Here is a 57,671-nt window from a genome sequence, read left to right as displayed (position 1 = left end):
CACATCTGATTAAATCAAATTATTTTTCATGAGCAGGATTCATTTATTTGAACTGGAAGATCAAAGTTGGTTCCCCGTTTTCTTAAGAAATTACGGAACAGACTTTCTGCAATTCTTATCAAATAAAACCAAAATGTATAAGCCAGTTATTCCCATAATTGAAAAAGGGATTAAACATAGTAAGGAGAATCGTATCATCGATCTTGGATCGGGAGGAGGGGGTGGATTGCTGTGGTTAAACTCTGAACTTAAAAAGAATCATCCGGATTTAAAAATACATTTGACAGATTATTATCCAAACATCCCGGCTTTCGAATACACTCAACAACAGTCAGATAATTTCGAGTATTCTACAAAATCAGTTGATGCCAGAGAAGTTCCAAAAGAGTTAAAGGGATTCAGAACCATGTTTTTATCCTTACATCATTTTAAACCAATAGATGCCCATCAGATTTTACAGAACGCCGTAGACTCCAGATCATCTATTGGGGTCTTCGAAGCTCAGGAGCGAAGTATACCTAGTTTACTGGCGATGTTTTTTTCACCCATAACGGTCCTATTTACTACTCCTTTTATCCGGCCTTTTAAAATTGGCAGGATACTCTTTACTTACTTAATCCCTATTGTCCCCCTCTTTGTATGGTGGGACGGGTTAGTTTCCTCTCTACGCACGTATTCAGTTAAGGAAATGCAAGAGCTCGTAGAACAACTAGAAAACAAGGACAGTTTTGATTGGGAGATAAATAGGATAAAATCGGGTCCCGGAATTATTCTTTATCTTCTTGGAACAGCAAAGGGATAATTCACAACTAATGTGCAGTAGCCTCGCTTTTTCTCGAAAAAACAGTAAATTACCTCTTGAATTCTAAATGTATTTAGATGAAAAACATTGACAGAAGAAATTTTATTAAGAAGACCTCTTTATCGGCAGCAGGTTTGGCTGCGGCAACTACTTTACCGTTTACCGGTTACGGACAAGATACTCGTGCTACAAGTGCAATGTATATGGGTGGATTTGCCGCTCCCAAGTTGGAGACCGTTCGGGTCGCGGTAATAGGAGTAGGCGCCAGAGGACCAGCTCATTTACAATTCGCTGCCTCCCTGCCAGGGACCGAAATAGTTGCTATATGTGACTTGTACGAAGATCTTGCTACTAAATGGGCTACCGTGGTTACTGAAATGGGAAATGGCCAAAGGCATCAAAACATCGCCACGTATTACGGCGATAAGGACAAATGGAAATTGATGCTGAAAGAAGTAAAACCAGATATGGTTTTTATAGCCACAAATTGGGCCAATCATGCCCCAATGGCCATTGAAGCAATGAATAAGGGAGCACATGCCTTTGTTGAAGTCCCCCTGGCTATTAGCATTGATGAGCTATGGAAGATTGTAGACACCTCAGAAAAGACACGGAAGCACTGCATGATGATGGAAAATGTAAATTATGGCCGCGACGAGTTACTATTTTTAAATATGTGTAGATTAGGACTCGTTGGTGAGCTATTGCACGGGGAGGCTGCTTATATTCATGATTTAAGGACACAGATGGATGAGGTTGATCGCGGAACCGGTTCCTGGCGTACTTACCATTATGCAAAAAGAAACGGGAACCTCTACCCTACTCATGGTCTTGGGCCGGTAGCTCAATATATGAATCTGGGTCGTGGGGAGGACACTTTTAAAAGTCTAGTCTCCTATTCCTCTCCGGCTCTTGGTCGAGGCATATATGCCAAAGAAAATTATCCTCCGGAACATCAATGGAATCAATTGGATTACAAAGGAGGTGATATGAACACCTCAATTATTAAGACAAGTCTCGGGCGAACACTTATGGTACAATGGGATGAAACAAGTCCCCGGCCTTATTCAAGACTTAATTTGATACAAGGTACAAAAGGAATCTTGGCTGGTTTCCCCACCCGGGTAGCTTTAGAAGGAGGTATTGAAGGTATTACCGAAAATCATCATCAATGGGCTCAAGGAGAGCAACTTGCAGCGATTTATGAAAAATATGATCATCCTTTATACAAACGCTTATCCTCAACTACCAGTGAAAGTGGCCATGGTGGCATGGATGGAATGATGGTCTATCGGATTATTGAATGTCTTAGAAATGGCTTGCCCCTTGATCAAAATGTTTATGAAGGTTGTTTCTGGAGTGCAGTTTCTCCTTTAAGTGAACTCTCAGTTGCTAATGAGGGCGCTCCGCAGTACTTCCCCGATTTTACCCGGGGTAATTGGAAAGAAACGAAGCCTTTGGATATCATATTATAATTTTGTGGTCTTTGATACATTTCTGTAAATAATTCGTCGCATTAAGAGATACGTATTATCAACTAGTTATGAATAAGCAAATAAATTCAATAATTAGACAATTACATGAAGTTCATCATGGTCTGATTTGGGCAGGTCCTTCTTATAAAAAAAAGTTAGTTAAAGTAGACGAAAATAAGCTATTTGTACGTCCTCTTTCCTCTGTTCACAGTATTGCCGAAATTATGGCGCATATTATTTCATGGAGGAAGGATGCTATCATAAAATTAAAGACCGGTAGAGGTGAACTTACAGATGCCCATCCGGATAATTGGAGGTCAAATGACGAATTAAAGGCTATTGGCTGGGATAAGATCCAGGAAGAGGATAATAGCACGCTCCGGGAATTATTGGAGCTAATACAAGATAAGGCTGATAGCTTTTTAGATGAATTGTACTATGATCCTGAATTTGAGGGTAACCATCCTTATTCTTTTGTACTTGAAGGAATGTTACACCACGACATCTACCATTTAGGACAAATAGGGCTTGTGATAAAATTGCTAAAGGAATGAAGCGTCCCGTAAAACTTATAACGGAAACTCCCAGATTAATACTCAGAGAGTTCGCACTTGATGATGCCAAAAGTATGTGGGAATTAAATTCAGATCCGGAAGTTATAAAATATACTGGCGATCCTCCATTTGCCAGTGTCGAAAAGGCGAAGGAATTTCTTCTTAATTACAAGGATTATGAGAAAAACGGATTTGGCAGATGGGCAGTCATTACAAAAGCCTCCAATTCCTTTATTGGTTGGTGTGGACTAAAGCTCAACGAACAAAATTTGGTCGATCTCGGATTTCGCTTTTTTAGGAAAGAATGGAATAAAGGCTATGCCACTGAAGCTGCACATGCGTGTCTTGAATATGGCTTTTTAGAGCTAGATTTAAAAGAGATTATTGGCAGGGTTGCCAGACAAAATAAAGCCTCCATAAAAGTTTTGGAAAAACTTTCGATGGATTACTGGAAAAATGATAGCTGCAAGGGTATTGAAGACTCTTTGTACTACAGGATAACAAAGGAACAGTACCTTCAAAAGGTAATAAAAAGTAACTGAATGGACATGGATTCGAAATCTGACTATATTAAAATAAATAGGGCCTCCTGGAACAGAAAGACAGATACTCACATGGAGTCTGATTTTTATGATATGAAAGGTTTCCTCGATGGGAAAACATCACTTAAAAGCATTGAATTAAATCTTCTGGGGGATATAAAAGGTCAAAATATATTGCATTTGCAATGTCATTTTGGTCAGGATACACTGTCTTTAGGAAGGCTTGGAGCCAGGGTCACCGGGGTTGATCTTTCAGATAAGGCTATTGAAAGAGCAGGAGAATTGGCATCGAAAACAAAAATAGACGCCAAATTTATTTGCTGTGATCTTTATGATCTGCCCAATCATTTAAAGGAGGAATTTGATATTATTTATACATCCTATGGCACCATTGGTTGGTTGCCTGATATTAACAAATGGGGGCAAGTTATCTCTCATTTTTTGAGACCTGGCGGCAAACTTGTTTTCGTAGAGTTTCATCCGGTAGTCTGGATGTTTGATAATGAATTTAGTAAAGTGGAATATAACTATTTCAATTCCGGGCCAATTGTGGAAACTGAAACAGGAACCTATGCAAACAGGGATGCTAATCTTACGCTTGAATACGTAATGTGGAATCACAGCATAGGTGAAGTAATGAATAGTCTTATAAACAATGGCCTTGAAGTGATATCCCTAGAGGAATATGATTATTCCCCGTACAACTGTTTTAATTTTACGGTAGAACCCGAACCTGGAAAGTATCGAATTAAACACCTTGGGAATAAACTTCCAATGGTATATAGTATAGAAGCTAGAAAAAAGAACTCAGTTTCTAAAAGTTAAACATTAATAACCCATGAGAAAATACCTCTATTTGATTCTGACCCTTTCGATCATATCCTGTACCACTAAGCCAGAGTTATCCGACCGCAGTGGTATTTATAGCGGCCTCTTTGAAAAAGGAAATTTTGCAGACTCCATTGTTATTGAACTCGAACAGGATTCCATTCAATGGAAGGCTTATTTTACCAGCCTTGAACAAAATGCCAACAGAATTCCATTTAGGGAGCTTGAAGTAAAAGAAGATTCAATTAATTTTAAATTACAAAGCGATTTTTATACCTATTCGTTTAAAAATAAATGGGCGAATAATAATTCTGAACTACAGGGTTCCCTTACGGTAGATACCATGAAAATCCCATACACCTTCTATAAAGTTAGGGGCAAAATACAATCCCCAACTTCGGAGGAGGTAAGCTTTGAAACTAATGATCTGAAATTGAATGGCACTATTTACCATCCATCCATAGACACCAAAAAAGCCATGATTATTGTCACTTCCTCTGGCAATTCAGACAGGAGTGCTTCCAGAGCGGAAGCCCAGCTTTTTGCAAAACGAGGTACTACTACATTTATTTATGACAAACGGGGGACAGGGATTTCTGAAGGTAATTGGTCACAGGCCAGTATAGAAGAACTTGTGTCAGATGATATTAATGCAATTAAGTGGTTTTCTCAAAAGACAAACATCCCTATTAGCCATATTGGTATTAAAGGCAGCAGCCAGGGAGCTAGCAAGATCCCATATATTTTGAATGAATTAAAAGAACTCAAATATGGCATTGCCGTGAGCTGCCCTGGCTCTACCTTATTGGAAAGTGATCTTAATTACTGGAAGAACAGAAATAAGGAGAAACTTGGCGAGGATATCGAAGCAGCAACCAATTTAGAGCGTATGGTTTTTGAAACTATTGCAGGTGAAATTTCCAAAGAAACCCTTCAGAAAGAGATCGTCGCCAATAAATCTCAGGAGTGGTTTGATACAGTATGGGTTCCCAACCTTGATGAAATAGAAATAGATAAAAAATTGAAATATACTCCTCTACCCTATTTTGAAAAAATTAAGCAACCGGTACTCATTGTTCAGGGTAGTTTGGATGAAATTATACCTACGGACAGTTACGAAATCATCTCCGAAGCCCTTGAGAAAGCTCAAAATAAAAAATATGAAATAATAGTATTAAAAGGTGCTTCACACTCCATGTATGATGTTGGACAGAGTGATTTTCCTTATTGGTCCAAGTTACATCCTCAATACTTAACAACTTTGGAAAATTGGGTCCAAAATCTATCTGATTCCAACTAAGTCTTCAGAAGTTCGGTTATTAAACACACATTTGATTACAAAAATTCATTTCTCAAATTTCGTAAGACCAAAATCCACCTTATATTTAACCATTATACTTTTATTGAATTTCCCTCCATTAATATAAATTTATATCTAACTAAAATTCTTCGTACATGACTATGCATATTAAAAATCAACTCTTCCTGGCCATACTGCTATCCATAGGACTTTCTCAGATTAATGCTCAAAATATCGTTGATACGAGGTTAATGAAAAGTCCGGCAATAAGTGAAAATAATATCGCTTTTATTTATGCCGAGGACCTTTGGATAGCTAATAAAAATGGTTCTAATCCTAGACGCCTAACAATTGATGAGGGTGTAGAATCGAACCCTGTTTTTTCACCAGACGGTTCTTTAATCGCCTTCAGTGCAGAATATGACGGTAATATAGACGTATTTGTTGTTTCCGCGCAAGGAGGAGTTCCTAAAAGATTAACATGGCATCCGGGCTGGGATCAGGTCAGGGATTTTACACCTGATGGTAAAAGTGTGCTTTTCATCTCTCGCAGATCTACCTATACAAACCGACATGCCAAGCTTTATACCGTAGCAATTGAAGGTGGCCAGCCCATGGAACTTCCTATTCCTACTGCATTTAGCGCATCCTATTCAGAAGACGGAAAATACATTGCTTATACCCCTTTATATGAAGTTTTTAACCAGTGGAAAAATTACAGAGGAGGTACGCAGTCGCGAATATGGATCTACAATATAGAAACCTATGAGGTTACCGAAATTAGCAAACCCTCATCTGGTGGCAATGACACCAATCCGCAATGGATAGGTAATAAAGTATTTTTTAGAAGTGACCGCAACGGGGAATTTAATTTATATGCCTATGATTTGGATACCAAGGGGGTTACCCAACTCACAAATTATGACGATTTTCCTGTGATAAGTCTGAATACCAATAACAATGATTTAATTTACGAGCAAGCCGGATATTTACATTTATTTGATTCCAATTCTTTATCCAGCACAAAAATTACCATCCCAATCGCCACAGATCTGCTGGAACTTCGACCACGTTATGTCTCTGGAGACAGCTATGTCAGAAGTGCAGGTATTTCACCTTCCGGGGCCAGGGCAGTATTTGATTTCAGGGGTGAAGTAGTTACCGTACCTGCTGAAAAAGGCGATGTGGAAAACATTAGCCAAACTCCCGGGGTTCATGAGAAATACCCGCAATGGTCGCCCGACGGCAAACAAATAGCCTATTTTTCTGATGCTTCGGGTGAATACAGCCTGCATCTTAAAACATTAGAAAATGGGGCGATAAAAAAGTTTCCTATTTCCCGTTCTGGCTTTTACGCCTATTTACATTGGTCACCGGACAGTAAGAAATTGTGCTTCGTGGATAATGGACGTAATTTATTTATGGTCAATACATCCAGTGGAAAGATCACTAAAATTGGAACAGATAAACTTTATTTTCCAGGGGTTTTCAGGGAACTTTTTGGATCCTGGTCTCATGATTCAAAATGGGTGTCATACACGATTATTACAGAAACAAATTTTGAAAGAGCCTACGTATATTCCCTGGATCAAAATCTATCCTTCGAACTTTCCGATGGACTTTCTAACGTTAGCGAACCCATATTTGATCCAAGCGGTAAATATATTTATATGCTTGCTTCCACAGATGCCGGTCCGGTTGTGAATTGGTTTGATCAGTCTAATCAGGACATGGAAATGACAAATTCCATCTATTTGGTAACATTACAAAAAGAACTTATATCCCCTTTGGCTAAAGAAAATGATGAAGAAAATGACGAGGACGATGAAAAAACTAAAAAGGATTCCACAGATAAGGATGAAAAGAAGGAGAATAAAACGGCTCCTCCATTGAGAATTGATTGGGGGCAAATTTCAAATCGAATTATTGACCTTCCTATTTCACCGGGAATGTATTCTGGTTTAAGTTGTTCGGAAGAGGGGAAATTATTTTATTTATCACGCAAGCCGCATAGCAGTTACAGCGATCCGCAGTCTCTTAGAATGTATGATCTAAAAGAGCGGGAAGACGAGGAAGTTATGCCGGCAAATTGGTACACAATTGCTGCTGCGGGGAAAAAAATGTTATACCTGAAAGGGAAGACATGGGGAATCACAGAGGTGGGTAAAAAACCAGAAAATGGTAAAATAAATATAGGCGCCATCCAGGTGAAAATAGATCCCCGACAAGAGTGGTCTAATATATTTGATGAAACCTGGCGTGTGAACAGGGACTATTTCTATGACCCCGGAATGCATGGTTTGGATTGGAATGCCATGAAAGAAAAATATAAAAGTTTTCTACCTGATGTCACATGCAGAAGTGATCTCTACAGAGTTATGCAATGGATGTGTAGTGAAATTGCTGTTGGGCATCATAGATTTGGTAGTCGGGGCGATCGAATGAATAACCCGGATAAAGTAGGCGGAGGACTGCTTGGAGCAGATTATGAAGTGGTTAACAACCGATATCGCTTTGCTAAGATATATGGAGGTCTAAACTGGACACCAGAGCTTCGTTCACCGTTGACGGAACCTGGGGTAAACATTGTTGTGGGGGAATATTTAATAGCAGTGAATGGAAATGAGGTTACTACAGATCAAAATCTATATAGTTTCTTTGAAAACACTGAAAATAAAATAGTGGAGCTTACAGTTTCAGCCTCAGCAAACGGGTCTGGTTCACGAAAAGTGAAGATAGTTCCTATAGAAAGTGAGCGTTCCCTTAGAAACAGGGATTGGGTTGAAGGAAATATTAAAAAAGTAGACAAAGCTACGAACGGACAGGTAGCATATGTTTATGTTCCCAATACGGCAGGGGCGGGACATGAATATTTTAAACGCTACTTCTTCCCACAGGCTAATAAAAAGGCTATAATTGTTGATGAGCGACATAATGGTGGCGGGCAATTGGCAGATTACTATATAGATATGCTAAAGAAACCCTATCAGGCCTCCTGGAATTTCAGATATGGTAACGATCTCAAAGCTCCCAGTGCTTCTATACAAGGTCCTAAGGTTATGATTATTGATGAAACAGCAGGCTCAGGTGGAGATTATCTCCCCTGGATGTTTAGAAAATTTAAACTGGGAACCATAATTGGAAAAACTACCTGGGGCGGGCTAGTAGGCGTTTTAGGATACCCGGAATTCATAGATGGTGGATCGGTTACTGCACCTAATGTCGCCTTTTGGAATGAAGATGGTTACCGGGTGGAAAATGAAGGTGTTGCGCCGGATATTGAAATAGAACAATTGCCCAAGGCAGTTATTTCTGGAGGGGATCCTCAATTGGAAAAAGCCATTGAAGTTGTGCTGGAGCAGCTCAAAAGTAATCCCCCTGTAACTCCCAAGCGACCGGAGTATCCTGTTCGGGTTAGAAAATCTAACTGATAAATCTATTAATGTGCGATGTTCAACAAAATTCATCGCACATTTTTTTTGACTCAGATTTATTGTTCAGCATTTTACTGCTATATTTATTAAATCTATCAGCTGAGTGTTAACCACGGACTTCTGATTGGCAAATAATATGATTTCAGCACTAGGAAAAATTTTCACGGATCTCTTTATTAAATATATGCCCAGTGCCTATGTTTTTGCATTGCTCCTCACCCTGGTCACTGGATTTGCTGCTCTTTTATGGACAGATGCCTCACTCATGGGTGTTCTGGAGGGTTGGTATGGAGGGTTTTGGTCCTTGTTAGCCTTTGGGATGCAGATTATCCTTGTCATTGTAACAGCAGCTAGTATAGCCCAATCAGAAACGGTTGAAAAAGGGATAAATTGGATAACGCGTTACATAAAGACTCCGGGTCAGGTCTATTTGTTTGTACTTGTTTCTGGTGCCTTGATGGCTTTGATCAGTTTTGGAATGGTCGTAATTGTGGCAATTTTAGCCAGAGAATTGGCCGCAAGAGTAAAAGGGTTAAACTATCCTTTTCTAATAGCCTGCGTATATTTTAGTATGGGCAGTTGGGTTGCCGGGGCTTCCAGTTCAATAGCGCTATTATTAAATACCGAAAATAATTTTTTAATTGAAGCGGGAATTCTTTCCGAATTGATACCAACTTCTTTTACATTGGGATCATCACTGAACATTATAATGATCCTGCTCTTTGTTGTGGTAGGTCCGCTGTTATTTCTTATTTTAATTCCTAAAGACAACAAGAAAAAGGAACTATCTGATCTCCTGGTTCTCGATAATCTGCCAAAAGAATCTTCCGTAAAAGAGGAGGCGGATTCCTATAAACTTCCTTTTCGTGCTATCTCAGATCTTCTTAATAATAGTGCCCTTTTACAAATTGCCATTGCAATTTTTGGTTTCATTTATATCGGTCACTATTTTTATCTTAATGGGTTTAATCTGAACTTCAATATTATCATATTTATATTTCTGATCCTGGGCCTATTTCTGCATAAAACGCCATTGCGTTATAGTATCTCCATGAAACGTTCAAGCAGTAATATCTCAGGAATACTTTTTCAATATCCATTTTATGCGGGTATCATGGGTATAATGCTTTCAACCGGTTTGGGCGCAAAAATTGCTGATCTTCAGGTATCCATTGCCACCCTGACCAATTATCCATTTTTGGCCTATGTTTCCGGTGGTTTGGTGAATTTTGCCATTCCTTCGGCAGGTGGAGAGTTTGCTGTAATAGGCCCCGGTATTATTAACGTAATAAAAGAACTTGGTACAGGGTTGAGTGAAACGGAAGTTACCTCCATGATTGCAAGAGCTTCTATGGCAATTGCCTATGGAGAAAGTCTGAGTAATGCCCTTCAACCTTTCTATTTATTAATAATTTTTCCTGTAATGGCAAGTGGAACTAAATTACAGGCCAGAGATGTTATGGGGTATTTTGTAATTCCATTTATTCTGTTTTTTATCATTCAGTCGGCATTACTAGTTTGGATGCCCTTATAAAGTTGGAGTACAAACCTGCATGTTATCTCTTCTAATATTGGTAAATTCAGAAATTATCCTAAATCCACGATAAATCAATTATTGAACAAAATTTCTTAAATTTAATTCATCCTCATGATAAAAATTGAGATATGTGTTACGATATCAAGGCAAGTCTGGAAGCTCAATTAAAACGGGCCAGGCATTACGGGAACGAGCAGGCCATTGAGGAGATTATAGAAAAACTTGCGCCCTTATCAGACCTGCCACTTTATCATATATCGGGCTTTAATCACCCAAAATTATTTATTTATCCCGATCGTTCACCATATGAACCAACTCTTGCAACCTGGGGCCTAGTGCCGTTTTGGGTAAAAGATAAGTCACAATTAAAAAAACTGTGGAACAATACACTTAACGCAAGAGGGGAAACTATTTTTGAGAAGCCCTCCTTCCGAAATTCAGCCAAAAATAAAAGATGTATTATTTATGTTGACGGTTTTTATGAACATCATCATTATGCCGGTAAAACCTATCCATTTTATGTGAGCAGGAAGGATAATGAACCTTTGCCACTGGCCGGGCTCTGGAGCGAATGGGTGGATACAGAGACCGGGGAATTGATCAATACCTTTTCTATTGTGACAACGGCGGGCAATTCTATGATGTCAAAGATCCATAATAATCCAAAAGCAGCAGGACCTCGAATGCCTTTAATTTTGCCGGATGAACTGGCAGACAAATGGCTGGAGCATATTGAGGACGATTTGGATAAAAAAACCATTCAGGAATTAATTCAATCCTATCCGGAAGATGAACTAAAAGCTCACACAGTAGGCCGGTTAAGGGGAAAAGAATATCCGGGTAATGTAGAGGATATCACTAAAGAAGTGGCTTATGAGGAACTGGAATTTTAAAGTCCTTCCATGTAATAAATTGCAGATTGCAAAAAATTTAGTTTTTAACCTAATAGGAATCGCTTCAATAGTTCTTGTTTATGCCTGTAATGGCGCAAATAATGAACCTTCTAAAATTACAATTGCGGCTGCGGCCAATACGCAATACGCTTTAGAGCCAATTATGGAAAAATTCACTGAAAAGACCGGTATTGGCTGTGAATTGGTCATAGGTGCTTCAGGCAAGCATACAGCTCAAATTATGGAAGGTGCCCCTTTTGATATTTTTGTCTCGGCTGATATGAAATACCCTTCGGACCTTTATAAAAAAGGTTTAACTACCGCTCCTCCTGAAATCTACGCTTATGGAAAATTAGTGCTCTGGACAATGGTTGACGGACTGCCGATATCAATAGAAAACTTAAATGATTCTACAATTAAACATATTGCACTCGCTAGTCCTAAAACAGCTCCCTATGGACAGGCCGCTCTGGAAGTACTAAAAAAACAAGAACTACTAAATAGTCTTGAGAATAAATTGGTATACGGGGAAAGTGTTGCCCAAACCAATCAATTTATATATTCGAAATCGGCTGAAATCGGATTTACGGCCCAATCGGTGGTCCTTTCACAGGAAATGAAGGGCAAGGGCAATTGGGCTTTAATAGATGATTCCAGTTATACTCCAATTTCACAGGGGGTAGTGGTAATAAATCAACCAGAAAGAAATAATGTACAGGCTTATAAATTTTATAAATTTCTTTTCTCCAAAGAGGCAAAGATTATATTAAAAGATTTCGGATATTCGGTAGATGAATAGTTTAAAAGGTCATATTAAAGAAGTGCAGGTAAACGGCAGTTTGTCGCTTGTAACTGTAGAGCTTCCTGATCAAATACTGTTTAAGGCCATCATCATAGAAACTCCGGAAACGGCTTCTTATTTAACAGTGGGCCATTTAGTAAAGGTTTTATTTAAGGAAACAGAAGTTATTATCGGCAAGGACCTAAAGCATTTAATAAGCCTTCAAAATCAGGTTAAAGGGGTAGTTAAGCGTATTGAACGTGGTTTATTGTTAAGCAGTATCCAGATCAACACGCCGGCGGGTGAAATAAGTTCTTTAATTACTACCAACGCTGTGGATCAGCTTGGTTTAAAAGAAGAATTAACCGTATGTGCTATGGTTAAAACTAATGAAATTATGCTCTCTGAATGATGAATTGGGATCCACTCTTTATTACCTTAAAACTGGCTGTTGTTACTACGGTAATTTTATTGGTTATTTCAATACCAATGGCATATTGGTTGGTAAACACGAAGTCAAGATCTAAACCTTTTATAGAAACTCTTGTTAGCATGCCTTTGGTTTTGCCTCCCACGGTTCTGGGATTTTATTTCCTTGTAGCCTTCAGCCCGGGAAACGCATTTGGGAATTGGATAAATGAATGGCTGGGCCTAAAACTGGTATTCTCATTTGGCGGACTTGTCCTTGCTTCCATAATCTATAGCCTGCCTTTTATGGTTCACCCCATTCAATCGGGCCTTAGTATCCTGCCTCATTCACTTACGGAAGCTTCCCAGGTAATGGGAAAATCAAAATGGACCACATTGTTCAAAGTACTCCTTCCAAATTGTAAAGCTTCCTTATTAACCGGAATTGTGCTTGCTTTCGCGCATACAGTAGGTGAATTTGGAGTTGTACTGATGATAGGCGGTAGTATTCCCGGTAAAACCAAAGTCGCATCCATTGCCATTTACGAGGAAGTAGAAGCGATGAACTATGCTGCGGCTAATTTCTATGCCACGGTATTATTTATCATTACCTTTTGTATCCTGCTTACGGTCTATTTAATAAACGGAGGGTATCTAAAGCGCTTTTGGAAATGATTAAAATTGATATTCATAAAAGTTTAAGTGCCTCTGACGGACAAATGAACCTTCGCATAAAATGTGAAATTGAAAAAGGGGAATTGGTTACTCTTTACGGCGAATCTGGTGCCGGAAAAACCTCTACTTTAAGAATCCTTGCCGGCTTATTAAAGCCCGATAAGGGTGAAATAACAATAGACAACACCAGATGGGTTGATACCAAAACTAAAACCTTTTTATCTCCCCAAAATAGAAATATAGGATATGTTTTTCAGGATTATGCCCTATTTCCAAATATGACTGTGTTACAAAATTTGGAGTTTGCATCCAATAAAGGACAGAATAAAAAAGTGATTACAGATCTTATAGATATGATGGAACTTGGTGATCTGCAAAATAGAAAACCACAAACACTTTCAGGAGGGCAGCAACAAAGGGTGGCACTGGCGAGAGCTCTGGTTCGGAAACCCGATATTCTTCTATTAGACGAGCCACTAGCCGCTCTGGATTATAAAATTCGTTTAAAACTCCAGGATTACATCACAAGAATTCATAATGAATATGGTCTGACCACTTTATTGGTAAGTCATGATCTAGGCGAGATTATGAAACTATCTGATCGGGTTTTTGTACTTGAACAGGGGAAAATTACCAGGAAAGGTATTCCAAATGAGATCTTTTCAAACAAAAAAATCAGCGGTAAATTTAAATTTATTGGGGAAGTATTGAAGATAGAACCTCAGGATGTTGTCGTTATTGTATCAGTGCTTATTCAAAACAATGTGGTTAAGGTAATCGCTGATAAATCTGAAATACAATCCCTGAAGCTTGGTGACAAAGTAATGGTTGCTTCTAAAGCCTTTAATCCAATTCTTTATAAAATTGAATAATATGAATTCTGAGAGTAAACCGGCATTGCTTCTTATAGATATTCAGAAAGGATTAGATGATATTGACTACTACGGCGGTCATAGAAATAATCTTCAAGCTGAATCAAATGCAAGAAAAGTCCTGGACTTCTGGAGAAATCATAAGCTTCCCATTTTTCATATTAAACATAATTCCACCAACCCGAATTCCCCACTTGTTAAGGGTCAGACAGGGAACTATTTTAAGGATATTGTTAAACCATTGGCGAATGAAACAATTATAGAGAAAGAGGTGAACAGTGCTTTTATGGGCACAGATTTAAAACAACAATTGGATGAACTGGAAATAAATGAATTGATAATTGCTGGTCTTACCACAGATCATTGCATATCGAGTAGCGCAAGAATGGCTGGAAATTTGGGATATAAAACATATGTTGTCTCAGACGCCACAGCTACTTTTGATAAGGTCGGTGCAAATGGTATAAAATATGAAGCAGAATTAATTCATGAAGTTGCTTTGGCCAGTTTACATAATGAATTTGCTACCGTAATAGAAAGCAATGATCTTTTGAAAAGTATCAAAAAGACGCTATAGATTTAGCAGTATTTATTCCCTGCTACCATATGTGATTATAAAACTATCTGCTCGAATCAAAATTATCTCAAAATCCTAATAAAAGTAACTGGTTCCTATCAAAAATGGGATACGAAATCTTAAAAAAAAGCGTTAACCTATCATATGAAAATAAGAACCTTACTTCTGGTGCTATTCATTGGATCAGGGACAATTTGGGCCCAGGATTGGCAGACAGATTTCAACGATGCCAAAGAATTGGCCAATTCTGGAGATAAACCCATAATTTTGGTATTTCAGGGCTCTGATTGGTGCGCACCTTGCATAAAACTTGATCGGCAGATATGGAGCTCTGAAGAATTCAAAAATTATTCTGCAGACCATTTTGTTTTGTTGCTGGCAGATTTCCCACGTAAAAAACAAAATATGCTCCCAGTTGAGCAGCAGAAAAAGAATGAGCAACTGGCGGACACTTATAATAGTAACGGATACTTTCCATTGGTTGTTGTCCTGGACAAAGATGGCAAGATGTTGGGGCAAACTGGTTATAAGAAAATATCGGTTAAAGAATATATCAATCTGTTAGAATCTTTTTCCGGGTAAATGGTAAAACAAATTAGCACCCTTTTAATTATTCTTTTAATTGCTGGTCCCTTATCGGCTCAGCAATCCTTTAATCGAAGCCTAAAATTAATGGGCAGTGGTTTTCAAATTACAGTGGTCGTAAAAGATTCAACGGAGGCCAATAGAGTTATAGACCTTGCAATTAGGGAGATTTCCAGAATTGAAAAACTCATTTCTTCCTGGGACCCGAATTCCGAGACCTCTGCAATTAACATGAATGCCGGAATTAAGGCTGTTGAAGTAAGTGCAGAATTATACAGCTTAATTGACAGGGCTAAAGGTCTTTCAGGTTTAACTGATGGCGCTTTTGATATAAGCTATGCGTCTATGGACAAAATCTGGAAATTTGACGGTAGCATGAAGAAAATGCCTTCAAACGACGAAATTAAGTCATCCGTTTCTAAGGTGGGATTCCAAAAAATAATTCTGGATTCCAGTAATAAATCGGTTTTCCTTAAAGATAAAGGAATGAAAATTGGATTTGGAGCCATAGGGAAAGGATATGCAGCAGACCAGGCGAAAGCCTTATTACTCAAAAACAATGTACAGGCAGGTATTATTAATGCTTCTGGAGATATGAATACATGGGGCAGACAACCCAATGGTAATGAATGGACCGTAGCTATTACAAATCCACTAAATAAAACCAAAGTAGCTGCCATTTTGCCAATTTCGAATGGTGCAGTGGTAACTTCAGGTAATTATGAAAAATTTGTGCAATTTAATGATATTAGATACTCGCATATTATCGACCCGCGAACAGGTTATCCCGCAACCGGTATTTTGAGTGTAACCGTATTTGCTCCAAAAGCAGAATTGGCAGATGCCCTTGCAACATCTGTGTTTGTAATGGGCATTGAAACAGGATTAAACAGAATTAATCAATTACCGAAAGTTGAATGCGTAATTATTGATGAAAAAGGGAAGGTGTTTACTTCCGATAATATAGAAATAGACAGGATATGATTAAAAAAATTGTTTTAGTAGCATGTATCCCTATAGCTTTTAGTAGCTGTGTTGCAGTAAAGGGATATGAAAAAGTAAATATCAATGATCCTGATATGGAGCTATCAGAAAAATTGTGCGACAGAAACATTACAATTTTTCATTCCTATCGCGAAGCAGCGGTTGGTGCAAATGGGGGTAAAACAGGTGGTGGTTGTGGATGTAATTAATTTGAGGATGAGAATAATTCAGTTTTCTCCTTTTTTAGAAAAATTATGACAAACTATAAGCTCCTTCTTTTTATTTCTCTCTTCATGGTCTTTGGTATTTGCCATGCTCAGAATACAGGACAAAATGAAGGGGATTATAAAAAAAGGGTTTTGGAAACCGCTGAGATAGACATTTTAGCTAGTTACTATTCCCAGGATGGCAATAATGCTGCAGTAACAGGTGGACTTGGTACCGAAGAATTAACAGATATTACCGGAACTTTGGTAATTGCAATTCCCTTAAGTGATGATGACGTTCTAACGGTGGATGCAGGAATATCGGCATATACTTCCGCCTCATCCAGTAATATTAATCCATTTGATAAAGGTTTTGCAGATCCCTTTGTTGCTTCCTCTGGCGCTTCTCGGGATGATACCTGGTACAATCTTACTGGAATTTACAGCCATAGTTCAGATGACAGAAATTCTATATGGAGCGGAAAACTTTCATTTTCAACGGAGTATGATTACACCTCACTGGGTTTTGGAGGTAGTTATACCAGGTTGTTTAATGAGAAAAATACAGAACTTGGATTTAGTGCAAATGTATTTCTTGATAAATGGAAGGCTATTTATCCCTATGAACTTCGACCCTTTGCCCCGGGCGGAAGGGGATTGAATGATTTTTTATTTTTAGAAAATACCATTACAGGAAACCCCGATTACAACCCGTCTTTTACTGTTTTAACGGATGAGAATCGCAATTCCTATTCTTTTGGCGTTGGTTTGTCGCAAATCCTTTCCAAAAACATACAAGGAGCTTTTTTAGCCGATTTTGTGCTACAGCAAGGTTTGCTTTCCACACCTTTTCAACGGGTTTATTTTAGTGATGTTGCAGATTCTTTTATTGATAATTTCCATCTGGCAGATGATATTGAACGCTTGCCAGATTCCAGATTTAAAGTTGCACTAGGAGGCCGGCTTAACTTTTTTATCAATGAATACCTTGTAGTGCGTTCATATTATAGATATTATTTTGATGATTGGGGGATAAATTCCAACACGCTAAGTATTGAACTCCCCGTAAAAATTGCGGAAAAATTTACTTTATATCCTTCATATCGCTTTTACAACCAAAAGGCCGCGGATTATTTTGCCCCATATAACGAACATCTTTCCACTTCGCAATTCTATACCTCAGATTATGATTTGTCTGATTATAATGCAAATCAATATGGTTTCGGCATTAATTATACCAACATAATTATGAAACAACACAAATTGAAAGTAGGATTGAAAAGTATTGATTTGAAGTATAATTATTACAAAAGAAATACTGGTTTAAGCGCAGGAATAATTACTGCGGGTTTTAAATTTGTAGTTGATTAAAACGATCCTGTTATTAACTAATGTACTATATCAGGACAACCAAATATATAAGAAACAAAAAACGAGCTTTAAGCTCGTTTTTAAATTTGTATGAAGTGGCTCCTTATTTGGCCACATTTACCGAACGTGTTTCGCGTATTACTGTAACTTTTACCTGACCAGGATAGGTCATATCTGTCTGAATTTTCTGAGAGATTTCAAAAGAAAGCTGTGCCGCTTTCTCATCACTTACTTTTTCACTTTCAACAATAACCCTCAATTCCCTACCGGCCTGAATGGCGTAGGCTTTTTGAACACCTCCAAATGCAAAGGCGATATCTTCCAGATCTTTTAGTCTTTGAATATAGGAGTCCAGTACCTGTCGTCTTGCTCCAGGACGAGCACCACTAATAGCATCACATACTTGTACAATAGGTGATATTAAGGTTTTCATTTCTATTTCATCGTGGTGGGCTCCAATGGCATTACAGACATCAGGTTTTTCTCCAAATTTCTCAGCCCATTGCATCCCTAAAATTGCATGAGGTGTTTCCACTTCTGCTTCGGTATTTGGTACTTTACCAATATCGTGCAATAAACCTGCCCGCTTCGCTATTTTTGGATTCAACCCTAATTCTGCGGACATTACCCCACAAAGTTTTGCCACCTCCCTCGAGTGCTGTAATAAGTTCTGTCCGTAAGAAGATCTATATTTCATCCTTCCTACAGCTTTAATTAATTCCGGATGCAATCCATGAATGCCCAAATCAATAACAGTGCGTTTTCCAACCTCAACAATTTCTTGTTCTATTTGCTTTTCAGTTTTTCGTACAATCTCCTCAATCCTGGCCGGATGAATTCTTCCATCTGTAACCAGCTTATGCAGAGACAATCGGGCCACTTCTCTTCTAACTGAATCAAAACAGGAAAGTATGATGGCCTCAGGGGTATCGTCAACAATAATTTCTACTCCTGTTGCAGCTTCCAGAGCCCGGATATTGCGTCCTTCCCTTCCAATAATACGACCTTTAACATCGTCAGATTCAAGGTTGAATACGGACACACAGTTTTCAACAGCTTCTTCGGTACCAATGCGCTGTATTGTGTTTATAACTATTTTCTTGGCTTCCTGCTGAGCTGTAAGCTTAGCATCCTCCATTGTGGTCTGCAAATAAGCCATAGCATCTGTTTTGGCCGTTTCCTTTAAAGATTCAAGGAGCTGGCTTTTTGCATCTTCCGCGGATAAACCGGAGATAACCTCTAACTGCTGAACCTGACTTTTATGAAGTTTTTCAAGTTCAGAATGCTTTTTATCGTAAAGTTCAGATTTGTGCTCGAAATCTTTAAGTTTTATTTCAAGCCGTTCATTTAGCTTTCTATTCTTAGCCAGTTCTCCGCTAATCTGCGATTCTTTATCCCGTGTTCGTTTTTCAGATTCAGCTATCTTTTTGTCTTTGTTTATGATTACTTTCTCGTGTTCTGCTTTCAATTCTAAAAACTTCTCCTTAGCCTGAAAAATTTTGTCTTTTTTAATATTCTCGCCTTCACTATTAGCGGTTTTTAAGATAGAATTCGCCTCTTTTTTCGCATTTGCAACGGTCTTTGATGCCTTACCTTTCTCTAAGACTTTTGCAACAATTAATCCTATTACCAAACCAACTATAGCTGCTATTGCAATCGTTGTAATATCCATAACCTATTTTAATAATTAATACTTTCCTGTCCCTAGTTAAAGTATGAATGCAGCGCTTAAAAAGATGCGCGCCATCACTTAGTAATTTGACTTTAAAACTATTATTGCTAATCCCCAAGGGGTAAAAAACAAATCGAGATCAGGCCTCAAAATGATTCAAAACCAATTTTAAATAAAAAAACCCACATTGGTGAAGTTCTGTACAAACTCCTATAAACAGGTTTAGGGCTAACAAATTGATCAAGGATCCTTTACAAGAAGGCTTGCTTTTACAACTTAAACTCACCCTTTTCAAACAAATTAGTGTTGAGTTCGTCAAAAATTAAATACCAATGTGGGCAGTAACTTTGTATTATGTTAAAGAACTTATTTTATACTAAGCTTAGAGTTTACCAGCTGATCCAACGCCCTTAAACGTTCTGTAACTTCTTTGGTATCCTCTGTATTATCTATGCCTCTTTGTTCAATCTTAGAGGCAAACTGTAAGGCACACATGGCCAATACATCTTGTTTGTCTCTAACGGCATAATTTTGCTCAAATTTCTTTGCAAGCTGTTCTATATTCTTTGCAGCCTTTCTTAGTCCTTCTTCCTGACTTGGGTCAATGGTCAAAGGATATACCCTATCTGCGATAGAGAGCTTTATTTTCAGCTTCTCTCCCATATTTCTTAGTAACACTACTCAGCAAGTTGAGCTATACAATAATCCAACTCTCTAACTAATGTATTTATTTTGAGCTTTGCTTCAGTTTTATTATTATCACTGCCCAGCATTGAATTTGCAAGCTTGAGAGAATTATATCTTTCTTCCCATTCCAAAATGGTATTCCTTATTGTCTCATCCTCATTTTTAAGAGTAACAATTTCCTGCTCCAACCTTACTTTAGACTGATTTAGCAATTCTATTTTGTGTAGGAGCTTGCTAATTTTATTTTCTAAGGAATCAACGATTTCAACCAATTCGCTCATATGCAAATTACAATACGTTTTACACAAAGTTAACACACCTCAAACAACTTAGCAATTGTTTTTGCAATTATTCCAGAAGTAAGACTCTAAATCCAATGATTAATACTATTCCACAAATTGAAATAAATATTAAAGAAAATTATGGTTGTTAACAGACCTTTTTTCCAAGTTTAACTCGTATTAATTAAATTCGCGTCAACTTAGCAGCTATGAGAATACCTATTTTAAGCCTCCTTCTTCTTTCCGTTCTTACTGGTTTGGGTCAGGAAAAGTACCCTCTAAACACTTTCAGGCCTCCTTTGGATATACCCTTAGTGCTAGCTGGTACGTTTGGTGAATTAAGATCAAATCATTTTCATTCTGGTATCGACATTAAAACTCAACAGCGACAGGGATTGCCCGTCTATGCGATAGGAAATGGTACGGTAACAAGAATAAAAGTAGGCCTATGGGGCTATGGAAAAGTGATATATATTGCCCATCCCAACGGATATACTTCGGTATATGGACATCTTCAAAAGTTTTCGCCGGAAATAGAATCTTTTATTAAAAAAATTCAATATGAGAAAAAATCATATGAAGTTGAGGTATTTCCTGATTATGGCGACCTTAAGGTCTTAAAAGACCAGGTTATTGCTTACAGCGGCAACACCGGAGGGTCATCCGGACCACACTTGCATTTTGAAATAAGAAGTAGTATTTCCGAAAAACCCACTAACCCGCTGCTTTATGGTTTAGATGTGCGGGATGCTACCAATCCAACTCTGGTTAGTTTATTTGCTTATCCTTTGTCTGTAAACGCTCAGGTAAATAGAAGTAGTAAAAAGATTCAAATCAAATTCAATAAGCAAAAGGATGGATCTTATCTGGCAGATAAGGTGTACGCCTCCGGAACAATTGGTTTTGGAATAAACACCTATGACCGGCAGGATCTCGCGGCCAATAGGAATGGAATCTATTCTGTACAACAATTAGTGAATGGAAAAATTTACACTGATTTTAATTTTGAATCGTTCTCATTTAAAGAAACCCGATTTATCAACACTCTGATAGATTATGACCATTTTGGGAAATATAACCAGCGCATACAACGCTGCTTTATTGCACCGGGCAATCGACTTGAGATATATAAACAAATATATAATGAAGGTAAAATTGCAGTAGGAGAAGGACTTTATTACAAGGTGGAAATCCTTATAAAGGATCTGCATGATAATCTTGTAAAACTAGTTATTCCTGTTGAAGGAAAAAGACAGCAGCCGCTTGTGATTGAGGATGAATTGAAGACAGATTATTTTATTGTCGCCAAGCAACCTAATAATTATGACCTGGATGCAGCAAAAGTCTATTTTCCGGCGAATACCTTTTATTATAATTTTTATATGGACCTCCAAAAAGGTAAGGATACAGTTTTGATTCACAATAATAGAATCCCGGCACACAAAAACTTTACAATAACTTTTGATGTAAACAAATACTCGACACAGGAGCGAAAAAAATTGTTTATAGCCCGTCTCGATAAAAAAAAGAAGGCTAATTACATGACCACTTTTAAAAGAGGGACAACCTTTACAACCAGAACCAGAAGCCTTGGGACTTATACCCTCGCTCAGGATACAATTCAACCAAAAATACGTCCTAAGAACTTTAAGGAAAAGCAATGGTTGAATAACTACCGTTATCTCAGCCTTAAGGTCTCTGATGACTTAAGTGGCATTGACACTTATTCTGCCACATTAAATGGTGAATGGATATTAATGGAATACGAACCCAAAACAAAAACACTTACCTATAATTTTGACGATAAAATTCTAAATCAAACGCAATGTGAACTTAAAGTAATCGTTACAGATAACGTAGGGAATTCAAATACCTTTACCAGTAGTTTTTACAGAAAATAAACTTTTGAAGTGTTCTAAACTCTTATTCCTTCTTACTCTTTTGGGTTCGCTTACTTTGGTAAGCGGGCAAAAGGCATCAATCACGGGGGTAGTTCTGGGAGTTAATGATGAACCTTTATCCAATGTAAACATAACTACCAAGGGTCATGGTACCTTTACGGATTCAACCGGATTTTATTTACTGGAAGTAATTCCCGACAAGGAAATAATGATAATTTTTACTCATTTAGGCCATAAAAATGTAATCCTGGAGAACTTAATCCTCACTACTAATGAGACTTTTGAATTCAACCCGGTAATGAAAACTGATGTAATTCAGGTAGATGGTGTTGAAGTTACGGCAACCGGAGAAAAAAGCGCTGAAGGTATAACAACCATTTCCGCTAAACTCGTACGAAAAATTCCTGGAGCCAATGCAGGTGTAGAAAATGTATTGAAATTACTACCGGGAGTTTCTTCCAATAATGAACTAAGTACGCAGTATTTTGTAAGAGGTGGGAATTATGACGAAAACCTGGTTTATATCAATGACATTGAGGTTTACCGCCCGTTTCTAGTGCGTTCCGGTCAGCAAGAAGGATTAAGCTTTGTAAATAGCGATATGGTTCAAAATCTGGAATTCTCTGCTGGAGGTTTTCAGGCTCATTATGGGGATAGGCTCTCCTCTGTCTTGGATATTACTTATAAAAATCCAACAGAATTCGGGTTGAATATAGAAGCTAGTTTTCTTGGAGCAGGAATTACACTGGAAACTTTATCTAAAAATAAAAATTTTACCAGTGTAACCGGCCTCCGATACAGGAACAATAGTCTTCTGGTAAATAGCCAGCAGACCAATACAAATTATACTCCAGCTTTTGCAGATTTACAAACTTATCTTACTTACCATTTTTCCAGAAAATTTAGCCTTAACTTTTTAGGAAATCTTTCAGTTAATGATTATAAAAATGTGCCTCTTTCCAGACAGACCAACTTTGGAACAATTAGCGATCCAAAGGCTCTTGTTGTGTTTTATCAAGGAGAAGAAGATAATAATTATAAAACCAGCCTTGGGGCACTAAAAGCGGATTATTACGTAAATGACAATGTTTCACTAAGTTTTATAACTTCTGTTTACCATACGACGGAAGAAGAGTATTCCGATGTCATTTCACAATATGAATTAGGAGAGGTTGATACAGATCTAGGCAGCAATAATCTTGGTGAGGTAACCTCCACACGGGGATTAGGTACTCAGTTTCAAAGAGCAAGAAATGATCTTGATGCACTCATAGTGAATGTGGCGCACAAAGGCAAACTGAGTAAAAACGAGAAATCCTGGGAATGGGGGATCAAATATACCCATGAGGACTTTAGAGATCAAATTCGTGAATCCGAATTTTTGGACTCTTTAGGCTATTCTGTGAGGCCTCCAACTGATGAGTTTATAAACAACCAACCGCAAGAACCTTTTAACGCAGCAATAGTACCTTACACATCTGTTTCTGCCTTGAATTTTGTAAAAACGAATCGTTTATCCGCATATCTTCAATATAGCCGAAGAGCACTGTGGAATAGCAGTAATATTTACTATAACTTAGGGTTCAGGACCCAATATTGGACGGTTAGCGGAGAAGGGTTTTCCAGTAATTCTCAGATCATTTTCAGCCCAAGAGGACAGTTTGCAATCAAACCCTCATGGAAGGTCGATATGTTATTTAGAATTGCCGCAGGGGTTTATCAACAACCCCCGTTTTATCGCGAATTAAGAGATCCCACAGGAACTATTCAACCGGATGTAAAAGCTCAAAAGTCAATACATTTTGTACTTGGCAACGAATATAGCTTTGAACTCTGGAACCGGCCTTTTAAACTGCTAAGCGAGTTGTATTATAAGAATTTGACTAATGTAAATCCATACACTCTTGATGATGTCAGAATACGTTACGCCGCGGCAAATAATGCGAAAGCATATGCTTATGGATTTGATATGAGAATGAATGGCGCATTTGTTCCGGGAACAGAATCCTGGGTAAGCCTGGGTTTCCTTAAAACAGAAGAAAATATTGATAATAGAGGGTATATTTCAAGGCCAACAGATCAAAGGTTTCAAATAGGCATATTGTGGCAGGATTATATCCCTACAATACCCAGTTTAAGGATGTACTTGAATCTTGTTTACAACACCGGAGTACCCGGAGGTTCGCCAAGTTATGCCGATCCTTATAATTTTCAGAATAGATTAAGAGATTATAAACGTGCAGATCTGGGTATTTCCTATATTTTTGTAGGATTAAATAAACAATACCCAAAAGGTCACTGGTTACATAGCTTTGAAGAATTAAATGTTGGTTTTGAGATTTACAACTTATTTAATAATCAAAATTCCATAACCAACACATGGGTAAGAGATGTGGATAGTAAACTTGAGTTTGCGGTTCCCAATTATATGACATCCCGTGTGTTCAACCTGAAATTAAGTATGCGTTTTTAGTTAATTTAAAATGAAAAAATTACTTTTTATTGCCCTTCTTGCCTGCGGTTCTTTGATCAATGCTCAAAAAAATGTATACGAAAGCAGTAAATTTGATGTCCTAAGTAAGGATCATCATGTGCTGGCCATTATTCCGTTTATTACCCATCTTGCTTTAGAGGAAAATATTACCAAAGAGGAATCAAATATCTTAGCAGAAAATGAAGGCTATGCGGTACAGGATGCCCTGGAGACCTATTTTGGCCTCGGAAAGAAAAAGAAGAAATTCACAGTTGATTTTCAAAATATTAAAAACACCAATGCCATACTCGCCCAAAATAACATTACTTATAAAAATATAGATACTTATACAATTAAAGAACTTTCTGAAATTCTGGACGTGGATGCTATAGTAAGTGGGAATTTGGATTTAAATATCCTGCTCTCAAAAGGAATTCCGGCTGAGTTTAGCTTTATGGACTATTTCCTTGGTGATTCTAATTACGGTAGAATCGGCATAAAAATAAGTGATGGAAAAACGGGGAAATTACTGTGGAAGTACGAGAATGAAATCAATAAAAAATCAGGCAAAAATACGGCCGACCTGATTGACAAAATGATGAAAAAGCTGGTGCGCAAATTTCCATATGACAAGGAAAGGTTAAGAGTGAATAAAAATCCTAAGTCTGACTAAACTCCTTTAAAACCTCAATTACGTAATCTACTTCTTCACTGGTGTTATATTTTGAAAACGAAAACCTGACAGAAGGCTTTTGCAGTTCTTCATCAGACAAAATTTCTGCCAGTACATGTGAACCGCCACTGGCGCCGGATTGACAGGCACTGCCCTCCGAACAAGCAATCCCTTTAAGATCCATATGAAACAAAAGCATTTGCGATTTCTCTTTACTAAAAGGCAGGCAAACATTCACCAAAGTATAGGTGCTCCTTTCCAAATTTCCCGAATATCCGTTAAATTTAACCTCAGGTATAACTACTTTGATCTTTTTAATAAAATATTCTTTAAGACCGGTGATATATTGTTTTTCCTTTTCCAGATTATCATAGGCAGCAACGAACGCCTCTTTTAACCCGACAATATTGTGTAGTGGCTCAGTTCCTGCCCGGTAACCGCGTTCTTGTGAACCGCCTAGTATCAGAGGTTCTAAATTGGTATTTTTTCTTATAAAAGCAAATCCAACCCCTTTGGGTCCATGAAATTTATGTGCTGAAGCCACCATAAAATCAATTGGTGTGTGCTGTAAATCCCAATTGAAATGACCTATAGATTGCACTGTGTCTGAATGGAGAAACGCATCATTAGCCTTGCATAGTACCGCTATCTCTTGAAGATCCAAAATATTCCCAATTTCATTGTTTACATGCATTAAGCTAACTAATTTTTTTGAATCATCTGCCAATAATAGCTGTTTCAAATGCTGTATGTCTGGGTTGCCAAAACTATCAAGGTTAATGAATTCAATATGGATGCCAAACTCCTTTTGTAAGGCTTCTGCAGTATGCAATACGGCATGATGCTCTATTTTTGAAGTAATAATGGTTTGTACTCCCATGTCCTTGACTGCACTCCTTAATATCATGTTATCTGCTTCGGTACCGCCGGATGTGAAAATAATCTCAGAAGTTTGTGCGTTCAAATATTTGGCAATTGTTTTGCGCGCTTGCTCAATTTCTGTTTTGGCGCTTCTTCCAAATCCGTGAATAGAAGAAGGATTACCATAAGAGTTGACCAGGGCATCCTGCATTTTTGCAATTACCTCTTCCCTAACGGGGGTTGTAGCGGCATTATCAAAATAGATCTTTTGCATGAACAAGCTTTAGATTGAGAAACAAAACCAAAAATAATCGAAATAAACTTAAACTCTTCATAAAATCAAGTCAAGTCACTAGGATATTAGCCTTAAATTCATTTAAATTTGAGGCATGAAAAGAGTATTTTTAATTTTTATTTTCTGCTTTTTCAGCTCATGTGATGATGGTGATTTAATAATTGAAACGATAGATTTTAATGATGTCAGTATCACATTTTGTGAATCTACTACAACTATTAACAGCACACTCTTCTTTAAACTCAATACAGCCGAAGCTTTAGTTCTCGAATTGCAAAGTGGCATCCTTAAAAATGAAGTTTCTGCAGACACTATTAAGAGTGCAATTCCGGGGCAATCTCAGTTAATATACCGGACTTTTTCCGATAATATCTCTAAAAATTATTTTTGCGATGCAGTGCCACCAGTTACACCTACGGTTGTTGAGGAGTACGAAGGTGAAGGGGGAGAGGTATTTATTACAACTGTGCAAAGTGAAAGCGATACTACCATTTATGAGCACAAAATTGAATTAAGTGGTATTTCACTGGTAAATGAGGAAGGTCTTCGAATAACTGACCTGAGAATTAATGATTTTGGCACCATAACCACCAAAGAATAACCTATTCAGGAATTCTGATAAATATAGACTTCAGTAGCACCTAAGCCATATTTTTGATAATCTGCATCATAGTATTTTACATTTTCGTACCGTTTAAATAAATAATTCAATTCTTCTTTAAGAACCCCTGCTCCCACTCCATGAATGAACACCACTTTTTGTATTCTCTTGCGAATGGCAAATTCAAGCTGTCTTTTAGCTGTTTCCATTTGAATATTCAGCATATCATAATTGGTCATCCCCTTTGAAGAAGGAACAAGTTGATGTATATGGAGATCAACCTCCATTTTTGCAATATTACGCTCTTTTACAGCAACTTTCCGGATTTTCCGTTTACCGCCCTGCTCCTTGTCTGCCTTCACCTGTGAAGCTTCAAATTTGCTTACTCTTATGGGGTTCATGCCTTCTGTATGCATCAATTCAGATGCAGTGAAATCCATATCAAAACCCTCCTGCGTCCGTATCGTTATAAAATCATCTGAAATAGTTATAACTATCCCGGTAATGTTATCGTCTATGACCTCAACCTTTTCACCTTCTTTAAAATTTCTCATTGTCCATTCTCATTATTGTGTTCATCGGTTTTAGTCCAAACTTTCGAAGATTTATAAATTCCATACATCAGTAAAATTATTCCTATACTCATGGCGTACTCCTTCTTAAGCAATTGATCTCCCGTAGCCATAATAATTGCACCTGCTATAATTAGCAAAAAATAAATGATTCGATTTGTTTTCATTCCTCAAAAATAATAGTATTTTTCAGTTCATTTATCTGCCATAATGAAAATCGCTTCATCCATATTGCTTTTTATAAATGAAGATTATATGCTTCCGTGTATGAATAAGCAGCTTTTGGGTATAGAATGTACGGGATGTGGTATTCAAAGAGCCGCTGTTTTACTCTTTCACGGAGAATTTATTGAGGCTTTTAAAATGTATCCCGCAATATACCCTCTAATACTACTTTTGGGTTTTCTGTTGTTGGATAATTTAATGACAATAAAATATGCAAATAAGATTAGTATCTTCTTAATGATAGCCAGTGTAGCAACAATATTGACCAACTTTATTTTAAAATTTTTCTAATCAAACCAATATTTCATGGAACAACAAAAATTACCTAATGTAACCATAGCCATTGTACTTTCAATTCTTTCCTATTTATGTTGCTGTTTTGGCGGCCTTCCGGCGGCTATTCTTGCTGGTATTGCCTTTCTTCTAGTGTATAAGGATGAAAATAAGTATAAAGAAAATCCAGAATTGTATTCTAATTACAGTCAGCTGAAAACAGCTAAAATTTTAGCAATTATTGGAATGGTTTTAGGAATAATTTATTTTGTCTATGTCGTATATTCAATTTCTGCCATTGGTGGCTGGGAGGCCTATATGGAGCAGGTAAATGAAATGAGAGAACAATGGGAGCAATAAGTCTCTTCTAAAAATATATAAAATGAATCAACAACCTTTACCCGGTGCGAGTAATGCCTTAACAATGGGCATAATTTCTATCATAGGAGCCATTACTTGTTGTGGCCCTTTTGCAATTATATTTAGTATTATAGGTTTAAGTAGTGCCAAAAAAGCCGAGGAACTTTACCAGAATCATCCTGAAAATTATTCTGGATATGAAAGTGTAAGAACTGGTCGGATTTTGTCTTATGTTGGCATGGCCCTTGCCTTGATATATCTTGTGTTTGGGATCCTTTATTTTGGAGTTATAGCTGCTTTTATTACCAGCGGAAACTTTTAAGAAAATTATTTGAAATATTAGAGTTTAAAAAAGCCCTCAATTTGAGGGTTTTTTCATTAGTTTAAGGAACGGTGTTTTGAACCTAATTGGCTACCTCGCTCATAAATTTTAGGCGGTATAGTCGCAATTCTTCATCTTCATATTCGCCATCAAATTCTTTTTGTGCCTCTTCAATATTGTCTGATTCAGCCTCAATAAAATAATCATGAATTTCTTCTTGTTGATCCTCATCCAGTATCTCATCTATCCAATAGCCTAAATTCAATTTAGTACCACTAAAAACTATTTGTTCCATTTCCTTTACTAAATCGGGCAATTCAAGTCCTTTTGCGGAGGCAATATCATCCAGAGGCAACTTTCTGTCGATATTCTGAATAATATATAACTTAAGAGCCGAATTAGCCCCTGTACTTTTTACGATCAGATCATCAGGGCGAATTATTTCATTCTCCTCAACATAGGTGCTAATAAGTAATACAAAGGGCTTACCATATTTTTTTGCCTTTCCCTCACCTACGCCATGAATATTTAACATTTCCTCCATGGAAATAGGGTATTTTAGAGCCATATCATCAAGGGAGGGATCCTGGAAGATGACAAAAGGAGGGATATCCAATTTTTTAGCTTCACTTTTCCTCAGGTCTTTGAGTAAACGTAATAATTTTTCATCCGTGGCCCCTCCGGCGCTTTTAGCGGCAGTAACAATGGCTTCATCATTTTCTTTGTTATATACATGATCCTTCGTCATCATAAAAGATGTAGGATTCTCAAAAAAAGAAGATCCCGTCCTGGTAATATGTAATATACCGTATTGTTCAATTTCTTTTTTTAGTAATCCGGCAACCAGTACTTGCCTGATTAGTGCCATCCAATAACCTTTGTCCTTGTTAGATCCACTACCAAAAAAAGGTTTTTCATCGGTTTTGTGTGAAGAAATTAGTGCATTAGTAGAACCTATAAGTGCCAGGACAATTTCCTTGGCCTTAAACTTTTCTTTAGTGCCTTGTACAACCTCAATTAACTTTATTACATTTTCTTTCGCTTCTTCCTTTTCCTTAGGATTTCTTGCATTATCATCCATATCTGCACCTTCTCCATTCACCTCATCAAATTCTTCCCCAAAATAATGAAGAATGAACTTTCTTCTAGACATAGATGTTTCCGCATATGCAACAATTTCCTGTAGAAGGGCATTCCCAATTTCCTGTTCAGCTACTGGTTTACCTGACATGAATTTTTCTAACTTTTCCACATCCTTATAAGAGTAAAATGCCAGGCAGTGACCTTCACCTCCATCCCTGCCTGCACGACCGGTTTCCTGATAATAACTTTCAATACTTTTGGGAATGTCATGATGAATGACATATCGCACATCTGGTTTGTCTATGCCCATTCCAAATGCAATAGTTGCGATGACGACATCCACATCTTCCATAAGAAACATGTCCTGATACCTGGAACGCGTCTTAGCATCAAATCCTGCATGATAAGGCACAGCACTCACCCCGTTAACTTGCAATACCTGGGCTAGTTCCTCAACTCTTTTCCTGCTTAAACAATAAATTATTCCCGACTTGCCGCTATTTTTCTTTACAAAACGAATAATATCTGCATCTACATTTTTTGTCTTAGGCCTTACTTCGTAGAACAAATTGGGTCTGTTAAAAGATGCTTTGAAAACCTTCGCGTCTGTAATGACAAGGTTCTTAATGATATCTTCCTGGACTTTTGGGGTGGCCGTAGCAGTTAAACCAACTATCGGGATATGATCGCCCAGCCTGTTAATTATAGCCCTTAAATTTCTGTATTCCGGTCTGAAATCGTGCCCCCATTCAGAAATACAATGGGCCTCGTCAACAGCTACAAATGAAAGGGGTACAGATTGCAAAAATTCCACATACTCCTCCTTTGTAAGGGATTCTGGTGCTACATAGAGCAATTTTGTTATACCATCTGAAATATCTTGTTTTACTTCCTTTACCTGAGTCTTGGTTAATGAAGAGTTCAGAACATGAGCAACTCCGTGATGTGAGGAAACAGCTCGGATGGCATCAACCTGATTTTTCATTAGAGCTATTAAAGGCGATACCACAATAGCGGTCCCCTCTTTTATAAGTGCCGGAAGTTGATAACAAAGTGATTTTCCACCTCCTGTAGGCATAATTACAAAGGTGTTTTTGTTTTGAATGACGTTTGTTATGACATCTTCCTGTAGTCCTTTAAATTTGGAAAACCCAAAATATTTCTTTAGCGCAGCATGTAGTTCAATTTCATTCAAAATCAGTGCAAATTTAGTATGTCAAGTCTGCTATTATAACGATAATCGTAATTATACTTATGATATATCTTTTTGTTTTTAGGTGGGTAAAAATGATAAATTAATTTGTTTGTAGTTTAGAATCTCCTATAAAATAAGTTTGTGTAATTTTGTTTTCTTAAATATAATACATTCTTTTAAAATCTGTTTACATATTAAGTTAATTTCTATAATCGTAAACATATAATTTCAAAACCATATTGAGTAATCACAAAGCTATATTAGCTACTGCTAAAAAAACCATCAAAACGGAAAGCGACGCCATTGCTCACTTGTCCACACTATTGGATGAACAATTTGCACATACCGTCAATTGCATTTATGAATCATTGGGGCGTGTAGTAATTACAGGTATTGGCAAGAGTGCTATCATTGCATCTAAAATCGTAGCTACCTTGAACTCTACAGGGACACCGGCAATTTTTATGCATGCCGCTGATGCCATACATGGTGATCTGGGTACAATCCAGAAAAATGACGTAGTGATTTGTATCTCCAAAAGCGGTAATACGCCGGAAATAAAAATGTTGGTACCGTTAATTAAACAGGGGGAAAATCGGTTGATTGGAATGTGCGGCAATCTAGATTCATTTCTGGCTGAAAATGCGGATTTTGTTTTAAACACTTTTGTTCAAAAAGAAGCCTGCCCAAATAACCTGGCACCAACTACCAGTACTACGGCACAACTTGTGATGGGCGATGCTCTCGCCATCTGTCTTTTGGAACTAAGAGGATTCAGTAGTCAGGATTTTGCCAAATATCATCCGGGTGGAACACTGGGCAAAAAACTCTATCTGAGAGTTTCCGATATTGCCAGCAACAATTTAAAGCCTCAGGTAGGCGCTGATGCCGATGTAAAACAGGTTATTATTGAAATTTCTGAAAAAATGTTAGGCGCGACTGCTGTTTTGAACAATGACAAAATTGTTGGAATTGTTACAGATGGTGATATCAGGCGGATGCTTAACAAATATGAAAATATAAATGGCTTGAAGGCTAAAGACATAATGACAACTAATCCTAAGACGATTGGTGCAGACGTTCTTGCCATAAAAGCGTTGAAAGAAATGCGCTCCAACAGCGTATCACAATTACTGGCTGTGAATGGAGAAGAATATGTAGGCGTTGTTCATTTACATAATCTAATTAATGAAGGAATACTTTAATGGCAAAAGTAAATAAAGAACATAATGAAATGTCCTTTTTGGACCATCTGGAAGAACTGCGTTGGCATCTTATTCGATCAACTATTGCAGTAGTTCTGATTGGTATAGTGGCTTTTCTAATGAAAGACTTTATATTCGACACGGTAATCTTCGGACCAAAAAAACCAGACTTTCCCACCTATGGAGTATTCTGTAAACTCTCCAGGTTACTGGGTTTTAGTGAAGCATTTTGTGTTACGGAACCCATATTTACGGTACAGAGCAGGCAAATGGCAGAACAGTTTTCTGCTCATATTTGGACGTCTATCTGGGCTGGATTTATTCTTGGTTTCCCTTACATTCTTTATGAAATGTGGAAATTCGTCAGCCCGGGATTATACGATAAAGAACGTAACAATTCCCGTGGCTTTATATTCATTGCTTCTTCCCTTTTTTTCCTTGGTGTACTATTTGGATATTATGTTGTAGCACCTCTTTCAATAAATTTTTTAGGTGGTTATTCAGTCAGTGATGAAATTGTTCGGGAGATAGATTTAAGTTCATATATTTCAACTGTACGAGCGGCTGTAATCGCCTGCGGTATAATATTTGAACTACCAATAATTATTTTCTTTCTTACGAAAGTTGGTTTGGTTACCCCGGAGATACTTAAAAAGTATCGAAAAATCGCTCTCGTTATTGTACTTATACTTTCTGCTGTTATCACACCTCCGGATGTGGCAAGTCAGATTATAGTGGCTGTACCTGTTCTTATACTTTACCAGATAAGCATCTACATTTCAAAAGTTGTATTACGGAGAGAAGCACAAAAAGAAAATAAAAATGTCAAAATCAGGTGAGGAGTTTAATGCATGCCGTTCTATAATGAATGGAAAATTGTTAGCAGATAATAATAATAAAGAGAATCTTCAGGCTGGACATGAACACCTAGAGCAAAGGTGTTTTGGATGAAAGAATTATTGGGTACGACCGGAGTTGCAATAAGGTTAAAAAAACTATAATTCTGAACAGTAGAAAGTAGAATGACTTAGATTTGAAAGATAATTCTTCTGAATGAAATTAAGAGCAGATAGCATAATGAAAGCCTACAGAGGGCGCCAGGTCGTTAAGGGTATTTCCCTGGAGGTGAACCAGGGTGAAATAGTTGGGTTATTGGGTCCTAATGGAGCCGGAAAGACCACCTGCTTCTACATGATTGTAGGGCTTATTAAACCCAATGGGGGCCGGATTTTTTTAGATGATACTGAGATCACAAAATTTCCGATGTATAAAAGGGCTCAAAACGGTATAGGCTACTTAGCCCAGGAGGCATCGGTTTTTAGAAAATTGAGTATTGAGGATAATATTTTAAGTGTTTTACAACTAACGAAACTGAGCAAAAAAGAGCAACACATGAAAATGGAGTCGCTTATAGAAGAGTTTGGACTGGGGCATATAAGAAAGAATAGAGGAGATTTGTTATCGGGGGGCGAACGCAGACGTACGGAAATAGCAAGAGCCTTGGCTACTGACCCTAAATTTATACTACTGGATGAACCGTTTGCTGGTGTTGACCCGGTTGCGGTTGAAGATATTCAGCGAATAGTGGCTCAATTAAAAGATAAGAATATTGGTATCCTGATCACGGATCATAATGTTCAGGAAACTCTTGCAATAACAGAACGATCATACCTGATGTTTGAGGGTGGCATTTTAAAATCGGGCATTCCTGAAGATCTTGCGGAAGACGAAATGGTGCGTAAAGTCTATTTGGGACAGAATTTTGAACTTCGTAAAAAGAAATTGGACTTTTAACATAATCCTTTTGCGATAAATTTTATACTCAGATTATTCCATACATACAAAATTCAATTCGGAATATACATAACTACTTGATTATGTGGGTAAGTTTGGTAAGTTAATCTTAAATATTTTAAAGATAAATGTTAACTATTACAACTAAAAAAAATGATAGATTCCTTAATTAGATAGCATGTAAATAATTCCTTTATGTTATGAAAAATTTAAACCTTAATTATCTTTTTGCCGTAATAATATTAGCGGTAATTATTACCACTGGTTGTTCATCGGATGACAGTTCTCCTGAAGCTGTAGAAGTATCATCTGTAAGGAGCATTGATACTAAACTTGCTGGTACATGGAATGGAACCGTTGACGGTACCCTCGGTTCTGCCCAGGCAGACTTCATTCTTGGAAAAAATGGTGATATTTCTGCAGAGACTGATTCACAAATTCTATGTCCCTTTCAGGGAACCTGGTGGGTCCAAAATGGAATATTTAACGCCGCTGGTGAAGATGAATGCGATGGCACAGTAATAGAGCTTCGCGGTAGCAGTGCATCAAGTGTTAAAATTACTGGAAACTGGACCGCGAGCAGCGGTAATAACGGCACCTTTTCTATGACCAAACAGTAAGAATATTTGACAAACAGCTTGAATTATTGCGCGTGAAAGAAGATTGATTTATATTCCTGTTAGAATTTATCTGTCACCAATCTTATAAACCATAGAACTAACAATATAAAATAATACAATAGCAGGTACCGCTAAAAATTTCATTGTCAATAGTAAGACTAAACTTACAATTATAAAGATATAGCGCAGGGCATTATCTTTAAAACTCCAGTTCTTAAATTTTAAAGCAAATAATTCTATCCTTGAATTTAACAGATAGGAACTCAGAATGGTAATTATTATCAGAAACCATGGATTTAGGATTATTTGATTTAAATAGTCATTTCCCTGGTATAATAGTATTAACGGAAGTGAAAGTATAAATAAGGCATTTGCCGGTGTGGGAAGACCAATAAATGAGGTGGCCTGATTTTCATCAATATTAAATTTTGCCAATCTGTAAGCAGAGGCCAGAGTAATTAAAAAACCAAAAAAAGGCAGGAATGAAATTTTAAATCCGCTCCATGTTAAAGTTTCGGAGGTACCGGATAAATCGAGGTTCCATCCACCGGTTTGAGACATGGCAAGCAACTGAAACATAACTATGCCGGGAACAAGACCACTGGTTATAAGATCAGCTAATGAATCGAGCTGTACTCCTAATTCGCTCTGTGCATCCAGCAATCTTGCGGCAAGTCCGTCAAAGAAATCGAAAACAATTCCCAGAAAAACAAAAAGCGCAGCAAGTTCCAGCATATTTAGAACAGCAAATACTGTAGCAATACATCCACATAAAATATTGAGCATGGTAATAAACTGTGGAATATGTTTCTTCATGGCTGGTGGTTTCAGTAAAAATAATATAATTTTTATTCTAACTCTTTCTTAACATATTTTATTCGGATATTTGCCGTTAATAGTTATTCCACAAGTGATCAGAGCACTAATAATTCAATTTAAAAATCTTCGCTTCCTTAACTTATTATGGATCATATTTTTTGGTTTTTCGCTTCAGGCTCAATTATCAGATAATGCGCAAATTAGCATAATTACATGTGACTCAGGTCAGGATCTGTATTCGAGTTTCGGGCATAGCGCATTTAGAGTTCAGGACACTGCCAAGGGAATTAATTGGGTCTATAACTACGGGACTTTTGATTTTAATACCCCTAACTTCTATTCTAAATTTGCCAAGGGAAAATTGCTTTATTCATTAAGCGTTTCAAAATTTTCAGATTTCCTCTTTACATATGAACTGGAAAACCGATGGGTAAAAGAACAAATATTAAACCTTAATCTGGAAGAACAAAATGCCTTGTTTCAGTTTTTGGAAAACAACCGAAAGCCTGAAAACAGGGATTATAAATACGACTTCTTATTCGATAATTGTGCCACTAAATTACCAGAGGTATTAAAAAAAGTTCTTGGAAACAGCATTGAATTTAATGGAGAACATCTTAAAAATCATTACACTTTCAGAGATCTGATACAACAAAATCTGCTTACTAATTCATGGTCAAGTTTTGGCATAGACCTTGCTCTGGGGTCCGTGATAGATAGGGAAGCTTCCTCTGAGGAGTACATGTTCCTGCCCAAATATGTTATGCTTCAAATGAATAATACAACTCAGTCACAAAGCCCCTTAGTTCTTCGAGAACGTACCGTTCTTGATTATAATGACAAAAGATTTGGTGGAAATTTTGGCACAACACCTCTTTTTTGGTTACTCCTTTTATTGCTCTTTACCCTTTCAATATCATATATAGATCTTAGAAACGGCACACGTAGCAGGTGGCTCGACTTTTTTTTATTTCTGATTACGGGATCTGCAGGATTACTCATTTTCTTCTTATGGTTCCTGACAGACCATTCTTCAACTGCAAATAATTTCAATATCCTTTGGGCATTCCCATTCAATATTGCAGCTTGTTATTTTCTCCTGAGAAAAGACCGAATCCCAAAATGGATGGGTAAATATATTTTGACACTACTGGTTTTAATGGGGATTACGTTGATTCTTTGGATTTTCCAAATTCAACAGTTTTCACCGCTAATTGCAGTGGTATTTGCCATACTTGGTCTTAGATACGCGCTACTTTATCGTTATTTCACTAATTCCAACTCAAGTCTTCAATGAATTTGGTTTCCGTAGAAAATATAGCCAAATCATATGGAGAATTAGTCCTTTTCGAGGACCTCTCGTTTGGCATAAATAAGAATCAGAAAATTGCGTTGGTTGCCCGAAACGGCGAAGGTAAAACTTCAATTTTAAATATTCTGGCAGGGAAGGATGTCCCAAATGGCGGTGCTGTAAACTACCGTAAAGGAATTCGAATTTCTTTTCTGGAACAAGAACCAGATCTTAATCCTCAATTAACCGTAGAGCAGACCATTTTGGACTCTGACAATGAGATTCTAAAGATTATTGCTGCCTATGAAACAGCTTTGAACCATCCCGAAAATGAAGAAGCTTACCAAAAAGCTTTTGAGTCTATGGAAAGGAATAACGCCTGGGATTTTGAAACCCAATACCAACAGATTCTTTCCAAATTAAAACTGGACAATCTTGAAGCTAAAGTGAGTGATCTGTCCGGCGGACAAAAAAAGAGACTGGCAATGGCCAATGCCCTGTTGAATGAGCCTGATCTGTTAATTCTGGATGAACCCACAAATCATTTAGATCTGGAAATGATAGAATGGTTGGAAGATTATTTTAGCAGTAAAAAGATTACTCTTTTTATGGTTACTCATGACAGATATTTTCTGGAAAGGGTTTGTAATGAGATCCTGGAACTAGATAATGGTCAGCTTTATTCATACAAAGGAAATTATGCCTACTATCTGGAGAATAAAGAAGCTAGATTAGAACTTGAAGCGGTAGAACAACATAAATCCAAGTTGCTTTATAAAAAAGAGCTGGACTGGATGCGAAGACAACCAAAGGCAAGAACCACAAAATCCAAATCGCGTATTGATGATTTCCATAGTATCAAAGAAAAGGCACACCAACGCAGAGAGAACCATGAAATTCAATTGGAGATCAATATGGAACGTATGGGCAGCAAAATTCTGGAACTGCACAAGGTCTCTAAAGCCTACCCTGGCATTGTCTTGCTTGATAAATTTGAGTATAATTTTTTAAGGGGAGAACGAATCGGAATTATTGGTAAAAACGGTACTGGTAAATCTACTTTCCTGAATATTGTAACGGGCCTTGAACCACCGGATAGTGGAAAAATTGTAGTTGGAGAGACCATTAAATTCGGATACTACACCCAAAATGGGATTACGATAAAAGAAGGTCAGAAAGTAATTGATGTTATCCGAGAATTCGGAGATTATATTCCATTAAAAAAAGGAAGGCAACTCTCAGCCCAACAGCTTTTGGAACGATTTTTATTTGATAGAAAGAAACAATATGATTTTGTAGAAAAGCTGAGCGGAGGAGAACGAAAGAGATTGTATTTATGTACCGTCCTCATCCAGAATCCCAATTTCCTGATCCTGGATGAACCAACAAATGATCTGGATATTATCACCTTAAATATCCTTGAGAATTTTTTACTGGACTTTCCCGGATGCCTGCTGGTAGTATCCCATGACCGCTATTTCATGGATAAGATAGTAGATCATTTATTTATTTTTAGGGGGAATGGAATTATTGAAGATTTCCCGGGGAATTATTCAGATCACAGGGCATATGAAGACAGTGTAGTTTTAGAACAAAGGGCCGAAAAGGGAAACAGCACCCGGAATAAAACAAATAAAACTTCCTGGCGGTCTGATGACAAAAGCAAAAAACTGTCTTTTGAGGAAAAAAAAGAGTACAACAAGCTGGAAAAGTCTATTCAGAACCTAGAAAAACAAAAGGAGGAGCTTCAAAATCAATTTGCCAATATTGCTCTATCTGGAGAAGAAATAGATGTTTTATCAATAAAATTAAAAGATATTATAGAAAATCTTGAGGATAAAACAGAGCGATGGTTTGAGCTTTCGATGCTATTGGAAGACTAATTCACAAGTTGGTAATGGCAATATTCAAATTTACTGATAATTAGAATTTAGTTTAATGTCTAATACCTTTCAATATCTAAAATTTTGGTTTAGGGCAACAAACCAACATGGAATTCATTCTCCGTTTATTTACGGCTTTGTTACAAAGGGTCTTTACATAAAACATAAATACTGCAGATCAAAATCATTGAATATATTTTTCAAATGCATAAATTACTTCAAACCAAATAGTATAGGTTTTGAAAAAGGAAATGAATTTTTAAGAAACAAAGTAAAAGACGAATTTCCATTACTTTCTTTTAAAGAGCCATTTGATATAAAATACTATGGGCCACTGCTTACAGAATCTCAAATATTGGCTATGGCAAACTACGCCAAACAACAACCCAAGGGAATAATATATATTGGCGATATCAGGAAAAACAAGACCTCGATTGAATTGTGGAATAAATTACTTCTAGCCGATTTTGTAATAGTTAGTGTTGACATGTATTTTGGTGGAATTCTTTTTTTTCATAAAACACAAGCCCAGGAACATTTTAGGATTAGAATATAAACTCTTAACTTTAAGATAGATTATTTATGTACTATGAATAACAGTATCTATTACATTTTAGCCGCAGTGGTCCTGATCTATTTAGTCATTTCTATTTTTAGCAAAAAGAGCTCAAAAAAAAGAAAATCAAGGAAATTTATGGATGGTTATGAGCGGAAGGATAAAAAGAACAAGGAGTAAATCCTTTATAGTTTCCGATTTATCGCATAATATAAAATTCCATATTAGGTCAATTTCCTAACTTGCAACTCAAAAGTTGTAAAATTGCCTATGAAAATATATACCAAAACCGGAGACAAAGGATCAACTTCACTATTTGGAGGTACCAGGGTTGCGAAACATCACATCCGTATTAACGGTTATGGTACTGTTGATGAACTGAATTCATGGCTTGGACTGCTAAGGGATCAGGAAATGGATGTACATTCCAGAGAGATTCTTATTACAACCCAGGATAAATTGTTTACCGTAGGTGCCATTTTAGCCACAGACCCTGAAAAAGCACAATTAAAAAGTGGAAAAGATCGTCTCAATATACCTTTGATAAGCATTTCAGATGTAGAGCAATTAGAAAATGAAATGGACATTATGAACGAAACCATGCCACCAATGACCCATTTTATCCTGCCCGGTGGTCACACAACAGTGTCATACTGTCATATTGCTCGTACTATTTGCAGAAGAGCGGAGCGAAAGGTATCACTACTACATGAAAATGAACCTGTTGACAGCATGGTTTTAACTTACCTCAACCGTCTATCAGACTATTTATTTGTATTGGCACGGAAGTTGTCATACGATTTAAAGGCGGATGAAATAAAGTGGATTCCTGATAAAAAAGGCTAATAATTACACTTTTTCTTCGTTATGAAATTATCAAAACCTTAAATTGTTGATAAAATAAGTAATTTTACTCAGATTTTTCTTGGCAATATGGGTTTAAAATTTACTTTTGCAAAAATTTTAAAATCAGAATCAAGCCATGTATTGGACATTAGAACTAGCATCTTATTTAAGTGATGCACCCTGGCCAGCTACTAAAGACGAATTAATAGATTATGCCATTAGAACTGGAGCTCCTTTGGAAGTAGTTGAAAATTTACAATCTATGGAGGAAGAAGGCGGTGAGATATACGAATCAATAGAAGAAATATGGCCCGATTACCCCACCGAAGAAGATTACCTCTGGAATGAGGATGAATATTAAAGAAGTTTCCTAAAACCTATTAAAAGTCTCATTTGAGGCTTTTTTTTTATGTAATTTTGACAGGCTTAAAGAAGTTTAAGCAGAAATATAAAATCTGGAATACCTTTTGCTTTAAAAAGGATATTACAATTCTATAGCATATTGCTCATTTTTAGGATTATTCAATTGCACTTTAAGTCCTTAAGAGCATGCTATCAAAACATGAATAATATATGAGTATTTTAAATTCAGTCATCAAGGCATTTGTAGGTGACAAGGCTAAGAAGGATGTTAAGGAACTACAACCTCTTTTAAAAGAGATCAAATCCTTTGAAGCAGCGATTGAAAGCCTGGACCACAATGCGCTTAGGTTAAAAACAAAAAGCTTCAAACAAACAATAGCGAAGGCATCTGAAGAACTTCAGAAGCAAATTGACATATTGAAAGAAGAAGTAAAAGCCTCTCTGGACATTGACAGAAATGAGGAAATTTATGCAGAAATTGATAAACTTGAAGACGAAGTCTACAAGATTACTGAGATCACTCTAAACGAGATTCTTCCTGAAGCCTTTGCAGTAATTAAAGAAACCGCAAAGCGATTTGTAAATAATGAAACCATTACGGTGGAAGCCACAGAATTTGACAGATTGTTATCTGGCTCAAAAGAATACTTAAACCTGGAGGATGATAATGCTGTATGGCAAAACTCATGGGATGCCGCAGGAAAGGAAGTCACCTGGGATATGGTGCACTATGATGTACAGTTAATCGGCGGTATTGCTTTGCATCAGGGTAAAATTGCAGAAATGCAGACAGGTGAAGGTAAAACACTTGTGGCTACGCTACCAATGTACCTGAATGCATTGGCAGGAAAAGGGGCACATTTGGTTACTGTTAATGATTATCTGGCTAAAAGGGATAGTGCGTGGATGGCACCAATATTTGAATTTCATGGACTTTCCGTGGACTGTATAGACAAGCATCAACCTAATTCCGAAGGGAGAAGAGCAGCTTACAATGCAGATATTACTTATGGAACCAACAACGAATTTGGATTTGATTATCTTAGAGATAATATGGCCCATACACCTGGTGACCTTGTGCAACGGCCACATCACTATGCCATTGTGGATGAGGTAGATTCTGTACTTGTAGATGATGCCCGTACTCCTCTAATCATCTCCGGACCCGTGCCGGAAGGAGATCGTCACGAATTTAATGAATTGAAGCCTAAAGTTTCAGACATTGTTCAAAAACAACGTCAGTACCTTACCGGAGTTCTGGCAGAAGCCAAAAAAGAAATCTCAGCTGGAAATACCAAAGAAGGTGGTTTTCAATTGCTCAGGGTCCACAGAGGCTTACCCAAGAATAAAGCCCTAATTAAATATCTAAGTGAAGAAGGCATAAAACAACTGCTTCAAAAAACTGAGAATTTTTATATGCAGGATAACAACCGGGAAATGCCTCAGGTAGATGCCGAATTGTTATTTGTGATCGATGAAAAGAACAACCAAATTGAACTTACAGATAAGGGCATAGAATATATTTCCGGAGATCAGCAAAAAGACTTTTTTGTGATGCCGGATATTGGCAGTGAAATTGCAAAAATTGAAAATCAAAATCTGGAAATCGAAAAGGAAGCATCGGAAAAAGAGGCATTATTCAAAGATTTTGCAATAAAAAGCGAACGAATCCACACTATGAGCCAGCTATTAAAGGCATATACGCTCTTCGAAAAAGACGTGGAGTATGTGGTTATTGAAAATAAGGTGATGATAGTTGATGAACAGACCGGACGTATTATGGACGGGCGCAGGTATTCAGACGGATTACACCAGGCCATTGAAGCGAAAGAGAATGTAAAAATCGAAGCAATGACACAGACTTTTGCTACGGTTACTTTACAGAATTATTTCAGAATGTACAAGAAGCTTTCAGGTATGACAGGTACTGCCGTAACGGAAGCAGGTGAATTATGGGAGATTTATAAATTGGATGTTATGGAGATCCCTACAAACAGGCCTATTGTAAGAGATGACAGAAACGATCTTATCTATAAGACCAAAAGAGAAAAATACAACGCCATTATTGACGAAGTTACCAAACTTTCGGAACAAAAAAGACCGGTACTTATTGGTACCACTTCCGTGGAAATATCTGAATTATTATCACGAATGCTGGGTATACGAAAAATTCCGCACAATGTTTTGAATGCGAAACTGCATAAAAAAGAAGCAGATATTGTCGCAGAAGCAGGTAATGCAGGTATTGTTACCATTGCAACAAACATGGCAGGACGGGGAACCGATATAAAATTATCTGAAGAAGTTAAAAAAGCAGGGGGCTTGGCCATCGTAGGTACAGAAAGACACGACTCCAGAAGGGTCGACAGGCAGTTGAGAGGCCGATCAGGACGTCAGGGAGATCCTGGAAGTTCACAATTTTATGTTTCTTTGGAAGATAACTTAATGCGCCTTTTTGGTTCAGACAGGGTTGCAAAAATGATGGATAGAATGGGTCTTGAAGAAGGAGAAGTGATCCAGCATTCTATGATGACCAAATCTATTGAACGGGCACAGAAAAAAGTAGAAGAAAATAACTTTGGTATTCGTAAACGACTATTAGAGTATGATGATGTAATGAATGCCCAACGGGAAGTAGTTTATAAAAGAAGACGACATGCACTGCAGGGTGAACGACTTAAGGTAGATATTGCAAACATGGTTTATGATACATGTGAGGTAATTGCTGATACCAATAAGGCAGCCAACGATTTCAAGAATTTTGAGTTTGAACTCATCAAGTATTTTTCCATTACCTCACCGGTTACAGAAGAGGAATTCGCCAAACAGAGTTTTCTGGAGATCGCAAATGCAACCTATACTGCGGCCTATGATTATTACCAGAGTAAAATGGAGAGAAGTGCCGCCACGGCTTTCCCTGTAATTAAAAAGGTATACGAGGACAGCAGCAATAAATTTGAACGCATTGTAGTTCCTTTTACCGATGGTATTAAATCACTTAATGTGGTTACCAATCTTAAAAATGCCTATGAGTCGAATGGTAAAGAATTGGTTACAGATTTTGAAAAGAATATAACTCTGGCCATAGTTGATGACGCATGGAAAACTCACCTGAGGAAAATGGACGAGTTAAAACAGTCTGTTCAGTTGGCTGTTCACGAGCAGAAAGATCCTTTGTTGATCTATAAATTTGAAGCTTTTGAACTTTTTAAAAGCATGATTGACAACGTAAACAAAGAAGTTGTTTCCTTTTTGTTTAAAGGGGAATTGCCCTCAGCTGACACCAATGAGATTCAGGAAGCAAGGAATGTACGAAGACCAAAAGAAAAGCTGCAGACCACTAAGGAGGAAATTCCGAATAATGATGAATTAGCCGCCCGGAACAGGGCAGTAGGGCAAAATCAAGGTGGTAGAGCCCCGATTACAGAAACCATCGTGAGGGTAAAACCCAAAATTGGCAGAAATGAAAGGGTCACTATAAAAAATGTAATGTCGGGCGAAAGCAAGACTGTCAAATTCAAACAGGCAGAGCCACTTATAGACCGGGGGGAATGGGTATTGATTGAAGATTGACAAAATTAACTGCTATCATTAAAAAGGCGTCCGTACATGGACGCCTTTTTTGTTTAAAATGCCATATCTTTAGGTATTGATACCTTATTTTCCTTTGATATGAAATCTTCCAGACGTAAGTTCCTGACTTCTATTAGCATGTTGGCTGCCTCTTCGGCAATGCCAATTACACAATTTGATTTTGGAATGAATACCAAATTAAAAATTGCCCTTGTTGGAACAGGTATTCGCGGGATCACTTTTTGGGGAAAACGCCTTGTTGATGAATATTCAGATATCCTGGAGTTTGTGGGCTTGTGCGATATAAATCCGGGGAGGCTCTCCTTTGGAAAAGAATATATCGGGGCCAGTTGCACTACTTTTACAAATTTTGAGAAAATGATCCGGGATTCGAAACCGGATCTTGTAATAGTTACCACAAAAGATGCAACTCACCATGAATTTATTGTCAAAGCCATGGAAATGGGTTGCGATGTGCTTACAGAAAAACCATTAACCACAGACGAAAATAAATGTCAGGCTATTCTGGATGCAGAAAAAAAGTCGGGTAAAAATCTGATAGTAGGTTTTAACTACCGTTGGAGCCCTTATAATACTAAAATAAAACAGTTATTGGCAGAAAATACCATTGGCAAACTAACTTCCGTGGATTTTCATTGGTATCTGAACACTTACCACGGAGCCAGTTATTTCAGAAGATGGCACGGACAGATGGAAAGCAGTGGGTCTTTATGGGTTCATAAAGCTACACATCATTTTGACCTTCTTAACTGGTGGATCAATTCTGAGCCATCCGAAGTATTTGCATTCGGTGATTTGGAATTTTATGGTAAAAATGGACCTTTCAGAGGGGACAATTGCAGAAATTGCAACCATCAATCCAAATGTGACTTCTATTGGGACATTACTAAAAATCAATTTTTGACTGATCTATATACGAACAATGAGAAATACGATGGGTACATCCGAGACAACTGCCTTTTTAGAAATGAAATAAACATTTATGATAAGATGTCCGCACAGATAAAATATCAAAATAACGTGCAATTAAATTATTCGCTAACCACTTATTCTCCTTTGGAAGGTTGGCGGGTTGCCTTTAACGGCACAGAAGGAAGAATTGAAGCCTGGATGGACATCCCTTATTATAAAGAAATGAACATCGATCAGGCAGAAATGCACGACAAGGAAATGGAGCAGAATAATGAGGAAACTGAGTATAATGAGCCCATAATAGTACACAAATTGTGGAAGGATTTCGAAACCGTTATGGTAGAAATGGAAAAAAGCGGCCATGGCGGAGGTGATAAACGCTTACAGGATAAAATGTTTAGAAGTGCTGATTCTGTTGACCCTTTTGGCAGGACCGCTGGAAGTAGAGATGGAGCAATGTCCGTACTTATAGGGATTGCAGCAAGGAAAAGCATTGAAACCGGCACAGCTGTAAACATTGGAGATCTGACCAATTTACAACCTAAGGAGGTACGAGATTAAAATATTTCGTATTGTAGATAACAAAATTACTTTTTGTCAGATTAGCTGTTGAATATTTGATAAAACATATATAGCTTTACACTATTAAGGGAACTCGCTTCCCAAATATTGTTGCGATTTTCTAAATGTAGTATAGCTACATAATGAATTTAACTTAAGACCATGGAAAAAGCTATCAAACATCAACACAGAATAAAGGATAAAGTACGTCTGACCCTTAGGGTTAGCTATTTTGGTTCTATTTTCTCCTTAATATTTGGTCTGGTTTGTCTCTTTTTTCTCGATATTTATGAATTAGTTCCCCATATACTTATTGCCTTTGGCGCGCTGAGTGTAATCAATAACCTGGCCTATACATCTCACAAGAACTTAACACTTACGTATAACATCCTTTCTGTTCTTGGCTTAGCTGCGGCTACAGCCGTCACCATGTTAACTGGCGGCATAAACAGTCCGTTTATTTTTGTACTTGCCATTGTTGTATTTGCAGGATATGCTACCACGCGGCATTATGGGAAGATCTATTTGTACCTCACGGTGCTGATTATTACCTTAATTTTTGTTCAGGGGATTTCGGATTTTTCGATAACCCGGAATGTGGTTCCCCCTGAAAGCCAAAACCTTTTTAGCTTTTTAAGTATTGTGTTCTCTGTATACCTCCTGGGTGGAGTGCTGGGTAAAAACCTGTTAAAAGCACATCATAACTTATATAGGACCAAGATGGAAATTGAAGAACGGATACATGAGAAGGATACACTGCTCAAAGAAGTACATCACCGGGTTAAAAACAATCTGCAAACAGTTTCCAGTTTATTAAGTCTTCAATCCCGGGGAATAAAAGATGAAAAGGTTAAAAATCTAATAAAAAGCAGTCAAAACAGAGTCATCTCAATGGCGATGGTTCATGAAATGCTTTATATGCGGGAAGATCTCTCTAAAATAGATTATAAGTCCTATGTTGAAGAATTAAGTGAATACCTGGTTAAATCTGTAAAGGGTGCTGACAGTAACGTTAAGGTAAACATTAACATTCCGCAGATAGAATTAGGTATAGATACAGCTATTCCACTCGGACTCCTTATAAACGAAGCCTTAACTAATGCTCTTAAATATGGAATTAAAGGGAATGATCAGGGTGAAATTCATATAGATTTGGAGAAAACCGGAGATAAAGACTATGTGCTAAACATAGGAGACAATGGCGTTGGTTTTTCAGAGGAAGTGAATTTTAAAAATACTCGTTCTCTGGGCCTAAAATTAATTCATAATCTTACGCGTCAGTTAAAAGGAACCATAATCAGGGACTTTTCCAAAAAAGGCACCAACTATATCGTTAATTTTAAAGAAGTAGCCGAAAATGAATTTCATCAATCCATCGCCTGAACCTAATCTTAACAGGAGACCTTAAGGCATTAATTCCTGAGTAACTTCGTCCTCTGGCACCAACACTTCTTCTTAAGTCAATTATCCCTATATTTAGCTGACTAATTCAACTATACTTTCATGAAGAATATTTTATTTGTTTGCCTATTGCTAAGCTCTTCCCTCCTGTTCAGTCAGGATTACTTTCTTAAAAAATACCATCCCTTCAATAGTAATATTCCTTCTCCGGAAGAGTTTTTGGGTTATGGAATTGGAGAACGTCATACCAGGCATGATCTTATTGTAGCTTATTTACAAAAACTTGCTGAGCTTTCAGACCGGGCTTCTATACATGAATATGGAAGAACACATGAGGGACGTAAATTGGTAATCTTAACAATAACTACTCCGGATAATTTGGCTAATCTGGAATCTATTAAGGAAAGGCACCTCGCCTTTACAGATCCCGGTAAATCCTCTGCCCCGGATTCATCACTTCCAATTTTTATTAATTTGGGCTATAACGTTCATGGAAATGAGCCATCCAGTTCCGAAGCAGCCCTGTTAAGCGCTTATACTTTTGTAGCTTCTGATAATCCTGAGATACTTAATTACCTGACCAACGCAGTAATCTTTATAGATCCTACCATCAACCCTGATGGTCGGGACCGGCATACACAATGGGCAAATAGCTATCAGGGCAATCCACTTGTGGCAGACCCCCAGGATGCAGAACATAACGAATACTGGCCCGGCGGGCGTACCAATCACTATTGGTTCGACCTCAACCGGGACTGGCTTCTGGCAATAAACCCGGAAAGTCGTGGTAAACTAAACTGGTATCATGAGTGGTATCCCAATGTGGTTACCGACTTTCATGAAATGGGTTCACAAAGCACATATTTTTTTGAACCAATGAAAGCGAACGGTTCACTAAACCCCATTATGCCTAAAAAGAACTATGAAGATCTAAATAATTTGTTTGGAAACTATTTTGCCAAGGCCTTAGACAGCATTGGCTCATTTTATTTTACCAAAGAGGCTTTTGACGGTACCTATCCGGGTTACGGTTCTTCCTATCCGGATATTCAGGGAGGGCTTGGGCTGTTGTTTGAACAAGCTAGCTCCAGGGGGCATAAGCAGAAAACTGCTTTTGGGTACATCACATTTCCCTTTACTATTCGCAACCAGTACACATCAAGTATTACAACAGTGAAAGCTACGGTTGAGAATAAAGACTATCTACGTTCATATCAAAAAGAATTTTTTAAGACTGCGATGATGAATTCGGCAATAAAAGGAATTCAAGGATACAGTTTTGGTGATCGCTATGACAAAAACAGGGTAAAGGCTTTTATTGACAAGCTCTTAATCCACAAAATAAATGTGTACAAATATGGAAATGATTCCTATGTAGTGCCTACATCCCAGCCCCAGTACAGGATGGTGCAAACCATGTTTGAAACCTATAAAAAATATCGGGACAGTGTTTTTTACGATGCTTCAGCCTGGTCTGTGGCAAATTTTTATAATATTAACTACAGGGGAATAAAGAAGTTTAGTCGGGGAGATAAAATAACATCTACAACTGATCTTGTAAACGTCCAACCTGTACAAAAATCCTCTTATGCCTATATCATCGATTGGGATGATTACAACGCACCAGCAGTTTTGAATTTTCTTCAGTCTAAGAAATTGGTACTTTCTTCTGCCTTTAAACCATTTACCACAACGATTAATAATACCAGCAAGTCTTTTAATTATGGGGCCTTAATTCTACCCGTAAGCCTTCAGAAGAAAGATGCGGATGAAGTTTATAAATGGGTGCTTGAGGCACAGGAAAAATATCAGGTCCCTATCTATGGGATGGCCACGGGATACAACAGCCAGGGAATTGATCTTGGCAGCAGGCATGTTCGTCCGTTAACAAAGCCAAAAGCCGCAATGTTAATAGGAGATGGAACTCGCTCCTATGAAGCCGGAGAGGTATGGCATTTATTAGATACCAGGGTACATATGCCGATTACAAAAATACCCGTCCGGAATTATGATAAGGCAAAACTAGACGAATACAATACATTGGTGATGGTTTCGGGTAAATATAGTCTTACGGAGAAGCAGCGGACCAAACTTTCAGACTGGGTTAAAAAGGGGAACACCCTTATTACTATAGGAACAGCCTCCAAATGGGCTATCGATAAAAAACTTATTAAAGAGAAACTTACCAAATCTGAGGTAGATTCTACCAAAGCCGTATTGCGAAAACCATATGTGGATGCTGATGAAAACCTGGGTAGAGAAAGTCTGGGAGGTATTATACTCAAGGCCGATCTGGATATTACCCATCCACTGGCATTTGGCTACAGAGATACAGACATTCCTGTCTACAAAAACAATAATGTATGGCTTTCACCAAGCAGAAATGAATATTCCACAGTAGCGAAGTACTCCAGGAATGCTCTGATAGACGGGTACATTAGTAGAAAGAACAGCGAAGAATTCTTAAAATCTTCCGCTTCACTTATAGTAAGTCCCTTAGGCGATGGCAGAGTAGTTTTGTTCGCAGATAATCCTAATTTCAGGGGATCATGGTATGGTACTAACAGATTATTCCTTAACGCCTTATTTTTGGGAGATAAGATTGAGGTACCTAAACAAAAAGACTAGTATGAACAAAAAAGTGTTTGCCTTATTAATTCTCACCTTATGTTGTAATCTTTCAATTCTTGCACAGAGTAGCTCGGGCGATGGGCCATTTTCTCAACTGATTATAAGAGGTGTCACTCTTATCAATGGTAATGGGGCACCGCCAATGGGGCCTGTAGATATAGAAGTGGTCAACAATCGCATTAAAAGTATAAAGGTAGTAGGCTATCCCGGAGTGGCTATAAAAGATTCGGACCGTCCACAGCTCAAAGAAGGAGGCAAAGAATTAAACTGCGAAGGCATGTATTTGCTTCCGGGCTTTGTAGACATGCACGGACATATAGGAGGAAAAGCGCAGGGCGCTGACTCAGACTATGTTTTTAAACTCTGGATGGCTCATGGTATCACCACAGTTCGCGAGCCAAGCGGACGGGGGGTGGATTTTACTTTAGATTTAAAAAGGAAAAGTGCTAAAAATGAAATTGTAGCACCTCGTATTTTAGCTTATACCGGATTTGGACAGGGAAGTGATACCACCATAAGTACACCGGAAATGGCACGTGAATGGGTGCGAAGAAATGCTCAAAAAGGTGCTGACGGGGTTAAATTTTTTGGTGCGCCTCCCGAAATTATGACCGCTGCATTGGATGAAAACAAAAAAATAGGTCTACGGTCAGCTTGTCATCATGCCCAACTTAATGTTGCCAGATGGAATGTTCTACATTCGGCCAGGGCAGGATTAACCAGTATGGAGCACTGGTATGGGCTGCCTGAAGCACTTTTTGAGGACCGTACGGTGCAGGATTATCCATTGGATTACAATTACAACAATGAACAGGACCGCTTTGAAGAGGCTGGTAAACTTTGGCAACAGGCTGCAAAACCTTATACTGATCATTGGAATAAAGTTATGGACGAGCTTATCTCCTTAGATTTTACTCTGGATCCAACCTTTAACATTTATGAAGCCAGCAGAGATCTTCAAAGGGCCCGAAGAGCCGAATGGCATGAAGATTACACCTTACCTTCATTATGGGATTTCTACCAGCCAAGTAAAATAAGTCATGGTTCGTATTGGCATTACTGGGGAACCGAACAGGAAGTGGCCTGGAAGGAGAATTATAAACTCTGGATGATCTTTGTAAATGAGTATAAGAATAGAGGTGGCCGGGTAACTACTGGTTCAGATTCGGGCTTTATTTTTCAGCTCTATGGTTTTGCTTATATCCGAGAAATGGAATTGTTACGGGAAGCCGGATTCCATCCTTTAGAGATTATTCGCTCAGCAACCTTAAACGGAGCAGAGGCCCTTGGTATGGATGACCAAATAGGTACTGTAACGGTTGGTAAACTTGCCGACTTTGTTGTTGTAGCTGAAAATCCATTAGAAAACCTGAAAGTACTCTATGGCACAGGTGCCATAAAACTTACTGAAGACAACAAAGTTGTTCGCGTTGGTGGGGTAAAATACACCATAAAGGATGGCATAATCTACGATGCTAAAGCACTGCTTCAGGAAGTAAAGGAAATGGTGGATGCAGAAAAAAAGCGTTTGAATTACCGGATTAAACAACCTGGAATTCACGAATAATAGTCGGGCTAATCGGCTCCTGCTTTAATTAAAGTATAATTGAAGGGCTTATCTGCGTCCTGCAGGCACTTTTATAGGTCTTAGAACTCCTTTTGTTTTTGGAAAAACAATTGTATAACTTACTAAAAGTGCAACGGGTAATAATAGGATAAATAGTATCATTAGGTTTGGGGTTTGGGGTTTGGGGATTAAGCTAATTTGGGTTTACTTTTTTTAGTAGAAAAAGCCAAAGCTTTCTTTACTCTTGTATTCTTGAATTTGTATAAGCGCGCAACAGCGTCTTCTTTTGCTGCCTCAATTTGCCCACTATTGTGAGAAACAGGAAGGCTATAATCCAGAACAATATCCATTTGAAATGTTTCAACTTTGTCATAGTCTGTAGATTTTTGGGCTAGAGCAACAGCTCCGAATAAAAGAATAAGTACTAAGGTTAAAAACGCTTTCATGCTAATAGATTTGGGTATAATAAAATAACTACAGAAAGTGATATAACTAGGGTATAAATCGCTGAAAGCTCCTTATTTTTCGGTAGCTTGGAAAAATTGCGACAAAGCGATAAAAATTTCGGATGAAAAGAATTGAAGCAAAAAACCCTTCATCGGAATTTTAGGTTTTTTAGCCGGTGTTGTAAATGGATTATATGGGAATTATTGAGAGAAATAAGGAAAAAAACACGGAAAAGGAAATGTAATAATGTAAGAAATTGTTACTTCTTGAAGATTTATTTGGTAACGGACTTCAATATATCCAATTGAAGTTAATATTTGAAAAATGAGATTTCTCACGCTCACTTCGTTCGGTTCGAAATGACAGCTATGATTTACATCCGCTTTTTATAACCCAACCGGGTCATTTCGACATGAGTTGCAAAGCAACGATTGAGAAATCTAATAAAGAAATGCTACACCGTTACTTTGTATATATAACCACTAATGAAAACAAGACCACGATATACATCGGAATGACCAATAATATCCAAAGACGACTATCACAACATTTTTTTGATAGTCAAAATTTAAAAAAGTCTTTTGCCGGAAAATATAATTGTTTTTATCTAATATACTACGAGGGTTTCCAAGATCCGATGAGCGCTATACTTAGAGAAAAAGAAATTAAGAAGTGGCGAAGAAAAAAGAAAGAAAAACTAATAAATTCATTTAATCCGAAATGGGAATTCATAAATCAAGAGGTTATTTGATGAGATTTCTCACGCTCACTTTGTTCGGTTCGAAATGACAGCTATGGCTTACATCAGTTTTTTATAACCCAACCGGGTCATTTCGACATGAGTTGCGTAGCAACGATTGAGAAATCTAGACTGCATGTAAGTGTGATTGAAAACAGGTAAATTGATATTTCTCATGCTCACTTTGTTCGGTTCGAAATGACAGCTATGGCTTACATCCGCTTTTTATAACCCAACCGGGTCATTTCGACATGAGTTGCGTAGCAACGATTGAGAAATCTAGACTGCATTAAAATGTAAGTGGAAATAGATAAATTGAGATTTCTCATGCTCACTTCGTTCGGTTTGAAATGACAGATATGGTTTACATCCGCTTTTTATAACCCCACCAGGTCATTTCGACATGAGTTGTGTATCAACGATTGAGAAATCCTTCCTTAAGTTTAAAATTCTATTACTTTACATTCCTTCCTTGCGTAAAACAACTAAAGGCGGACTGTTTAACACGCTTCTGCTGTTACTAAGGCCAATTAAGAGAACAAGTAACGTTATGCCGGGTAGCAATACTATAAAGGGCACTAGCGAAGGCACAAATGGTGCTTTAAATACAAAGCTGGCAAGTAATTGGCTGCTTATCAATGATAATAATATGCCTATACCACTACCCAACACGCCCAAATAAAAGTATTCAAGGGCTGTGATTTGCAGAATCTGTTTGCTTTTTGCACCCAGAGTTCTTAAAAGAACACTTTCCTTTATGCGCTGATATTTGCTGGTGCGAACGGCTCCTATTAATACAATAATACCTGTAAGGATACTAAAAAAGGCCATAAAATTAATCACCCAGGCAATCTTGTCAAGTATATTCTCAATTAGGGTCACAATTTGCCGTAAGTCGAGCACTGAAATATTTGGAAATTTTTGAACTAATTCCCGCTGGAGGTTGGCAGAAGCCTCTGCACTAGGAGCATTTGTCGTTATTACATAAAACTGCGGGGCATTTTCTAAAACTCCTTTGGGAAAGACCAGGTTAAAATTAGGTTGCATTCGTGCCCAGTCCACAGCGCGAATATTTCCCACAACGGTTTCCATCAATACGCCCTGAACATTAAAAACAATGGTATCGCCAACTTCAACTTCAGCATCTCTCGCAATATTATCAGCTATGGAAATAGGGATAAGACCTTCTTTTGGAATTTCAGGAACCCATTCACCTTCAGTAAGGGTCTCAGAAGAAATCATGGTATCGCGGTAAGTAACCCTAAATTCGTGGTTCAAAACCCATTTATTCATTGTCAGGGTTGTATCCTGCCTAAGATCATTCGCAGCCCGTCCTTTAATCGTATGCATGCGCATAGTAACTATTGGAATATTATCTAATACCGGAAGGCCTTTAGGGGTAATACTATTAGCTACGTCTTCCTTTTGTTCACTTTGTACATCCAACAGAATTATATTTGGACTACTACTATTGTTCTCAAGCTGTGCCATGGCTATCAGCATATCTTTGGTAAAATAGAGGGTGCTAATTAGAAAAGCCCCTACCCCAATTGCTACCAGTAATACCATAGTCTGGTTATTAGGCCGAAAAAGGTTCAAAAGGCTCTGTCTTGAGGTAAATCCCCATGAGGAAGGAAAGTATTTCTTAATTCCTTTCATAAAAAGCGTGGCAACACCGGCCAATATGGAGAAAGTTAGTGCAATACTAATCACAAAACCAATGGCATAACGCAAGTCTTCTAAAAGCCAAAGGGAAAACAGGAAAACAAAGATTAATATTCCTATAAAGACAAGTGCCCTGGCTTTTCTTGGACGTTCCTCTGGTGCTTCCTGAATGCGCAACACCTGTAACGGAGAGACATACCAGGTACTCATAAGTGGTAATAGTGCAAAAAGAACAGACATAAACACTCCCAGTAATAAACCCATTATAACGGGTTGAGGCGCCAGTGACAATTGCACTTCAAAAGGTAAAAAATCCTGCAGCAGACTTGGAAATGTTAGTTGCAGTAGTATACCCCCAATTGTTCCTATAACACCCCCCAGAAGGCCCATACCTGTTATTTGAATCAGATAAATAAGGAAGGTCTGTTTTCGGCTGGCACCCATACATTTAAGAACGGCTACCGACCTTAATTTTTCCTTTATATAGATATGCACGGAACTTGCGATACCTACACAGCCCAGTAAAAGAGCAATAAATGCAACAAGGTTGAGGAATTTTCCAACATTTCCGTATGAACTTCCCATTTGCCTACTCCCTGATGTATGTGTATCCAGATCTGCATTCTCAGCATCCAAGATAGGGTCGAGTTCTTTGTCAAGAACATCGAGGTCCATCTCAGCTGGGGCAACAAAATAGTAGTTATAGTCCAGACGACTCCCAACCTGCAATAGTCCTGTTCTTTCAATAGTGCCATAAGGAATAATAACCGGTGGTGCCACAGAACTGGCAAATGCACTATTACCAGGTGCAGATATAAGGGTGCCCGTAATTGGGAAACTCGCATTACCTATTTTGATTATATCTCCGACTTCCAATTCAAACTGCAGCATTACAGTGGCGTCTACAAGGGCGCCTTCTTTAGAAATATATGTCATTGCAGCATCTGTTGGTTCTGTCTCTAGTTCCCCATAAAGTGGAAAATCACCTTCAAGCCCCCTCACACGAACCAGTTTACTACTTTCATTCTTTGGAAATGCGGCCATGGATGCAAAATTTACTTCCATACCTTTTGCCCCACCTAATGAATCGATAATTCCCTGCACTCTTTCATTCGGAAGTTGTCTTGAATCTATAATAAAATCGGCTCCCATAAGTGATTTGGACTGGAGACGAATATTTTCTTTAAGATTATCACTAAAAGATTGGATTGAAACCAGTGCTGTAATGCCAAGGATAATAGAGGCCATAAACAAAATAAGTCTGCCCCCACTAGCCTTTCCATCGCGCCAGGCCATTTTAAAAAGCCAGCCTGTGCCTGCCAAAGATGAGGCTTCCTGTCCTTTATTCACGAGTTTACTGTGCTTTCGTTAGTCACTATCTTTCCCCCTTTAAGTCTGAGAATATGCTGAGTCCGTTTTGCAAGATCCAGGTCGTGCGTTACAATTACCAAAGTAGTACCAGCTTCTTTATTAAGTTCAAAAAGTAGTCTTACCACTTTTTCTCCGGTTTCTTCATCAAGGTTGCCGGTAGGCTCATCGGCAAAAAGGATAGAAGGCCTATTGCTGAAAGCTCTTGCCAGTGCCACCCTCTGCTGTTCTCCACCTGATAACTGCGAGGGATAATGGTGCGATCTATCTGCCAATCCTACTTTCTGTAAAAGTTCCATCGCTTGTTTGCTGGCTTCCTTTACCCCTTGTAATTCTAAAGGAACACTTACATTCTCTAGCGCAGTAAGCGTGGGAAGTAATTGAAAATCCTGAAAAATAAATCCCACTTCTCTATTGCGTAAAAGAGCTCGTTGATCTTCACTTAATTCGTTAATTCGGGTGCCGCAAAGTTCTATGGAACCAGAATCGGGTTCATCTAAACCTGCACAAAGCCCCAATAATGTGGTCTTGCCGCTACCTGATGGACCAACAATGGCAAAGGTGTCTCCTTCCTCTATTTCAAAGGAAATAGCATCAAGAACGGTTAGTTTTTTAGAACCACTGGTATAGGTCTTCCCCAGTTGGTCAACGTTTAATATCTTTGACATTATCAGAAATTAAATTTTGTTTGCAACAAAGCAGCAAAATAAGTAAATGATTTTGACTTTTGGACCCTAAAACCATGCAGACCCTCTTAAAGTTTCGTTATTTTTTAGTGTTTATACTACTAGTGGCTTGTGGTGGAAAGTCTGGCCAAACCAGTGGAAATTCTTCTGTTACAACAGAGCAAACGGAAAATGGTGCCGATAAAACCGATAATAGCAAAGTTATTATGTTCTTTGGCGATAGCCTCACAGCAGGCTATGGTCTGGATACGGAGGAGGCTTTTCCGGCAGTAATTCAGCAAATTGTTGATTCCCTTAATTTAAATTACACGGTTGTAAACGCGGGTCTAAGCGGTGAAACAACTGCCAGCGGCAGGAACAGGCTTGACTGGGTGCTGAATCAAAAAACAGATGTGTTTATTTTGGAATTAGGTGCCAATGACGGTTTGCGGGGCATACCTTTAAATGAGACCAGACTAAACTTGCAGGCTATTGTGAATTCGGTTAAAGAGAAAAACCCGGATACGGTTATCATCGTTGCAGGGATGCAGATACCTCCAAACATGGGCCAGGATTATACAACGGAATTCAGAAAGATCTTCCCTGAACTTGCTGAGAAGAACGAAACTTATCTTATTCCCTTTTTACTGGACAATGTTGCAGGAATTCCTGAATTAAACCAGGAAGACGGTATTCACCCTACCATAGAAGGACAAAAAATAGTGGCTAATAATGTATGGGAGGTATTGGAACCGGTATTGACCAATAAAACTTTAAACACCCTTCAATAAATATAATATGGAAAATATCATCAATGCACTTTCCTGGATAGATTCTGCCGCCGCCACAGTGTGGATTCTGCTTACCATCATCATGTTCTGGCTTCTTTATAAAGTATATGAAACAGAAGGGAGGAAACATCCAGTCTTCCACTTTGGTGTTTTCCTTCTGGTCCTGGTATGGTTATATCCATTATACACCTTTCTGTTTAACCAGTTAGAAGTTGCCTTTTTGGGCAATCTAATTACTTTATGGGCAACAGTAGCCTATATGCAAAAACTGCGGAAACTCCCAATTAAGGAATATAAATGGATGATTCCACAAATTGTCTGGATCATTATCGCTTCCTTTTATGTAGGATGTATGCTTGTCGAGAAATATCTGATGGCCTAAATGAAAGGCATTAAAATGAAAATTACGAATTAAGCCAATTTAGCTTTGTTTCTTTTTGTAGTAAAAGATAAAGCTTTCTTTACTCGGCTATTCTTGTTTTTGTACAAACGAGCAACAGTGTTTTCTTTAATCGTTGAAGTAACTATACTCATTTCTATTGTTTCTACTTTGGTATCAACTTTAGAATCCTGAGCTTGAACAGCTACTCCGATAAAAAGAACAAAAATTAAAGTTACAATCGTTTTCATCACTTGGGGCGTTTTATATATATAA

At 37.8% G+C, this 57,671-nt stretch carries 54 protein-coding genes and 1 other RNA gene; 42 read left to right on the top strand and 13 right to left on the bottom strand.

Features of this window, described 5'->3' with window-relative positions:
- The first annotated feature begins 28 nt into the window (after positions 1-28).
- The 18 genes from ABJH90_RS15880 (at position 29) to ABJH90_RS15795 (ending at position 17,824) form a co-directional block, all read left to right on the top strand.
- Positions 29-802, top strand: a complete 774-nt coding sequence (locus tag ABJH90_RS15880) for a hypothetical protein (protein ID WP_348139815.1) — start codon at positions 29-31, stop codon at positions 800-802.
- Positions 803-879: 77 nt separating this feature from the next.
- Entirely contained in the window at positions 880-2,277 is a 1,398-nt protein-coding gene (locus tag ABJH90_RS15875) for a Gfo/Idh/MocA family oxidoreductase (protein ID WP_348139813.1), read from the top strand.
- A 68-nt stretch (positions 2,278-2,345) separates the two neighbouring features.
- Positions 2,346-2,831: a DinB family protein gene (locus ABJH90_RS15870; RefSeq protein WP_348139811.1), complete on the top strand. Its 486-nt coding sequence runs from the start codon at positions 2,346-2,348 to the stop codon at positions 2,829-2,831.
- Positions 2,828-3,373, top strand: coding sequence for a GNAT family N-acetyltransferase (locus ABJH90_RS15865; RefSeq protein WP_348139809.1), 546 nt, complete (start codon positions 2,828-2,830; stop codon positions 3,371-3,373). The genes ABJH90_RS15870 and ABJH90_RS15865 overlap by 4 nt, the downstream gene beginning before the upstream one ends.
- 6 nt (positions 3,374-3,379) lie before the next feature.
- Entirely contained in the window at positions 3,380-4,198 is an 819-nt protein-coding gene (locus tag ABJH90_RS15860; RefSeq protein ID WP_348140387.1) for a class I SAM-dependent methyltransferase, read from the top strand.
- A gap of 13 nt (positions 4,199-4,211) precedes the next feature.
- Positions 4,212-5,501, top strand: a complete 1,290-nt coding sequence (locus tag ABJH90_RS15855) for a CocE/NonD family hydrolase (RefSeq protein WP_348139807.1) — start codon at positions 4,212-4,214, stop codon at positions 5,499-5,501.
- A 155-nt stretch (positions 5,502-5,656) separates the two neighbouring features.
- The gene (locus tag ABJH90_RS15850) at positions 5,657-8,932 is read left to right on the top strand and encodes a PDZ domain-containing protein (RefSeq protein ID WP_348139805.1); all 3,276 of its coding nucleotides are present in this window, start codon (positions 5,657-5,659) and stop codon (positions 8,930-8,932) included.
- Positions 8,933-9,071: 139 nt separating this feature from the next.
- Positions 9,072-10,469, top strand: a complete 1,398-nt coding sequence (locus tag ABJH90_RS15845; protein ID WP_348139803.1) for a TIGR00366 family protein — start codon at positions 9,072-9,074, stop codon at positions 10,467-10,469.
- 131 nt (positions 10,470-10,600) lie between these two features.
- The gene (locus ABJH90_RS15840; RefSeq protein WP_348139801.1) at positions 10,601-11,365 is read left to right on the top strand and encodes an SOS response-associated peptidase; all 765 of its coding nucleotides are present in this window, start codon (positions 10,601-10,603) and stop codon (positions 11,363-11,365) included.
- Positions 11,346-12,164: a molybdate ABC transporter substrate-binding protein gene (modA, locus tag ABJH90_RS15835; RefSeq protein WP_348139799.1), complete on the top strand. Its 819-nt coding sequence runs from the start codon at positions 11,346-11,348 to the stop codon at positions 12,162-12,164. The genes ABJH90_RS15840 and modA overlap by 20 nt, the downstream gene beginning before the upstream one ends.
- Positions 12,157-12,558, top strand: a complete 402-nt coding sequence (locus ABJH90_RS15830; protein ID WP_348139797.1) for a TOBE domain-containing protein — start codon at positions 12,157-12,159, stop codon at positions 12,556-12,558. The genes modA and ABJH90_RS15830 overlap by 8 nt, the downstream gene beginning before the upstream one ends.
- Entirely contained in the window at positions 12,558-13,229 is a 672-nt protein-coding gene (modB, locus tag ABJH90_RS15825) for a molybdate ABC transporter permease subunit (protein WP_348140385.1), read from the top strand. The genes ABJH90_RS15830 and modB overlap by 1 nt, the downstream gene beginning before the upstream one ends.
- Positions 13,226-14,101 carry an ATP-binding cassette domain-containing protein gene (locus ABJH90_RS15820; RefSeq protein ID WP_348139795.1) on the top strand — a complete coding sequence of 292 codons (876 nt, stop codon included), beginning with the start codon at positions 13,226-13,228 and terminating at the stop codon, positions 14,099-14,101. The genes modB and ABJH90_RS15820 overlap by 4 nt, the downstream gene beginning before the upstream one ends.
- A gap of 1 nt (position 14,102) precedes the next feature.
- Positions 14,103-14,678, top strand: a complete 576-nt coding sequence (locus ABJH90_RS15815; RefSeq protein WP_348139793.1) for a cysteine hydrolase family protein — start codon at positions 14,103-14,105, stop codon at positions 14,676-14,678.
- A gap of 144 nt (positions 14,679-14,822) precedes the next feature.
- On the top strand, positions 14,823-15,260 hold the full coding sequence (locus ABJH90_RS15810) for a thioredoxin family protein (RefSeq protein WP_348139791.1): 438 nt from the start codon (positions 14,823-14,825) through the stop codon (positions 15,258-15,260).
- Positions 15,261-16,247 carry an FAD:protein FMN transferase gene (locus ABJH90_RS15805; protein WP_348139789.1) on the top strand — a complete coding sequence of 329 codons (987 nt, stop codon included), beginning with the start codon at positions 15,261-15,263 and terminating at the stop codon, positions 16,245-16,247.
- Positions 16,244-16,456 (top strand): DUF4266 domain-containing protein, encoded by a 213-nt coding sequence (locus ABJH90_RS15800; RefSeq protein WP_348139787.1) that lies wholly within the window; start codon positions 16,244-16,246, stop codon positions 16,454-16,456. Before ABJH90_RS15805 ends, ABJH90_RS15800 begins: the two co-directional genes overlap by 4 nt.
- Positions 16,457-16,540: 84 nt before the next feature.
- Positions 16,541-17,824 (top strand): DUF3570 domain-containing protein, encoded by a 1,284-nt coding sequence (locus ABJH90_RS15795; protein WP_348140383.1) that lies wholly within the window; start codon positions 16,541-16,543, stop codon positions 17,822-17,824.
- Between the two features lie 103 nt (positions 17,825-17,927).
- Here the strand turns inward: ABJH90_RS15795 and rny are convergent, their stop codons facing one another.
- From rny to ABJH90_RS15775, 4 genes are all read right to left on the bottom strand, one after another.
- A complete protein-coding gene (gene rny, locus ABJH90_RS15790) occupies positions 17,928-19,496 on the bottom strand; it encodes a ribonuclease Y (protein ID WP_348139785.1) in 1,569 nt (522 codons plus the stop codon).
- Between the two features lie 204 nt (positions 19,497-19,700).
- Positions 19,701-19,808, bottom strand: a non-coding RNA gene (gene ssrS, locus ABJH90_RS15785) — 6S RNA.
- A 54-nt stretch (positions 19,809-19,862) separates the two neighbouring features.
- The gene (locus tag ABJH90_RS15780) at positions 19,863-20,159 is read right to left on the bottom strand and encodes a cell division protein ZapA (protein WP_299163698.1); all 297 of its coding nucleotides are present in this window, start codon (positions 20,157-20,159) and stop codon (positions 19,863-19,865) included.
- Positions 20,160-20,173: 14 nt separating this feature from the next.
- On the bottom strand, positions 20,174-20,464 hold the full coding sequence (locus tag ABJH90_RS15775; RefSeq protein ID WP_348139783.1) for a hypothetical protein: 291 nt from the start codon (positions 20,462-20,464) through the stop codon (positions 20,174-20,176).
- Between the two features lie 209 nt (positions 20,465-20,673).
- Here ABJH90_RS15775 and ABJH90_RS15770 point away from each other — a divergent pair, with 209 nt between their 5' ends.
- From ABJH90_RS15770 to ABJH90_RS15760, 3 genes are read left to right on the top strand one after another with little or no spacing between them, the layout of a single operon-like run.
- Positions 20,674-22,365 (top strand): M23 family metallopeptidase, encoded by a 1,692-nt coding sequence (locus ABJH90_RS15770; RefSeq protein ID WP_348139781.1) that lies wholly within the window; start codon positions 20,674-20,676, stop codon positions 22,363-22,365.
- A gap of 4 nt (positions 22,366-22,369) precedes the next feature.
- Entirely contained in the window at positions 22,370-24,838 is a 2,469-nt protein-coding gene (locus tag ABJH90_RS15765) for a TonB-dependent receptor plug domain-containing protein (protein ID WP_348139779.1), read from the top strand.
- A 10-nt stretch (positions 24,839-24,848) separates the two neighbouring features.
- A complete protein-coding gene (locus ABJH90_RS15760; protein WP_348139777.1) occupies positions 24,849-25,511 on the top strand; it encodes a hypothetical protein in 663 nt (220 codons plus the stop codon).
- Here ABJH90_RS15760 and ABJH90_RS15755 read toward each other — a convergent pair.
- Positions 25,498-26,646 carry a cysteine desulfurase family protein gene (locus ABJH90_RS15755; protein WP_348139775.1) on the bottom strand — a complete coding sequence of 383 codons (1,149 nt, stop codon included), beginning with the start codon at positions 26,644-26,646 and terminating at the stop codon, positions 25,498-25,500. The genes ABJH90_RS15760 and ABJH90_RS15755 overlap by 14 nt on opposite strands.
- A gap of 115 nt (positions 26,647-26,761) precedes the next feature.
- On the opposite strand from ABJH90_RS15755, the gene ABJH90_RS15750 reads away from it, so the two are divergent.
- The gene (locus ABJH90_RS15750) at positions 26,762-27,268 is read left to right on the top strand and encodes a hypothetical protein (RefSeq protein WP_348139773.1); all 507 of its coding nucleotides are present in this window, start codon (positions 26,762-26,764) and stop codon (positions 27,266-27,268) included.
- A 5-nt stretch (positions 27,269-27,273) separates the two neighbouring features.
- On the opposite strand, the gene ABJH90_RS15745 is transcribed toward ABJH90_RS15750, so the two are convergent.
- Both ABJH90_RS15745 and ABJH90_RS15740 read right to left on the bottom strand, forming a co-directional pair.
- Entirely contained in the window at positions 27,274-27,822 is a 549-nt protein-coding gene (locus ABJH90_RS15745) for a Smr/MutS family protein (protein WP_348139771.1), read from the bottom strand.
- Entirely contained in the window at positions 27,819-28,007 is a 189-nt protein-coding gene (locus ABJH90_RS15740; RefSeq protein WP_348139769.1) for a hypothetical protein, read from the bottom strand. The genes ABJH90_RS15745 and ABJH90_RS15740 overlap by 4 nt, the downstream gene beginning before the upstream one ends.
- 43 nt (positions 28,008-28,050) lie before the next feature.
- On the opposite strand from ABJH90_RS15740, the gene ABJH90_RS15735 reads away from it, so the two are divergent.
- Genes ABJH90_RS15735 through ABJH90_RS15725 form a run of 3 tightly spaced genes read left to right on the top strand, consistent with a single transcriptional unit; the run spans position 28,051 to position 29,020 of the window.
- Positions 28,051-28,356 carry a DUF2752 domain-containing protein gene (locus ABJH90_RS15735; protein WP_348139767.1) on the top strand — a complete coding sequence of 102 codons (306 nt, stop codon included), beginning with the start codon at positions 28,051-28,053 and terminating at the stop codon, positions 28,354-28,356.
- Positions 28,357-28,371: 15 nt separating this feature from the next.
- A complete protein-coding gene (locus ABJH90_RS15730) occupies positions 28,372-28,698 on the top strand; it encodes a CCC motif membrane protein (RefSeq protein ID WP_348139765.1) in 327 nt (108 codons plus the stop codon).
- Positions 28,699-28,720: 22 nt separating this feature from the next.
- Entirely contained in the window at positions 28,721-29,020 is a 300-nt protein-coding gene (locus ABJH90_RS15725) for a CCC motif membrane protein (protein ID WP_348139763.1), read from the top strand.
- Positions 29,021-29,102: 82 nt separating this feature from the next.
- Here the strand turns inward: ABJH90_RS15725 and ABJH90_RS15720 are convergent, their stop codons facing one another.
- Complete coding sequence (locus tag ABJH90_RS15720) at positions 29,103-31,304, bottom strand: ATP-dependent DNA helicase RecQ (RefSeq protein WP_348140381.1); 2,202 nt, start codon at positions 31,302-31,304, stop codon at positions 29,103-29,105.
- Between the two features lie 233 nt (positions 31,305-31,537).
- Between ABJH90_RS15720 and ABJH90_RS15715 the strand changes: the two genes are divergently transcribed.
- The 4 genes from ABJH90_RS15715 to ABJH90_RS15700 all read left to right on the top strand — a co-directional run bounded on the left by ABJH90_RS15715 (position 31,538) and on the right by ABJH90_RS15700 (position 34,917).
- Complete coding sequence (locus ABJH90_RS15715) at positions 31,538-32,503, top strand: KpsF/GutQ family sugar-phosphate isomerase (RefSeq protein WP_348139761.1); 966 nt, start codon at positions 31,538-31,540, stop codon at positions 32,501-32,503.
- Positions 32,503-33,342 (top strand): twin-arginine translocase subunit TatC, encoded by an 840-nt coding sequence (tatC, locus tag ABJH90_RS15710; protein ID WP_348139759.1) that lies wholly within the window; start codon positions 32,503-32,505, stop codon positions 33,340-33,342. Before ABJH90_RS15715 ends, tatC begins: the two co-directional genes overlap by 1 nt.
- Before the next feature lie 214 nt (positions 33,343-33,556).
- On the top strand, positions 33,557-34,297 hold the full coding sequence (gene lptB, locus ABJH90_RS15705; RefSeq protein ID WP_348139757.1) for an LPS export ABC transporter ATP-binding protein: 741 nt from the start codon (positions 33,557-33,559) through the stop codon (positions 34,295-34,297).
- A gap of 200 nt (positions 34,298-34,497) precedes the next feature.
- The gene (locus ABJH90_RS15700; protein WP_348139755.1) at positions 34,498-34,917 is read left to right on the top strand and encodes a hypothetical protein; all 420 of its coding nucleotides are present in this window, start codon (positions 34,498-34,500) and stop codon (positions 34,915-34,917) included.
- A 66-nt stretch (positions 34,918-34,983) separates the two neighbouring features.
- On the opposite strand, the gene ABJH90_RS15695 is transcribed toward ABJH90_RS15700, so the two are convergent.
- Positions 34,984-35,733 carry a CDP-alcohol phosphatidyltransferase family protein gene (locus ABJH90_RS15695; protein ID WP_348139753.1) on the bottom strand — a complete coding sequence of 250 codons (750 nt, stop codon included), beginning with the start codon at positions 35,731-35,733 and terminating at the stop codon, positions 34,984-34,986.
- A gap of 94 nt (positions 35,734-35,827) precedes the next feature.
- On the opposite strand from ABJH90_RS15695, the gene ABJH90_RS15690 reads away from it, so the two are divergent.
- The 10 genes from ABJH90_RS15690 to ABJH90_RS15645 all read left to right on the top strand — a co-directional run bounded on the left by ABJH90_RS15690 (position 35,828) and on the right by ABJH90_RS15645 (position 51,341).
- On the top strand, positions 35,828-37,033 hold the full coding sequence (locus ABJH90_RS15690) for a DUF4105 domain-containing protein (RefSeq protein ID WP_348139751.1): 1,206 nt from the start codon (positions 35,828-35,830) through the stop codon (positions 37,031-37,033).
- Positions 37,030-38,910, top strand: coding sequence for an ABC-F family ATP-binding cassette domain-containing protein (locus ABJH90_RS15685; protein WP_348139749.1), 1,881 nt, complete (start codon positions 37,030-37,032; stop codon positions 38,908-38,910). The genes ABJH90_RS15690 and ABJH90_RS15685 overlap by 4 nt, the downstream gene beginning before the upstream one ends.
- A gap of 187 nt (positions 38,911-39,097) precedes the next feature.
- Positions 39,098-39,466, top strand: coding sequence for a hypothetical protein (locus ABJH90_RS15680; RefSeq protein ID WP_348139747.1), 369 nt, complete (start codon positions 39,098-39,100; stop codon positions 39,464-39,466).
- A 270-nt stretch (positions 39,467-39,736) separates the two neighbouring features.
- On the top strand, positions 39,737-40,312 hold the full coding sequence (locus ABJH90_RS15675; protein ID WP_348139745.1) for a cob(I)yrinic acid a,c-diamide adenosyltransferase: 576 nt from the start codon (positions 39,737-39,739) through the stop codon (positions 40,310-40,312).
- 136 nt (positions 40,313-40,448) lie between these two features.
- The gene (locus tag ABJH90_RS15670; protein ID WP_013551418.1) at positions 40,449-40,673 is read left to right on the top strand and encodes a DUF2795 domain-containing protein; all 225 of its coding nucleotides are present in this window, start codon (positions 40,449-40,451) and stop codon (positions 40,671-40,673) included.
- Positions 40,674-40,885: 212 nt separating this feature from the next.
- Positions 40,886-44,248, top strand: a complete 3,363-nt coding sequence (gene secA, locus ABJH90_RS15665) for a preprotein translocase subunit SecA (protein WP_348139743.1) — start codon at positions 40,886-40,888, stop codon at positions 44,246-44,248.
- 99 nt (positions 44,249-44,347) lie between these two features.
- Positions 44,348-45,742, top strand: a complete 1,395-nt coding sequence (locus ABJH90_RS15660) for a Gfo/Idh/MocA family oxidoreductase (RefSeq protein ID WP_348139741.1) — start codon at positions 44,348-44,350, stop codon at positions 45,740-45,742.
- Positions 45,743-45,904: 162 nt separating this feature from the next.
- Positions 45,905-47,125: a sensor histidine kinase gene (locus ABJH90_RS15655; RefSeq protein ID WP_348139739.1), complete on the top strand. Its 1,221-nt coding sequence runs from the start codon at positions 45,905-45,907 to the stop codon at positions 47,123-47,125.
- A gap of 120 nt (positions 47,126-47,245) precedes the next feature.
- Positions 47,246-49,771: a M14 metallopeptidase family protein gene (locus ABJH90_RS15650; RefSeq protein ID WP_348139737.1), complete on the top strand. Its 2,526-nt coding sequence runs from the start codon at positions 47,246-47,248 to the stop codon at positions 49,769-49,771.
- Between the two features lies 1 nt (position 49,772).
- Positions 49,773-51,341, top strand: coding sequence for an amidohydrolase family protein (locus ABJH90_RS15645; protein WP_348139735.1), 1,569 nt, complete (start codon positions 49,773-49,775; stop codon positions 51,339-51,341).
- Between the two features lie 188 nt (positions 51,342-51,529).
- On the opposite strand, the gene ABJH90_RS15640 is transcribed toward ABJH90_RS15645, so the two are convergent.
- Positions 51,530-51,787 (bottom strand): hypothetical protein, encoded by a 258-nt coding sequence (locus ABJH90_RS15640; RefSeq protein ID WP_348139733.1) that lies wholly within the window; start codon positions 51,785-51,787, stop codon positions 51,530-51,532.
- Between the two features lie 413 nt (positions 51,788-52,200).
- Between ABJH90_RS15640 and ABJH90_RS15635 the strand changes: the two genes are divergently transcribed.
- Positions 52,201-52,539 (top strand): GIY-YIG nuclease family protein, encoded by a 339-nt coding sequence (locus tag ABJH90_RS15635; RefSeq protein ID WP_348139731.1) that lies wholly within the window; start codon positions 52,201-52,203, stop codon positions 52,537-52,539.
- A 447-nt stretch (positions 52,540-52,986) separates the two neighbouring features.
- On the opposite strand, the gene ABJH90_RS15630 is transcribed toward ABJH90_RS15635, so the two are convergent.
- A complete protein-coding gene (locus tag ABJH90_RS15630; protein ID WP_348140379.1) occupies positions 52,987-55,488 on the bottom strand; it encodes an FtsX-like permease family protein in 2,502 nt (833 codons plus the stop codon).
- Between the two features lie 50 nt (positions 55,489-55,538).
- On the bottom strand, positions 55,539-56,228 hold the full coding sequence (locus ABJH90_RS15625) for an ABC transporter ATP-binding protein (protein WP_348139729.1): 690 nt from the start codon (positions 56,226-56,228) through the stop codon (positions 55,539-55,541).
- Between the two features lie 74 nt (positions 56,229-56,302).
- Between ABJH90_RS15625 and ABJH90_RS15620 the strand changes: the two genes are divergently transcribed.
- The gene (locus tag ABJH90_RS15620; protein ID WP_348139727.1) at positions 56,303-57,016 is read left to right on the top strand and encodes an arylesterase; all 714 of its coding nucleotides are present in this window, start codon (positions 56,303-56,305) and stop codon (positions 57,014-57,016) included.
- A gap of 7 nt (positions 57,017-57,023) precedes the next feature.
- The gene (locus tag ABJH90_RS15615; RefSeq protein WP_348139725.1) at positions 57,024-57,398 is read left to right on the top strand and encodes a tryptophan-rich sensory protein; all 375 of its coding nucleotides are present in this window, start codon (positions 57,024-57,026) and stop codon (positions 57,396-57,398) included.
- Positions 57,399-57,427: 29 nt separating this feature from the next.
- Here ABJH90_RS15615 and ABJH90_RS15610 read toward each other — a convergent pair.
- Positions 57,428-57,671: hypothetical protein (locus ABJH90_RS15610; RefSeq protein WP_348139723.1), on the bottom strand; the 244-nt coding region annotated here is incomplete at its 5' end.

The organism is Eudoraea sp. (assembly GCF_039969275.1).
GTDB lineage: Bacteria > Bacteroidota > Bacteroidia > Flavobacteriales > Flavobacteriaceae > Eudoraea.
The sequence above is the reverse complement of the archived record's forward strand: the minus strand, read 5'-3'. Positions and strand labels throughout refer to the sequence as shown.

What these genes read in the sequence shown, in the direction of transcription:
- ABJH90_RS15880 (WP_348139815.1), top strand. Translation starts at nt 29, where the DNA reads ATGAGCAGGATTCATTTATTTGAACTGGAAGATCAAAGTTGGTTCCCC.
- ABJH90_RS15875 (WP_348139813.1), top strand. Translation starts at nt 880, where the DNA reads ATGAAAAACATTGACAGAAGAAATTTTATTAAGAAGACCTCTTTATCG.
- ABJH90_RS15870 (WP_348139811.1), top strand. Translation starts at nt 2,346, where the DNA reads ATGAATAAGCAAATAAATTCAATAATTAGACAATTACATGAAGTTCAT.
- ABJH90_RS15865 (WP_348139809.1), top strand. Translation starts at nt 2,828, where the DNA reads ATGAAGCGTCCCGTAAAACTTATAACGGAAACTCCCAGATTAATACTC.
- ABJH90_RS15860 (WP_348140387.1), top strand. Translation starts at nt 3,380, where the DNA reads ATGGATTCGAAATCTGACTATATTAAAATAAATAGGGCCTCCTGGAAC.
- ABJH90_RS15855 (WP_348139807.1), top strand. Translation starts at nt 4,212, where the DNA reads ATGAGAAAATACCTCTATTTGATTCTGACCCTTTCGATCATATCCTGT.
- ABJH90_RS15850 (WP_348139805.1), top strand. Translation starts at nt 5,657, where the DNA reads ATGACTATGCATATTAAAAATCAACTCTTCCTGGCCATACTGCTATCC.
- ABJH90_RS15845 (WP_348139803.1), top strand. Translation starts at nt 9,072, where the DNA reads ATGATTTCAGCACTAGGAAAAATTTTCACGGATCTCTTTATTAAATAT.
- ABJH90_RS15840 (WP_348139801.1), top strand. Translation starts at nt 10,601, where the DNA reads ATGTGTTACGATATCAAGGCAAGTCTGGAAGCTCAATTAAAACGGGCC.
- modA (WP_348139799.1), top strand. Translation starts at nt 11,346, where the DNA reads ATGAGGAACTGGAATTTTAAAGTCCTTCCATGTAATAAATTGCAGATT.
- ABJH90_RS15830 (WP_348139797.1), top strand. Translation starts at nt 12,157, where the DNA reads ATGAATAGTTTAAAAGGTCATATTAAAGAAGTGCAGGTAAACGGCAGT.
- modB (WP_348140385.1), top strand. Translation starts at nt 12,558, where the DNA reads ATGAATTGGGATCCACTCTTTATTACCTTAAAACTGGCTGTTGTTACT.
- ABJH90_RS15820 (WP_348139795.1), top strand. Translation starts at nt 13,226, where the DNA reads ATGATTAAAATTGATATTCATAAAAGTTTAAGTGCCTCTGACGGACAA.
- ABJH90_RS15815 (WP_348139793.1), top strand. Translation starts at nt 14,103, where the DNA reads ATGAATTCTGAGAGTAAACCGGCATTGCTTCTTATAGATATTCAGAAA.
- ABJH90_RS15810 (WP_348139791.1), top strand. Translation starts at nt 14,823, where the DNA reads ATGAAAATAAGAACCTTACTTCTGGTGCTATTCATTGGATCAGGGACA.
- ABJH90_RS15805 (WP_348139789.1), top strand. Translation starts at nt 15,261, where the DNA reads ATGGTAAAACAAATTAGCACCCTTTTAATTATTCTTTTAATTGCTGGT.
- ABJH90_RS15800 (WP_348139787.1), top strand. Translation starts at nt 16,244, where the DNA reads ATGATTAAAAAAATTGTTTTAGTAGCATGTATCCCTATAGCTTTTAGT.
- ABJH90_RS15795 (WP_348140383.1), top strand. Translation starts at nt 16,541, where the DNA reads ATGGTCTTTGGTATTTGCCATGCTCAGAATACAGGACAAAATGAAGGG.
- rny (WP_348139785.1), bottom strand. Translation starts at nt 19,496, where the DNA reads ATGGATATTACAACGATTGCAATAGCAGCTATAGTTGGTTTGGTAATA.
- ABJH90_RS15780 (WP_299163698.1), bottom strand. Translation starts at nt 20,159, where the DNA reads ATGGGAGAGAAGCTGAAAATAAAGCTCTCTATCGCAGATAGGGTATAT.
- ABJH90_RS15775 (WP_348139783.1), bottom strand. Translation starts at nt 20,464, where the DNA reads ATGAGCGAATTGGTTGAAATCGTTGATTCCTTAGAAAATAAAATTAGC.
- ABJH90_RS15770 (WP_348139781.1), top strand. Translation starts at nt 20,674, where the DNA reads ATGAGAATACCTATTTTAAGCCTCCTTCTTCTTTCCGTTCTTACTGGT.
- ABJH90_RS15760 (WP_348139777.1), top strand. Translation starts at nt 24,849, where the DNA reads ATGAAAAAATTACTTTTTATTGCCCTTCTTGCCTGCGGTTCTTTGATC.
- ABJH90_RS15755 (WP_348139775.1), bottom strand. Translation starts at nt 26,646, where the DNA reads ATGCAAAAGATCTATTTTGATAATGCCGCTACAACCCCCGTTAGGGAA.
- ABJH90_RS15750 (WP_348139773.1), top strand. Translation starts at nt 26,762, where the DNA reads ATGAAAAGAGTATTTTTAATTTTTATTTTCTGCTTTTTCAGCTCATGT.
- ABJH90_RS15745 (WP_348139771.1), bottom strand. Translation starts at nt 27,822, where the DNA reads ATGAGAAATTTTAAAGAAGGTGAAAAGGTTGAGGTCATAGACGATAAC.
- ABJH90_RS15740 (WP_348139769.1), bottom strand. Translation starts at nt 28,007, where the DNA reads ATGAAAACAAATCGAATCATTTATTTTTTGCTAATTATAGCAGGTGCA.
- ABJH90_RS15735 (WP_348139767.1), top strand. Translation starts at nt 28,051, where the DNA reads ATGAAAATCGCTTCATCCATATTGCTTTTTATAAATGAAGATTATATG.
- ABJH90_RS15730 (WP_348139765.1), top strand. Translation starts at nt 28,372, where the DNA reads ATGGAACAACAAAAATTACCTAATGTAACCATAGCCATTGTACTTTCA.
- ABJH90_RS15725 (WP_348139763.1), top strand. Translation starts at nt 28,721, where the DNA reads ATGAATCAACAACCTTTACCCGGTGCGAGTAATGCCTTAACAATGGGC.
- tatC (WP_348139759.1), top strand. Translation starts at nt 32,503, where the DNA reads ATGGCAAAAGTAAATAAAGAACATAATGAAATGTCCTTTTTGGACCAT.
- lptB (WP_348139757.1), top strand. Translation starts at nt 33,557, where the DNA reads ATGAAATTAAGAGCAGATAGCATAATGAAAGCCTACAGAGGGCGCCAG.
- ABJH90_RS15700 (WP_348139755.1), top strand. Translation starts at nt 34,498, where the DNA reads ATGAAAAATTTAAACCTTAATTATCTTTTTGCCGTAATAATATTAGCG.
- ABJH90_RS15695 (WP_348139753.1), bottom strand. Translation starts at nt 35,733, where the DNA reads ATGAAGAAACATATTCCACAGTTTATTACCATGCTCAATATTTTATGT.
- ABJH90_RS15685 (WP_348139749.1), top strand. Translation starts at nt 37,030, where the DNA reads ATGAATTTGGTTTCCGTAGAAAATATAGCCAAATCATATGGAGAATTA.
- ABJH90_RS15675 (WP_348139745.1), top strand. Translation starts at nt 39,737, where the DNA reads ATGAAAATATATACCAAAACCGGAGACAAAGGATCAACTTCACTATTT.
- ABJH90_RS15670 (WP_013551418.1), top strand. Translation starts at nt 40,449, where the DNA reads ATGTATTGGACATTAGAACTAGCATCTTATTTAAGTGATGCACCCTGG.
- secA (WP_348139743.1), top strand. Translation starts at nt 40,886, where the DNA reads ATGAGTATTTTAAATTCAGTCATCAAGGCATTTGTAGGTGACAAGGCT.
- ABJH90_RS15660 (WP_348139741.1), top strand. Translation starts at nt 44,348, where the DNA reads ATGAAATCTTCCAGACGTAAGTTCCTGACTTCTATTAGCATGTTGGCT.
- ABJH90_RS15655 (WP_348139739.1), top strand. Translation starts at nt 45,905, where the DNA reads ATGGAAAAAGCTATCAAACATCAACACAGAATAAAGGATAAAGTACGT.
- ABJH90_RS15650 (WP_348139737.1), top strand. Translation starts at nt 47,246, where the DNA reads ATGAAGAATATTTTATTTGTTTGCCTATTGCTAAGCTCTTCCCTCCTG.
- ABJH90_RS15645 (WP_348139735.1), top strand. Translation starts at nt 49,773, where the DNA reads ATGAACAAAAAAGTGTTTGCCTTATTAATTCTCACCTTATGTTGTAAT.
- ABJH90_RS15640 (WP_348139733.1), bottom strand. Translation starts at nt 51,787, where the DNA reads ATGAAAGCGTTTTTAACCTTAGTACTTATTCTTTTATTCGGAGCTGTT.
- ABJH90_RS15635 (WP_348139731.1), top strand. Translation starts at nt 52,201, where the DNA reads ATGAGTTGCAAAGCAACGATTGAGAAATCTAATAAAGAAATGCTACAC.
- ABJH90_RS15630 (WP_348140379.1), bottom strand. Translation starts at nt 55,488, where the DNA reads ATGGCCTGGCGCGATGGAAAGGCTAGTGGGGGCAGACTTATTTTGTTT.
- ABJH90_RS15625 (WP_348139729.1), bottom strand. Translation starts at nt 56,228, where the DNA reads ATGTCAAAGATATTAAACGTTGACCAACTGGGGAAGACCTATACCAGT.
- ABJH90_RS15620 (WP_348139727.1), top strand. Translation starts at nt 56,303, where the DNA reads ATGCAGACCCTCTTAAAGTTTCGTTATTTTTTAGTGTTTATACTACTA.
- ABJH90_RS15615 (WP_348139725.1), top strand. Translation starts at nt 57,024, where the DNA reads ATGGAAAATATCATCAATGCACTTTCCTGGATAGATTCTGCCGCCGCC.